Consider the following 43,335-nt stretch of genomic DNA (forward strand, 5'->3'; position numbering starts at 1 on the left):
GACCCGCCCCCGTCCCAACCCCTAAAATTCGCGGCTCCGCCGGAATAGCTCAGTTGGTAGAGCGGCGCATTCGTAATGCGTAGGTCGTAGGTTCGATTCCTATTTCCGGCACCAGTCGTGACAAGGCCCCGCTTCGGCGGGGCTTTGTTTTTCCGGGTCTCGCCCGCGGAGACGGCGGGCCGATACAGTAGCCGCTCGCCGTCCCGACAGGTTCCCCGTGGCCAAGACCTCCGCCAAGTCCCGCACCGCCTACGTCTGCACCGAATGCGGGGCGGAGCACAGCAAATGGCAGGGCCAATGCGCCGACTGCGGCGCCTGGAACTCCCTCAGCGAGATCGTGCTGGAGCCCGCAGCGGGCGCCCCCGCCGCCGCTCGCCGCTCCGGCTGGGCCGGCAAGGCCGAGGCGCCGAAGATCACCGCCCTGAAGGACGTCCGCCACAGCGAAGAAGCGCGCGTGAGCACCGGTATCGGCGAATTCGACCGCGTGCTGGGCGGCGGCCTGGTGGAGGGCGCCGTGGTGCTGGTCGGTGGCGATCCCGGCATCGGCAAGTCCACCCTGCTGCTGCAGGCCCTGGCGCGTATGTCGGCCAGCCTGCCGGCCCTGTACGTCACCGGCGAGGAATCGCTGGCCCAGGTCGCCGGCCGCGCCGTGCGCCTGGACCTGCCGCTGGACAACCTGCAGGCGCTGGCCGAGACCGGCATCGAGAACATCCTGCAGCACGCGTCGGTGGCACGGCCCAAGCTGATCGTCGCCGACTCCGTGCAGACCCTGTGGACCGAATCGCTGACCGCCGCCCCCGGCTCCGTCAGCCAGGTGCGCGAGAGCGCCGCCCGGCTGGTGCGCTACGCCAAGGAGACCGGCACCGCCGTGTTCCTGGTCGGCCACGTCACCAAGGAAGGCGGCATCGCCGGCCCGCGCGTGCTCGAGCACATGGTCGACGCCGTGCTGTATTTCGAAGGCGAGAGCGGCAGCCGCTTCCGCGTGCTGCGCGCGTTCAAGAACCGCTTCGGCGCGGTCAACGAACTGGGTGTGTTCGCCATGGGCGAGAAGGGCCTGAAGGAAGTGCCCAACCCCTCGGCGATCTTCCTGTCCGGCAGCGCCCAGCAGCCCGGCAGCTGCGTGATGGTCACCCGCGAGGGCACGCGCCCGCTGCTGGTGGAAGTGCAGGCGCTGGTCGACAGTTCGCCGCTGTCGAATCCGCGCCGCGTGGCGGTGGGCCTGGAACAGAACCGGCTGGCCATGCTGCTGGCCGTCCTGCACCGGCACGGTGGCGTGGTGGTCGGTGATCAGGATGTGTTCGTCAATGTGGTGGGCGGCATCCGCGTGCAGGAAACCGCGGCCGACCTTCCCGTGTTGCTGGCCGTGCTGTCTTCGCTGCGCGACCGACCGCTGGCCGAGAAGACGATCGCCTTCGGCGAAGTGGGCCTGTCGGGCGAGATCCGCCCCGTGCCGAACGGCGAGGAGCGCCTGCGCGAAGCGGCCACACACGGGTTCAAGCGCGCCATCGTGCCCAAGGGCAACGCGCCGAAGTCGGGCACGTTCAAGGGGCTGGAGGTCGTCGCGGTGGAACGGTTGTCGCAGGCGCTGGAAGCGGCGGCGGAGTAGAGGCCGCGCAGCCCGGCGTGGCATGCTGGACGCGACCACGGCCAGTGGTCGTATGACGCCAAGGAGGCGACTGTGAAAGGAGTTTGCAGAGCGATGTGGATGCGTGCGGTGTGGGTATCGGTGCTGTTGTCGATGGCGCTGAGTGTGTCCGCCCAGGACGTGGTGGATCGCCTGAAGGTGCCGGGACCCATCGGGTTTTCCGGCGAAACGTTCCGCCTCGCGTGGACCAGCAATCCCAGTGATCGTCTTTACAAGCAGGAGTACCTGCCCGCCGGCCAGACACTGGAACGCTACGAAAGCATGCTGATGCTCGACCTGACCTTCGACGGCGCAACCCCGCGCCAGAAGGCGGCGGCGTTCGCCGCGACGCTGGACGCGCGCAAGTCCTCCGACCCGGTCGTGAACTACGAGGTGCTACTGGGCGACAACGGTGAGGTGATCCTCGACTTCCTGCTGTCCGCCAAGCCGGCGGGCGGCGACCTAATCGTCGAATGGAACGCCTACCGCTACAGCACTCTGGGCGATGGTGTGCAGATGGTGGGCATCAGCCGGCGTGCCTACGGCGACGCGGCGGAGGACTTCCTGCGCCATCGGCTCAAGGCGTTGCGGGAACACGACATCCGCGCGCTGGCGGCGCTGGAACTTCGTGCGACGCTGCCGGCGAAATAGGCTGGTTGGCGGAGGCGGGGTGGCTCAAGCCCGCCTCAACACCATTTCATAGACGAACTTGCTGCCGAAGAACGCCAGCAGCAACAGCACCATCGCGGCGAGCGTCCAGTGCACGGCCTTGGCGCCGCGCCAGCCGTAGCGCCAGCGGCCGACCAGCAGGGCGCCGAACGCCAGCCACGACATCACGCTGAGCACGGTCTTGTGGCTGAGCTTCTGCGCCAGGAAGTTCTCCACGAACAGCACGCCGGTCAGCAGCGTGGCGGTCAGCAGGATGAAGCCGACCGTGATCGTGCGGAACAGCAGGTCTTCCAGTTCGGTCAGCGGCGGCAGCGCGCGCAGCCACAGATGGAATTCGCGCCGGCGCAAGGCACGTTCCTGCGCCCACAGCATCACCGCCAGCAACGCGGCGATCGCCAGCGCGGCGTAGGCCAGCAAGGCCAGCCACGCATGCAGTTGCAGGCGCCAGTCCAGCCCGCTCGCGGCCTGGTGGCCGTAGACGTGGTAGATCGCCAGCAGTGCCGCGGCCAGCGGGAAGGCGACCACGCCGAGCGCGGCCATGCGGCCCTGGATCGCGACCAGCAGCGTCATCACCGCCATGCCCAGCGACACCAGCGACAGCGCGGCGAAGAAGTGCATGTCCGGCCCGCCAGGCGTACGCCACGCGACCAGCAGGTGGTAGGTGCCGTGCAGGATCACCGCCCCGAGCGCCGGCCAGACCCACGGACGCGGGGCATCGCCGGTGTCGCGGGCCACGGAACGGACCAGCAGGCCGGCGGCCAGCAGGTAGAGCGCGACGGCGATGAGAATCAGTGTCATCGGAGAAGTGTCGCACAGCGGCCACGCACGGCGCAGCGTCCGGACGACGCGGGACGGGCATGGCGGGCGGGACCGCTATAATCGCCGTCCGTTTTCCCTGGTCCTGCCTGCCCCATGTTCGAATCCCTGACCCAGCGACTCTCCGGCACCATCGAGCGCCTGCGTGGCCGCGGCCGCCTGAGCGAGGAGAACATCCGCGAGGCTACCCGCGAAGTGCGCATCGCCCTGCTGGAGGCCGACGTGGCCCTGCCGGTGGTGCAGGCGCTGATCGAGCGAATCAAGGTGCGTGCCGTCGGCCAGGAAGTGCTGAAGTCGCTGACCCCCGGCCAGGCGCTGATCAAGGTCGTTCGCGACGAGCTGACCGCGGTGATGGGCTCGCAGGCCAGCGACCTCAACCTCAACGTGCCCGCGCCCGCCGTCATCCTGATGGCCGGCCTGCAGGGCGCCGGCAAGACCACCACCGTCGGCAAGCTGGCCAAGCACCTGCGCGAGAAGCGCAAGAAGAAGGTCATGGTGGTCAGCGCCGACGTCTACCGTCCGGCCGCCATCGAGCAGCTGAAGACGCTGGCCCAGCAGGTGGACGTGCTGTTCTTCCCGTCGGATGCGGGGCAGAAGCCCGAGGCCATCGTGCGTGCCGCCATCGACGACGCGAAGAAGTCCTTCGTGGACGTGCTGCTGGTCGACACCGCCGGCCGCCTGGCGATCGACGAGGCCATGATGGCCGAGATCAAGGCGCTGCACGCCGCGGTCAAGCCGGTGGAGACGCTGTTCGTCGTCGACGCCATGACCGGCCAGGACGCGGCCAACACCGCCAAGGCCTTCAGCGAAGCACTGCCGCTGACCGGCGTGGTGCTGACCAAGACCGACGGCGATGCGCGCGGCGGTGCGGCGCTGTCGGTGCGCTACATCACCGGCAAGCCGATCAAGTTCATCGGCGTGGGCGAGAAGCCCGACGGCCTGGACGTGTTCCACCCCGAGCGCGTCGCCAACCGCATCCTCGACATGGGCGACGTGCTGTCGCTGGTCGAGCAGGTCGAGCAGAACGTCGACCGCGAGAAGGCCGAGAAGCTCGCCGCCAAGGTCATCAAGGGCAAGAAGTTCGACCTCAACGACATGCGCGACCAGCTGGAGCAGATGCAGAACATGGGCGGCATCAGCGGCCTAATGGACAAGCTGCCCGGCATGGGCCAGATCCCCGAGCACGTGAAGCAGCAGGTGCAGCAGGGCAAGGAGGTGCCGCGCATGATCGCCATCATCAATTCGATGACGAAGAAGGAACGCCGCAACCCGGCGCTGCTCAACGGCTCGCGCCGTGCGCGCATCGCCAAGGGCGCGGGCCTGACGCCGGCCGACGTCAACAAGCTGATGAAGCAGTACCAGCAGATGGAAAAGATGATGGGCAAGCTGGCCGGCGGTGGCATGAAGGGCATGATGCGCAACATGAAGAGCATGATGGGTGGCCGCGGCGGCATGCCGTTCCGTTGAGTCGTGTTTTTCTGTAGGAGCGACGTGAGTCGCGACCGGATCCTGTCGGTCTCCATGGTGTGTCCGTTCTCGCGGTCGCGACTCACGTCGCTCCTACAGGGGAACCAGGAGTCGCTTGCATGACCTCGGCCTTCCTCAACGGCAAGCCCGCCACCGCCGACGACCTGCGAGCGCTGGCGTTGGCCAACTACGGTCACTTCACCTCGATGCAGGTGCGCGACGGCGCGGTGCAGGGCCGCGCGCTGCACCGGCAGAGGCTTGAGGAAGCGACCTTCATCCTGTTCGGCACGCCGCTGGACGGCAACGATGCGTTGAAGCAGGCAGCGCAGGCGATGGAGCGTGCCGGCCTGCGCGATGCGTCGGTCCGCATCACCGTGTTCTCCACGCGCTTCGATTACCGCGACCCCGCACGCGTCGTCGCGCCCGACGTGCTGGTGACATTGTCGCCGGCCGCCTCGGGTGACAAGCCGGCGCTGCGGGTGAAGTCGTATCCGTTCGTCCGCCCGCTGCCGCAGGTCAAGCACGTAGGCACGTTCCCGTTGTTCCACTACCGCAGGCAGGCCCTGGCGGACGGCTACGACGACGCGCTGTTCGTCGATCCGGCGGGGCAGGTGGTCGAGGGGTCGATCTGGAACCTGGGCCTGTGGGACGGCCAGTCGGTCGTCTGGCCCGAGGGGCCGGCGCTGCGGGGTACGGCGGAGCGACTGCTCCAGATGGCGCTGGAAGAGGCAGGGGTCCCGCAGCGGCGCGCCACGGTCAGGCGGGACGAACTGGGGGACTTCCGGGCCGGATTCGCCTGCAATGCCAGTGGTTTGCAGGCGGTGGAGGCGGTCGATGCCGTCGCATGGGGGGCTGATATCGCCCTGATGGCACGTGTGCGGGCAGCGCTGGACCCGGTCCCGTGGACGCCCGTGGGCTGACCCGCCGGATCACCGGTCCCCGCGGGGTTTTCCTGACCGATTCAATGGCTTAGAATAGCCGGCTTACCTCGCCATTCTGGCGACTGGGCAACACTGGAAAACACCATGGTCAAGATCCGTCTCACCCGCGGCGGCGCGAAGAAGCGCCCCTTCTACCACATCATCGTGACCGACTCGCGCAGCGCGCGTGACGGCCGCAACATCGAGCGCGTGGGTTACTACAACCCGGTCGCCGCCGGCGCCGAAAAGCGCGTCGAACTCGACATCGCCCGTGTCGACCATTGGGTCGGCAACGGCGCGCAGCTGACCGAGAAGGTCCGCAACCTGTACAAGGAAGTCGCCAAGTCCGCCACGGCGGCCTGAGTGACCAGGCCGCGCGCATCGCGCGGCCGTTTGTTCGCATGAACACCGAGCGCCCACCGACCCCGCAGAAAATGATTCTGCTGGGAAGGCTTCTGGGCGCTTTTGGCGTGCGCGGCCAGATCAAGATCGAATCCTGGACCGAGCCGCGCGACGCCATCTTCCGCTACCAGCCGTGGACGTTGCGCGATGCCGCCGGCGTCGAGCGCGAGCTGAGCGGTGCGCGCGGCAAGGCCTCGGGCAAGCATCTGGTGGCGACGCTGCCGGGTGTGGAAGACCGCGACCAGGTGGAAGCGATGCACGGGCAGGAAATCCTCGTCCCGCGCGCCGCATTGCCGCCGCCGAGCGCGGGCGAGTTCTACTGGGTCGATCTGGAAGGCCTGCGTGTCTTCCATGTCGACGGCACCGATTTCGGCACCGTTTCGCACCTGTTTTCGACCGGCGCCAACGATGTGCTGGTCGCGCGCGGCGATCGCGAGCGTCTGATTCCGTTCGTCGAACCCGACTACGTGCGCTCGGTGGATTTCGAGGCTGGCGTGGTCACCGTCGACTGGGATCCTGACTTCTAGCCGCCTCGCAGGCGACCGCACACGCGGGTACCCTGCGTTCCAAACGAGTTGCAGCCGATCGCCATGCGCATCGACGTCATGACCCTGTTCCCCGACTTTATCGCCCAGGCCGCGGCCGTGGGCGTGGTGGGACGTGCGCAGGAGCGGGGATTGTTGTCGCTGCACGGCTGGAATCCGCGCGACTACGCCAGTGGCGGCTACCGGCGGGTCGACGACCGTCCGTTCGGCGGCGGCCCGGGCATGGTGATGATGATCGAGCCGCTGCAGGCCTGCCTGTCGGCAGTCCGGGCCGCGGATGCAGCGCCGGCCCCGCTGATCTACCTGAGCCCGCAGGGCACGCCGCTGACGCAGAAGAAGGCGCGCGAACTGGCCGCGCTGCCACGCATGATCCTGCTGTGCGGGCGCTACGAAGGCGTGGACGAGCGTTTCCTTGAGGCCGAAGTGGACGAGGAGATTTCCATCGGCGACTACGTGCTGTCCGGCGGCGAGCTGGCCGCAGCGGTGCTCATCGACGCGGTCGGCCGGCTGCAGGACGGTGCGCTGAACGATGCCGATTCGGCCGTGCAGGACAGTTTCGAGGGCGATGGTCTGCTGGACTGCCCGCATTTCACCCACCCGTCCCGCCATCCGTTGGGCGAGGTGCCGGCCGTGCTGCGTTCGGGCGACCACGCCGCCATCGCCCGCTGGCGGCGGCAGCAGGCCTTGGGCCGGACCTGGTTGAGGCGGCCCGATTTGCTGGACGAAGCCGGCCTGTCCAAGGCCGACAAGGCCCTGCTGGCGGCGTTCCGGGCTGGCCTGGCAGGCGGCGACGGGGCAGGGTAGCCAGCCCGGCCGGGAATCCGGTAGAATGCGCGACCCTTGGGCGGTTCTCGCCCGGGATCCCATAAGAATATCGTGCAGCGCAATCCGGCGACTGCATCAGTTTTCCGCTGTCGCAAGACACGATCACGCATACAAGCATTGGTGCCAACATGAGCAAGCTCCTCCAGGAATTCGAAGCCTCCCAGATCACGCGCGAGCTGCCCGCGTTCGGCCCCGGTGACACCGTGGTCGTCAACGTGAAGGTCAAGGAAGGCAACCGCGAGCGCGTGCAGGCGTACGAAGGCGTCGTCATCGCCAAGAAGAACGCCGGCCTGAACTCCGCCTTCACCGTCCGCAAGATCTCGCACGGCTACGGCGTCGAGCGCGTCTTCCAGACCCACAGCGCCTCGATCGACTCGGTCGAAGTGAAGCGCCGCGGCAAGGTCCGCGCCGGCAAGCTGTATTACCTGCGCGACCTGGAAGGCAAGGCTGCCCGCATCAAGGAAGACCTGGCCGCCAATGCCGCCGCCAAGGCCGCCCGCCAGGCTGCTGCTGCCGCTGCCGCCGAGTAATCCGGCGCAAGCGCATCGCAGGAACGGCCACCTCCGGGTGGCCGTTCGCGTTTCCGTCGGAGGCATTCCGGTGCAGACTGGCGTCCACGGCAACGGAGCGCGCCATGCACCCGAAGCGAGTCCTTCCCCTAGGCGTCATCCTGATGCTCGCGGCCTGCGCGAGCGACCCGGTGGCGGCAAACGATCCCCACGTCGCGGCGCCGTTCGCCTGGTGCGCAGACGAGGCACGCGCCGCCGCTTCGCAACCGATGCCGAAGAACGCCACCGCCACGCAGCGACAGGCGGCACGCGATTTCCACATGTCCAAGGCTTGCCAGCGTACGTACGAGCACAAGGCTGAGCTGCCGATTCCCGCCGTCCCTTCGCGCCTGCCCTGAGGCGACCGTACGTCTTGTTCCGATGACCGAATCCAACGACGCTTCCGTCCGCCTCGACCTGTGGCTGTGGGCGGCCCGTTTCTTCAGGACACGCAGCCTGGCCAAGCAGGCCATCGAGACCGGCAAGGTGGACGTGGCCGGGCAGCGCGCGAAATCGTCGCGCGCGGTGCGCGTGGGCGACGCGCTGGTGGTGACGCGCGGCGATGACGTGTTCGAGATCGAAGTCCGCGCGCTCAGTGACAAGCGCGGTTCCGCGACGGTCGCGCAGGCCTTGTACGCGGAGTCGGAATCCTCTCGCGAGCGGCGTGCCGCCGCGCTGGCGGCACGGCAGGCGGAACGTGCGGGCTACCAGGCGCCGCAGTCGCGGCCGGACAAGCGTGCGCGGCGGTTGATCCGCGCGCTGGGCGATATCGACGCGCTGTAATGGCGCGACAAAAAAAGGGCGCCGATGGCGCCCTTTCTTTTCACTGCTTCGATGCGGGCGAGCGGATCAGCGTCCGCCACCGAACATGCCGCTGCCGATCTTGAGGATGTCGCCCAGGCCCAGTTGGCCATCGCCATCCTGGTCGAGCACGGCACCGAGCAGGCCGCCGCCGAGACCGCCCTGCTGCTGCGCAACCTGCCGTTCCTGTCCGAGCACCTGGCCCAGCGCGCTCGGGTTCGCGTTGCCCTGGCTCAGGAAACGCTGGGCAAGGAACGACAGCACGATCGGTGCGAGGATCTTCATCAGCATCGCCGACTTGTCGCCGCCGAGGCCGGTCGCCTGTCCCAGGCTGGCCTCGGCACGCGGCTGTGCGCCGCCGAAGATATGGCCGAGGATGGCAGCACCATCGGTCTGCCGGCTGGGGGTCGAACCACCGCCCAGGACCGCACCCAGCACGCTACCCAGGTCCAGGCCGGCGTGGTCGTTCTGCAGCGCACCGAACAGGGCTTCCGCACCCTGCGGCTGCGCGGCGTTCTTGCCCAGCGCGCCCAGCAACAACGGCAGGGCCGCCGCGACCGCGCCGGACGCCTGCATCTGCCCCACGCCGAGTTGCTGCGACACCTGCTGCAACGGTGCGCCCTGCAGTTGGGCGAAGAGTTCTTCTGCGAGTGACTGGTTGCTCATTGTGCGGCTGTCCTCCTGGACGAGTGTGATAGTGACCACGGCCATCCTAGCGCCAAATTATGTGATCCACGCCTCACAATTGCGTCCGCCGACCGGCGGGCCAGCATGCGGTCCGCACATCGGGCGATATGCGGACCGGTGCTTCCGAGGGTCAGCGCAGGTCGAAGCGATCCAGCTCCATCACCTTCGTCCAGGCGGCGACGAAGTCCTCGACGAATTTCGCCTGGCCGTCGCTGCTGGCATACACCTCCGCCAGCGCACGCAGCACCGAGTTGGAGCCGAACACCAGGTCGGCGCGCGTGCCTGTCCACTTCACAGCGCCGTTCTTGCGGTCGCGGCCTTCATAGCCATTGGCGCCGGTCGCCTTCCACTCCGTGCCCATGTCGAGCAGGTTGACGAAGAAGTCGTTACTCAGCGTGCCGGGCTTGTCGGTGAGGACGCCATGCTGGCTGCCGTCCGCATTTGCTCCCAGCACGCGCAGGCCGCCGACCAGCACGGTCATCTCGGGCGCGGTCAGCGTCAGCAACTGCGCGCGGTCCACCAGCAGGTGTTCCGCCGGCACCGCCGACCGGCCCTTGAGGTAGTTGCGGAAGCCATCGGCGAACGGTTCGAGCACGGCGAACGATTCCACGTCGGTCTGGTCGGCGCGTGCATCGGTGCGGCCCGGATGGAACGGCACGGTCACGGCATGGCCGCCGGCTTTCGCCGCCTGCTCGATGCCGACGCCGCCGGCCAGCACGATCAGGTCGGCCAGCGAGACTTTCTTGCCGCCGGCGGCATCCAGGTTGAACTCCATCTGGATGCGTTCCAGCGCCTTCAGCACCTTCGCCAGTTGGTCGGGCCGGTTGACCGCCCAGTCCTTCTGCGGCGCAAGCCGGATGCGGGAGCCGTTGGCGCCGCCACGCTTGTCGCCGCCGCGGAACGTGGACGCCGACGCCCACGCGGTGGACACCAGCTCCGCGACCGACAGGCCGGAGGTCGCGATCTTCTGCTTCAGCGCATCGACATCGCCGGCGTCGATCGTCGCGTAGTCCGCCTTCGGCAGCGGGTCCTGCCACACCAGCTCTTCCTTCGGCACTTCCGGACCCAGGTAGCGGGCACGCGGGCCCATGTCGCGGTGGGTCAGCTTGAACCAGGCGCGCGCGAAGGCCTCCGCGAAGGCCTGCGGATTTTCCAGAAAGCGCTTGGAGATCGGGCCGTAGATGGGATCGAAGCGCAGCGACAGGTCGGTGGTCAGCATCTTGGGACGCTGCTTCTTCGTGGCGTCGTGCGCGAACGGCACGTCTTCCGGCGCGTCCTTGGCGACCCACTGGTGCGCGCCGGCCGGCGACTTCTCCAGTTCCCACTCGAAGCCGAACAGGTTCTCGAAGAACTTGTTGCTCCACAGCGTCGGTGTCTGCGTCCAGGTGACCTCGATGCCGGAGGTGATGGTGTCGCCGCCGCGGCCGCTGCCGAACTTGTTGTGCCAGCCGAAGCCCTGCGCTTCCAGTTCATCGGCTTCGGGCTCGGCGCCGACGTTGTCGGCGGGGCCGGCACCGTGGGTCTTGCCGAAGGTGTGGCCACCGGCGATCAGGGCGACGGTTTCCTCGTCGTCCATCGCCATGCGCGCGAAGGTGTCGCGGATGTCTTTCGCCGCCAGCAGCGGATCGGGATTGCCGTCGGGGCCTTCCGGGTTGACGTAGATCAGGCCCATCTGCACGGCGGCGAGCGGGTTTTCCAGACGGCGCGAATGGACATCGCCGTCGGCGTCGTCATCGGACACCAGCACGCCCTTGTCGCCCGGCTTCTCGACGCCGTCGGAGCCGTGCGCATAGCGGATGTCGCCGCCCAGCCAGGTGGTCTCGCGGCCCCAGTACACGTCCTGGTCCGGCTCCCACACATCCTCGCGTCCGCCACCGAAACCGAACGTGCGGAAGCCCATCGTCTCCAGCGCCACGTTGCCGGTGAGGATCATCAGGTCGGCCCAGGAGATGGCCTGGCCGTACTTCTGCTTGATCGGCCACAGCAGGCGGCGCGCCTTGTCCAGGCTGACGTTGTCCGGCCAGCTGTTGAGTGGGGCGAATCGCTGCTGCCCGCGACCGCCGCCGCCGCGACCGTCCTGGATGCGATAGGTGCCCGCGCTGTGCCACGCCATGCGGATGAAGAGTCCACCGTAATGGCCGAAGTCAGCCGGCCACCAGTCCTGCGAGTCCGTCATCAGGTCGCGCAGGTCCTTCTTCAGCCCGTGGTAGTCCAGCTTGTTGAAGGCCTCGGCGTAGTCGAAGTCGCCCGCCAGCGGGTTGGAGCGCGACGAATGCTGGTTGAGCAGATCCACGCGCAGCTGGTTGGGCCACCAGTCGCGGTTGCCGGTGCCGCCGCCGGCGGTCTGGTGGAACGGGCACTTCGATTCGGTGGTCATGGGTTTCCTTCCTCTGGTCGTCGGGTGTGGGTGGGAACGTCGGTGAAGCGGATGGGGTGCAAGGCGGTGCGCCGCGCGACAGGTCAATCGCGTGGTGGGGCAGGAGAGCGTGGGGGATGCCGGCAGGGCGGCAACGTGGGCACTCGCATGGCTGACGTCCTTCAAGGGCGTTGGCGGATGGCGACCAGACTAGGCAGTGCGAACGATCAATGAAAATCGTTTGTGGCGAAGGGTTCGATAGCGCCTTTCAATGGTGCGTTGCGCCATCGCGATGCGTTTCGTCGCCGCAGCACGATACTCCGCGTGCGTTACGCGGATGTTGTAGATGCGTGCTGTGGCGGGCCTGCGGTCTCAATCCGCGAACGCGTGCCGGTCGACGGGAGGCGCGACCCGGTCAGAGCAGCGCCTTGAGCCGGTAGACCGCTTCCAGTGCCTGCTTGGGCGTGAGTTCGTCCGGATCGATCGCGGCCAGCGCTTCCTGTGCGGCCGACGGTGCGGCGGCGAACAGGCCGAACTGCTGCGGCGCGTCCAGCGCCTGCGGCGCCATGTCCGATGCATGCGTCTCGCGACCGCGCTGTTCCAGTTCCGCCAGCCGGCGGCGCGCCTGCTGCAGCGTGGTTTTTGGCAGGCCGGCCAGCGCTGCGACCTGCAAGCCGAAGCTGCGGTCGGCCGCGCCGTCCTTCACCGCGTGCATGAACACCAGTGTGTCGCCATGCTCCACCGCGTCCAGGTGCACGTTGGCGATGCCGCTGGACGGCTCGTTCGCCAGTGCGGTCAGTTCGAAGTAGTGCGTTGCGAACAGCGTGTAGCAGCGATTGCTGGCGGCCAGGTGGCGCGCCACGGCATCGGCCAGGGCCAGGCCGTCGTAGGTGGACGTGCCGCGGCCGATCTCGTCCATCAACACCAGCGACTGCGCGGTGGCGTGATGCAGTATGTAGCTGGTCTCGGCCATTTCCACCATGAAGGTGGATTGCCCGCGCGCGAGGTCGTCGCCCGCGCCGATGCGGGTGAGGATGCGGTCGATCGGGCCGATGACCGCGCGCGAGGCCGGCACGAAGCTGCCGATGTGCGCGAGCAGCACGATCAGCGCGTTCTGCCGCATGTAGGTCGACTTGCCGCCCATGTTCGGGCCGGTGATGACCAGCATGCGGCGACCCTCGTCCAGCCGCAGGTCGTTCGGTTCGAACGGCTCCTTGCGCACCGCCTCGACCACCGGATGGCGGCCGCGTTCGATGCGAAGGCCGGGCGCATCGACGAGTTCCGGCTGCGCCCAGTCCAGTTCCTGTGCGCGCTCGGCAAAGGATGCCAGCACGTCGAGTTCGCTGAGGGCACCAGCGCAGTGCTTCAGCGGCTCCAGCCGCGCATTGAGGGTGTCCAGCAGCGCGTCGTACAGCAGCTTCTCGCGCGACAGCGAGCGCTCGCGCGCCGACAGCACCTTGTCCTCGAACTGTTTCAGTTCCTCGGTGATGTAGCGTTCGGCGCCGGTGAGCGTCTGCCGGCGGGTGTAGTGCACCGGCGCCTTGTCGGCCTGGCCCTTGCTGATCTCGATGTAATAGCCGTGCACGCGGTTGTAGCCGACCTTGAGCGTGGCGATGCCACTGCTGGCACGCTCGCGTGCCTCCAGGTCGACCAGGAACTGGTCGGCATTCGTGCTGAGCCGACGCAGTTCGTCGAGTTCGGCGTCGTAGCCGTCGGCCAGCACGCCGCCGTCGGTGAGTTTGAGCGGCGGTTGCGGCGCGACGGCGGCCTGCAGCAGCGCAGCGGTGTCGTCGTGCTCGCCCAGTTCCGCGGCCAGCGCCTGCAGGCGCGGCGAATCGAGTGGTTGCAGATGGCCGCGGACATCGGGCAGCAGCGCCAGGCCGTCGCGCAGCGTGGACAGGTCGCGCGGACGCGCCGAGCGCAGCGCCACGCGGGTGAGGATGCGCTCCAGATCGCCGAGCGCGCGGAAGCCGGTGCGCAGATCGCGGTCGGTGCCATGCCCGATCAGCGTGGCGATGGCGTGGTGACGTTCGCCCAGTACCGTCCGATCACGCAGCGGGCGGTGCAGCCAGCGGCGGAGCAGGCGGCCGCCCATCGGGGTGACGGTGGTGTCCAGCACGCCCAGCAGGGTGTGCTTCGTGTCGCCGTCGACGCGGGTGTCCAGTTCCAGGTGCCGGCGCGTGGCAGCGTTCATCGCGATCGCGTCGCCGGCCGACTCCAGCGCGATCGCGGTCAGGTGCGGCAGGCGCTGTTTCTGGGTCTCTTCCACGTAACCGAGTAGCGCACCTGCGGCGCCGGTGGCCAGCGCCTTGTCGTCGATGCCGAAGCCGGTCAGATCGTGCAGGCCGAAGAAGGCGAGCAGTTGCCGGCGTCCGCTGTCGGGGTCGAACAGCCACGGTGCGCGCCGCCGCAGGCCGGTACGCTGTTGCAGGAACGCCGGCAGGCCTTCTTCGTCGGGAACCAGCAACTCGGCCGGTTCCAGGCGGGCGAGTTCGGCTTCCAGCGCATCGTCGCTGTCGACCTCGTTGACCATGAAACGCCCGCCGGCGAGGTCGGCCCACGCCAGGCCATAGCCCGAGCGACCGCGGCTGACCGTCATCAACAACGTGTCGCGGCGTTCGTTGAGCAGGGCTTCGTCGGTCACCGTGCCCGGCGTGACCACGCGTACCACCTTGCGCTCCACCAGACCCTTGGCCAACGCCGGGTCGCCGATCTGTTCGCAGATCGCCACCGACTCGCCCAGCGCCACGAGTCGCGCCAGGTACCCCTCGCAGGCATGCACGGGCACCCCCGCCATCGGGATCGGTGCGCCACCGGAACTGCCGCGCTGGGTCAGGGTGATGTCGAGCAGCCGGGCGGCCTTGCGCGCGTCGTCGTAGAACAGTTCGTAGAAATCCCCCATCCGGAAGAACACCAGCAGGTCCGGGTACTCCGCCTTGGCGGCGAAGAACTGCTTCATCAGGGGCGTGTGTTCCGACTTGTCTTTGCTCACGAGGCCAGCAGAAGGGGGAGGCAAAAGGGCGTTGATTGTAGCGGTGGCGAACGGACATCGCCGATGGCGCGCGCGCGTTCGCAACACGTTCCAGATGCGGCGGGTCGACTGCGCCGGCGAGGCGATCAGCGTTGGCGTAACCGGAGTTCCGCACGATCGTTCGTAAAATCAGTGGCTTATCCGTGCCAAAGTCCGGTGCGGCGTATCGACGCAGTGCAGAATGCCGCGATGTGAAGCGGATGTTAGTTTCGCGTTGACGCAAGGGGAGTTGCGTTCGTCATCGGCGGCACCGCCGCACGCTACATCGGGAATCAAACAGGCACCAACCGCCAGCACATGACCCTTGGGAGGGGAGAACATGGTCAACGCATTGCCCAGGCACAAAGCGCTTTCGCTCGCCGTCTTCACCGCGCTCTGCGCCAGCTCGCATGCCTATGCGCAGCAGGCGGCCGCGCCGGCCGGCGAGGACGAGCCCACCACGCTGGGGACCATGACGGTCACCGCGCAGAAGCGCGAGGAAGTGTTGCAGGACGTGCCGATCACGGTCGCCGTGATCTCCGAGGAACTGCTGCAGGACACCGGCGTCCGTGACATCAAGGACCTGCAGGTCCTGGTGCCGGGCCTGACAGTGACCAGCACGCAGAACGAAGCCATCACCACGGCGCGCATCCGCGGCATCGGCACGGTAGGCGACAACGTCGGCCTGGAATCGTCGGTCGGCGTGGTGATCGATGGCGTGTACCGCCCGCGCAACAGCGTCGGCTTCGGCGACCTCGGCCAGCTCGAGCGCATCGAGGTGTTGAAGGGGCCGCAGGGCACCGTGTTCGGCAAGAACACCTCGGCCGGCGTGATCAACGTGGTCACCCGTCGCCCCAGCTACACGCAGAGTGCCGAAGGTGAAGTTACCGTCGGCAACTACGGCGCGATCGGCGTGTCCGGCAGCTACAACGACTCGCTGTCCGACAACTCGGCCTTCAGCATCTACGCCGCCAAGCGCAAGCGCGACGGCTGGATGGACGTGCGCACCGGCAACGGACCGCGCCAGGAAACCGACGACTACGACCAGAACTTCCACACGGTGCGCGCCAAGCTGCTGCTGGAGCCGACCGAGAACCTGGAAATCCTGCTGTCGGGCGACTTCACCAGCCGGGACGAGAACTGCTGCACGGCGGTGCAGACCTCGGTCGGCGGCACCGCCGCGATCCTCAACGCGCTGGCCGGTGGCCGCGCGGTGGCGGCGCCGGGCGACGATCCGTTCGACCGCGTGGCCTACAGCAACCGTCCGACCACGCAGGACATCGTGGACAAGGGCCTGTCCGCCGAGATCAACTGGGACACGCCCTGGTTCGGTGGTGCAACGCTGACCTCGATCACCGCCTCACGGCAGTGGGAGGCCATCAACGGCCTCGACTACGACTTCAGCACGGCCGACCTGCTCTACCGCAATGCCGACAAGGACGAGTCCTTCACCGGCTTCGACACCTTCAGCCAGGAATTGCGCCTGACCGGCTCCAGCGAACGCATCGACTGGATGGTGGGCGCGTTCTACTCGGATGAAGAGTTGACCCGCAACGAGACCTACCGCATCGGTCCGCATTACGAACCTTACGTGTCCACGCTGATCAGTAATCTGGTCCTCGGCGCCATCGGCCAGCAGTTAGCGCCGGCGTTTCCACCGAATACGACGGTGGTCAACATGGCTAACCCCCACCTGTTCCTGTCCGAAGCCACTGGCGTCGCCTTCGGGCGTAACTTCACGGGACTGGGAACGCTCGACCGTTACAAGCAGAATGCTAAGAGCTTGGCGCTGTTCACTAACAATACTTGGCACGCGACCGATGCACTCGACCTGACGCTGGGCCTGCGCTATACCCGCGAAAAGAAGGACCTGGACTCCTCCTACAGCAATCCCAACGGCAGCTTGGGCTGCGGGTCAATGCTGGTGAATCAGGCTGCGGTAGGTGCTGCGGTCGCCAATCGCATCCCTGTTTTCGGTCTTCTGCCTGCGGATACGAGGGCTTCAATCCTTGCGTCTGCTGTGCCGCAGATCATCGGTTATTCGTGCCTGCCGTGGGCCAACGCGTTGCATAACGGCCGCAACACCTTCCAGGAGATGGACGACAAGGAATGGTCCGGCACGGTGAAGGCGGCCTACCGCTGGAACGAGAACGTGATGACCTACGCGTCCTACGCCCGCGGCTACAAGGGCGGCGGCTTCAACCTGGACCGCGTGCAGTCGGCGGACGGCCTGTCGAGCAGCGGGCAGGGCATCCGCCCGGTCAACGACACCTCGTTCGGTGGTGAGTTCGTCGACAGCTTCGAACTGGGCACCAAGACCACGTGGGCCGACGGCACGCTGCTGTTGAACGCCACCCTGTTCCATCAGGAATACGAGGACTTCCAGCTCAACAGCTTCCTCGGTACCAGCTTCGTGGTCCGCTCGATCCCCAAGGTGACCTCCTCGGGTCTGGATGCGGAAATCCTGTGGCAGCCGCGTGCGGTGCAGGGCCTGATGCTGCAGGGCGGCCTGATGTACGCCAAGACCGAGTTCGGCAAGGACATCCCGGGCGGCGACTTCGTCGAACGCACCCCGCTCAGCACCTCGGGCGCGCTCTACAAGCTGCCGGGCGCGACGATGCCGTTCGCGCCGGAATGGTCGGGTTCGCTGTCGGCCACCTATGAATGGGATGTCGGCGCCGACCACATCGGCCGCTTCAACATCGGCGGCAAGTACATGGGCGACTACAACACCGGCTCGGACCTGGACGTCGAAAAGCACCAGAGCTCGTACACCGTGTTCAACGCCCGCGTCGGCTTCGGCCGCAGCGACGGCCGCTGGATGCTGGAGCTGTGGGGCACCAACCTGACCGACGAGGACTACGTGCAGGTCGGCTTCGATGGTCCGCTGCAGGGCCTGTTCCCGGACCCCAACAATCCGCTCAACACGTTCAACGCGTTCCTCGGCGCGCCGCGCATGTACGGCATGACCCTGCGCGTCCGCTACTGATCCCCTTCGCTCGATGTAGCGAACGGCCCGCCCGTCCAGGCGGGCCGTTTTCTTTGGGGCACGCCGAGGCGACAGCGAAGGGGCAAATCGGCTACAACACGCACGACTCCCCTGTCGGAACCGATGATGTCCGTGCCCAACGATGAAGCGCTGCGCCTCCTCGCACAGCAGGTCGGCGACCGCCTGCGGCTGGGACGCGACCATCTGGTCACCGCGGAAAGCTGCACGGGTGGCTGGATCGCCAAATGCGTCACCGACATCGCCGGCTCGTCGGACTGGTTCGACTGCGGCATGGCGGCCTACAGCTACGAAGCCAAGCAGGCATTGCTCGGTGTGCGCCCGCAGACACTGGAAACGCACGGCGCGGTCAGTCGGGAGACGGTGATCGAAATGGTGTCGGGCGCCCTGGTGAACTCGGGGGCCAGCGTCGCGGTGGCGGTGACCGGCATCGCCGGGCCGGGAGGCGGCAGTCCCGACAAGCCGGTGGGCACGGTGTGGATCGGCTGGAAACGCCGTGGCGGCTATGCGCGTGCGGAGGTCTTCGAGTTCGCCGGTGACCGTGAGGCCGTGCGCCGTCAGACGGTCGAGACCGCCTTGAAAGGACTCGAACACCTCTGAGGCCTCCCCTGGAGGCAGAGCTTTATTGAGCGCATAGTTGCCAGTCGGCCAAGTTAGTAGTATTACTACTAACCATGGACCTGACCGATACCCAGCACGCCATCCTCGCCCTGATCGCCGAACGGCTCGAAGCCGAAGGCATGCCGCCGTCGCAGGCGGAAATCGCCAAGGCGTTCGGCTTCAAGGGCGTGCGCGCCGCGCAGTACCACCTTGAGGCGCTGGAACAGGCCGGGGCCATCGAGCGTGTTCCGGGACGGGCGCGCGGCATCCGCCTGCTGAAGGCGCCGCTGTCCGCGCAGCCGGACCTGGCCTTCCCGCCCGCCAACGACGACGGCCTGCGCATCCCGGTACTGGGGCAGGTGGCGGCCGGCGCGCCGATCGGCGCGGATGCCGGCCATCATGACTACGTGCTGCTGGATCGCGCCTTCTTCGCGCCCGCGCCGGATTACCTGCTGAAGGTGAAAGGCGACTCCATGCGCGACGAGGGCATCTTCGACGGCGACCTGATCGGCGTGCACCGCACCCGTGATGCGCGCTCCGGCCAGATCGTGGTGGCCCGGGTCGACGACGCGATCACCGTCAAGCTGCTGAAGATCGGCAAGGACCGCATCCGCCTGTTGCCGCGCAACCCGGACTACGCCCCCATCGAGGTCCAGCCCGACCAGGATTTCGCCATCGAAGGCCTGTACTGCGGGCTGGTGAGGCCGAACCGGTGACGCACGCCCGTACTTCCGACGCCATCGGGCGGTGTTTTCCGATGTCCGGATGCGGCGCCGGCCGATCCATGCGGACCGCATCGACGATTAATTTCACTCTCTCCCGTCCCGTCGCAGCCTGTGCGATGGACGTTCCCCACACTGATCGCACCTGACCACTTTGACTAGGACCACGACGATGGACGAGAACAAGAAGCGCGCCCTTTCCGCCGCACTGACCCAGATCGAGCGCCAGTTCGGCAAGGGCTCGGTGATGCGCATGGGCGACCGGGTGATCGAACCCGTCGAAATCATTCCCACCGGTTCGCTGATGCTGGATATCGCGCTGGGAATCGGTGGATTGCCGCGTGGCCGCGTCGTGGAGATCTATGGTCCGGAATCTTCCGGCAAGACCACGCTGACCCTGCAGGCCATCGCGCAGTGCCAGAAGCAGGGCGGCACAGCGGCGTTCATCGACGCCGAACATGCGCTGGACCCCATCTACGCCGCCAAGCTGGGTGTGAACGTGGACGACCTGCTGCTGTCGCAGCCGGACACCGGCGAACAGGCGCTGGAAATCGCCGACATGCTGGTCCGTTCGGGCTCGATCGATATCGTGGTGATCGACTCGGTGGCGGCGCTGACGCCGAAGGCCGAAATCGAGGGCGAGATGGGCGACCAGCTGCCGGGCCTGCAGGCCCGCCTGATGAGCCAGGCGCTGCGCAAGCTCACCGGCAACATCAAGCGTTCGAACACCACCGTCATCTTCATCAACCAGTTGCGCATGAAGATCGGCGTGATGATGCCCGGCCAGAGTCCGGAAACCACCACCGGCGGCAATGCGCTGAAGTTCTACGCCTCCGTGCGGCTGGATATCCGCCGCATCGGCTCCATCAAGAAGGGTGACGAGATCATCGGCAACCAGACCAAGATCAAGGTCGTCAAGAACAAGCTGGCGCCCCCGTTCAAGCAGGTGGTTACCGAGATCCTGTATGGTGAAGGCATCAGCCGCGAAGGCGAGCTGATCGACATGGGCGTGGAGGCCAAGCTGGTCGACAAGGCTGGCGCCTGGTACAGCTACGGCAGCGAGCGCATCGGCCAGGGCAAGGACAACTCGCGCAATTTTCTGCGCGAGAACCCGGCCATCGCCGCGAAGCTGGAAGCGGAACTGCGCGAGAAGTTCCAGCCCGCCGAAGCGCAGCGCGATGAGAGCGCCGACGACGACAGCGACGACTGACAAGTCCGCGGCGGCGCACGATGTCCGAGGAGAACGGTCAGGCAGGAGCAAGGGCGGGGCGCCGGCGCAAGCCGGTTGAACAGACGCCCCTGCAGCGCGCGCTCGGCCTGCTGACCCGGCGGGAGCATTCCCGTCGGGAACTGTCGCGGAAGTTGGCGTCCCGTGGTGTGGAGGCGGCCGATGTGCGATCGGCCGTGGACCGGCTTGCGGATGAAGGCTGGCAGAGCGACACGCGCTTTGCCGAAGCCCTCGTCCGCAGCCGGGCCTCGGGCGGATATGGCCCGCTGCGCATCAAGGCCGAGTTGTCCACCCATGGGCTGGACCGCGAGGCGATAGCGGCGGCCATGGCCACCTTCGACGGCGACTGGACCGAAACGGCGTGCGACCTCGTCCGCCGGCGTTTCGGTCCAGCCCGCCGGATCGAGCCGGGCCAGGCACGCAAGATCGCGGACTTCCTGATCCGGCGCGGCTTCGATGCGACCGCGGTCCGAGCCGCCAGCCAGCTGGAGCCGGAGGACTGGGAGGGGGTGGCCTGATAATCTAGTGCATTGGGTTGCTTCTCCCGGCCGCATCCGCATCTACATGGATGGATCGGCGCAATGGAGCGCCTTCCAGCCAATGCCTGCCAGATGACCACTTCCAAGACTCCCAGCACCCGTCAGATCCGCCAGGATTTCCTCGATTTCTTCTCCGGCAAGGGCCACACCATCGTGCCCTCCGCCTCGCTGGTTCCCGGCAACGACCCCACGCTGCTGTTCACCAACTCCGGCATGGTGCAGTTCAAGGACGTGTTCCTGGGCGCCGAGAAGCGCAGCTACGTGCGCGCGGCCGATGTGCAGCGCTGCCTGCGTGCGGGTGGCAAGCACAACGATCTCGATTCGGTCGGATACACGGCACGCCACCACACCTTCTTCGAGATGCTGGGCAACTGGTCCTTCGGCGACTATTTCAAAAAGGAGGCCATCGGCTGGGCGTGGGAACTGCTGACTGAGGTCTGGAAGCTGCCGAAGGACCGCCTGCTTGTCACCGTGTACCACACCGACGACGAGGCCTACGACCTGTGGCACGACATGATCGGCCTGCCTGCCGAGCGCATCGTCCGTATCGGCGACAACAAGGGCGCGCCTTACGCCTCCGACAATTTCTGGCAGATGGCTGACACCGGTCCCTGCGGGCCGTGCACGGAGATCTTCTACGACCACGGCGACCACATCGCCGGTGGTCCTCCCGGTTCGCCCGATGAGGACGGCGATCGCTACATCGAGATCTGGAACAACGTCTTCATGCAGTTCGACCGTCAGCCCGACGGCACGCTGGTGCCGCTGCCTGCGCCCTGCGTCGATACCGGCATGGGCCTGGAGCGCCTGGCCGCAGTCCTGCAGCATGTCCACACCAATTACGAGATCGACCTGTTCCAGGGGCTGATCCGCAAGGCGGCGGAACTGACCGGCACCGCCGATCTCGAGAACAAGTCGCTGCGCGTGATTGCCGACCATATCCGCGCCTGCAGCTTCCTGATCGTCGATGGCGTGCTGCCCTCCAACGAGGGCAGGGGCTATGTGCTGCGCCGGATCATCCGCCGTGCGCTGCGCCACGGCTGGATGCTGGGCGTCCGCCAGCCGTTCTTCCACAGGATGGTCGGTACGCTGTCGGACCTGATGGGCGAGACCTATCCCGAGCTGCCTGCGGCACGTGAGCTGGTAGATCGCGCGCTCAAGGCCGAGGAAGAGCGTTTCGCCGAGACGCTGGATTCCGGCATGCGCATCTTCGACGACGTTGCGGCGCGCGTGACCGACGGCGTGATTCCCGGTGCCGATGCGTTCCGGCTATACGACACCTATGGCTTCCCGGTCGATCTGACCGCCGACATCGCCCGCGAGCGCGGGCTGACGGTCGATATGGCGGGTTTCGATGTCGCCATGGAGCAGCAGCGCGAGACCGCCCGTGCCGCCGGCAAGTTCACTTCCAACCCCGGCCTCCCCGCCGATCTGGTGGCCCAGCTGTCGCCGACCGTGTTCCTCGGCTATGACCATCTCGATGCCGGCGGCCTGCAGGTCGTGGCACTGCTGAAGGATGGTCGCCCTGTGCAGTCGGTCGAAGCGGGCGACGAGGCCGTGGTCATCCTGGACCGTACGCCGTTCTATGCCGAATCCGGCGGCCAAGTCGGCGATATGGGCGTGCTGGCCGAGCAGGGCGTTGAATTCGATGTCGCCGACACGCTGAAGTTCGCGGGACAGTTCCATGGCCATGCCGGCCGCGTCGCCAAGGGCGCGCTCAAGCTGGGCGACCACGTCGTCGCCTCGGTGGACGCCGCCCGCCGTGCCAGCACCATCCTCAACCACTCCGCGACCCATTTGCTGCACGCGGCGCTGCGCGAAGTCCTGGGTACGCACGTCCAGCAGAAAGGGTCGCTGGTCGCGCCGGATCGCCTGCGTTTCGATTTCTCCCACTTCCAGCCGATGACGGCGGCAGAACTGGCCGAGATCGAACGTCGCGTCAACGCGCAGATCCGCGCGAACAGCGCGGCCGAGGTGCACCACATGGGCATGCAGCAGGCGCTGGATTTCGGTGCCATGGCCCTGTTCGGCGAGAAGTACGGTGAAAACGTCCGGGTCCTGAAGATGGGCGACTACTCCACCGAGCTGTGCGGCGGCACCCATGTCGGCCGTACCGGCGACATCGGTCTGTTCAAACTGGTCGGCGAAAGCGGCGTGTCCGCCGGCGTCCGGCGCATCGAGGCCGTGACCGGGCAGGGCGCGCTGGATTACGTGGCCGACGAAGAGCGCCGGCTGTCCGAGGCGGCCAGCCTGCTGGGCGGCAACACCGGCGACGTCGTCGATAAGATCCGGGCGATGGCCGACCGGCAGAAGAAGCTCGAGCGCGAGCTGGAGTCGCTGAAGGCCAAAGCCGCCTCGAGCGCCACGTCCGACCTGGGCAGCGCGGCCGTGGACGTCGGCGGCATACGCGTGCTCGCGTCGCGGCTGGAGGGCTTCGATGCCAAGGCGCTGCGCGATGCGGTGGACCGCTTGAAGCAGCAGCTGGGCGACACCGTGATCGTTCTGGCCGGTACGGCAGACGGGAAGGCTGCGCTGGTGGCGGGTGTGAACGGCGCCGCAACCGGCCGGGTCAAGGCGGGGGAACTCCTCTCACACATCGCGGGTCAGATCGGCGGCAAGGGCGGTGGCCGCCCGGACCTCGCCCAGGGTGGTGGTGAGGACGGGCCCGCCCTTGCGACTGCCCTGCAGGGCGTTCCAGCGTGGGTCCAGCAGCGCCTCGGCTGATCCTCGCATTGGACCAATCGGTGCTTGCGGCTATGTGCCTCCGGCCGCTAACATGCTTTAGGTTCATGAATGTACCAGGAAGCCGCCGGCCCGTTTTCACGGTGCCAGTGCGCCCCCGGCACTATCCTTTGCCGGATTACGGAGACGAAACATGTTGATCTTGACCCGCCGTGTCGGCGAAACCCTGATGATCGGCGACTCGGTCACGGTGACCGTCCTTGGCGTCAAAGGCAACCAAGTGCGCATCGGCATCACCGCGCCCAAGGATGTGGCCGTGCATCGCGAAGAAATCTACCAGCGCATCCAGCGGGGCGAGGAAATTTCATCGCCTGCCGCTTCGGAAAACATCACCGACTGATTTTGTTTGCCGCCTGCGCGGTGAGCCGCTATCCTATGCGGCCGCTGCAGCTCGGCTGCAATGCGAGCGACAAACCGGAGTGATGCCCGAGCGGCTGAAGGGGCTCCCCTGCTAAGGGAGTATAGGGTCAAAAGCCTTATCGAGGGTTCGAATCCCTCTCACTCCGCCAGTTTGAAGTTCGTCTTGCCGGACGGAAATGCGTGGGAAAAAAGATGTCGATGCGATGATCGCGCTCGACGAAGCGTCCTCCGGAAGCGTTCTCTGCAGCGCCAAGGCAAGCAGCAAAAGAAGTAGAAAAAAGATTGACGGGCGGAAAACGTTTCACGCATAATTCCGCTCCTCACGCGCCCGTAGCTCAGCTGGATAGAGTACCTGGCTACGAACCAGGCGGTCGGGAGTTCGAATCTCTCCGGGCGCGCCATTACAACGCAAAGAGCCAGCGGAAAACCGCTGGCTCTTTGCGTTTGCGCGCTCGCCGCACATGGGCATGCGAACGGGTTGGCCTGTTTCGGTTGCCGCGCGCGTGATGTAGGGCAGTCGCGCCTGCTGGCGCTTGTGGTCCGCACATGTCCTACGTCTCTGCATGCCCCATGGTGCCCGCTCACGGTCGTCGACCTGCGACGAGCGCGTTGGCGTCGGCGTTCCCGCGGGGATTCGGCGACGTGCGCTTCGATCGCGCGGTTGCGGATCATGTGCTGGTCGCGGTGTTCGTGCTCGACGATTGGCGGGCATGGACGGCTGACGCGTTCGCACTTCTCGGTGCGCGCGAGCGGATGCGCGTGGAGCGCCAGCGTCGGGATGCGCATCGGGACAGCCTAGCGCTCGCCTATGCGCTGCATCGCCTTTTCCTTTCGCACGCGTTGGAGCTGCCGATCGAGGAGGTGCCACTGGCGCGCGACGCGCGCGGGCGTCCGGTGCTCGATGGCATGGCCGCCGATACCAGCCTCGCTCATGCCGATGCCCATGTCGCGATGGCGGTGAGTCTGCACGGTGCCGTCGGCGTGGATATCGAGCCCCCCCATCGTGCGGTCGTCATGCCGGAGATCGCCGAGCGGATATGCCATGGCGACGAACTGGCACGCCTCTCGGGGCTGCACGACGCGCAGCGCGCGGCCGGACTGCTGGATCTCTGGGTGCGGAAAGAGGCCTACCTGAAGGCGGCCGGCGTGGGGCTGGAGCGCGAGATGGATACGTTCGCGTTGCCCGAGGGCGAGGCGCAGGCCCTTCATCCTGGCGACGCCATGCGGGTGGGAACGGATCTGCTGTCGCTCGGTCCCGACATCGTCTGTGCCGTGGCGAAGGCGCCCGATGTCGCCTGCATGGCGGGACGATTGCGTCCGATGCTGGAAGGTGGCGCGCCGTAGCCGGTGCGCGATGTCCGGATATGTCACGTTTTGCGTTCTTGGATGGAGAAGGGCACCAGGGCCGGGTGCGTGCTCACGCGGCCGCGCCGCGTGATGGGGTGCAGCCGGGCTCGGCGTACATACGGGGGAAGTCATGAAATCGACACATGCCAGCCAGAAGTCCAGGGCTATCCGGTTCCTGTGGCTGCTGGAAGTGGTGATCATCGTGATCGCGGTATTGGGGTCGGCCTGGCTGCGATTCCTGAACGATCAGCAGACCCATCTGGAGTTCATCGAGGATGCGCCGGCGCGCGCCCTGCTGGTGGCGGTCTGCCTGACCGGGGCGATGGCGGCTTTCGGGCTGTACCAGGTGCACATGCGCCACAGCCGCATGGATTTCTTCCTGCGCTTCCTGATGTCGTTCGTACTCGGCGGCATCGCGCTGGTGGTGCTGTACTACCTCGTGCCGCAGGCCTACATCGGCCGCGGCGTGCTGGCGCTTTCGTTGCTGATATCGGCAGCGGGCATCGTGGCCGTCCGCATGCTGTCGGTCAGCCTGTTTCGCACCGATGTGCTGAAGCAGCGCATCCTGGTACTGGGCGCGGGCAACAATGCCGACCTCATCAATAGCCGCATGCGTCGTAAGGCGGATCGACGCAGTTTTCTCGTCGTCGGGTTCGTGCCGGTGGCGGGGCAGCCGGTGGTCGTGCGGGACGAATTGCTCGTCAAGCCACCCGGCACGCTGGCGGACCTGGTCGAAGAACTGCAGATCGACGAACTGGTGATTGCGCCGGACGAACGCCGTGGCGGACTGCCGATGGAAGACATGCTGCAGTGCGTGCAGCACGGCGTGAACGTGATCGACCTGTCCACCTTCTTCGAGCGCGAAGCGGGCATGGTCCAACTGAACATCGTCGATCCGTCCTGGCTGGTCTTCTCCGGCGGCTTCGACTACTCCACGCCGCGGCGCCTCAGCAAGCGCTTCTTCGACCTGCTGGCTGCGGGCGCGCTGCTGGTGCTCGCCTGGCCGCTGATGCTGCTGACGGCGTTGGCCGTATGGGCGGAATCCGGTGGCCCGATCCTCTACAGCCAGATCCGTGTCGGCGAGCGCGGCAACCACTTCAAGCTGACCAAGTTCCGGAGCATGCGGACCGACGCGGAAAAGGGCGGCGTCGCGGTCTGGGCGAGCAAGGACGACGACCGGACGACGCGCGTGGGCCGCTTCATCCGCAAGACGCGGCTGGACGAGCTGCCGCAGCTGTTCGCGGTTCTGCGCGGCGACATGAGCTTCGTGGGGCCGCGGCCGGAACGTCCGCAGTTCGTCGACATGCTCAACGACGAAGTGCGCTACTACCGTGTCCGCCACTGCGTGAAGCCGGGCCTGACCGGATGGGCGCAGCTGCGCTATCCCTACGGGGCGTCGGTGAAGGACGCGGAAGAGAAATTGAAGTTCGATCTCTTCTACGTGAAGAACCACGGCCTGGTCTTCGACATGATGATCCTGCTGCAGACCGTCGAAGTGGTGCTGTTCGGTCGCGGCGCACGCTGACGCAGCGTGAATTCCGGCAGCGCCCTGCTCCCGCCTGCAGAGGGCAGGTCGTCATGGGCGTGCCGGTCCGGGGAACAGGCCAGCCACGCGCTGGCGACAGGCGCGCTTGAAGTCGTCCAGCCCGCATCCGGATCGATGGCGGGGTCGCTGTACAGCGGAGGGAAACCGACTTCCGCGGCGCGCGTCTTGCGGAAAATCCACGTCGTGACCTGAATCAGTCTTCCCGTACGTTTTGGAAGAATGGAGGAAGCGCGGACGGCTTCCAGGGGGCATCACGTTGAGCACTGCCAGCGACACCACCGAAGGCCATCGTCGATCGCAGGCCGCAACGCTGGAATGGCCATGGCGCGGCGAAGGGCAGGGTGCCGGCACGGAGGCGCGCGTCGCGCTGCCCGGTGCTCTTGTCCGCCTGGCACAGGCTTACGGCGTGGAAGCGCATCGTGTCGCCGTGGTCGCGTGGGCGGCGCTGGTGGCGCGCATGCGTGCGGAGTCTGCCACGAGCCTGAGGGTGGCCTGGGAGCCGACGTCGACCGCGCCCCAGGTGGCTTGGACACTGTCGCTGGACGACGGACTCGCGGACGCACTGGTCGGCCTGGCCGACGCCCTCCAGTCAGCGCTGTCGGCAGGGAGTGGAGATGCTGTTCCGTCCGCGGGCGACGACGTGCCGGCGGCCGGCTACGCGCGCGAGGCGGCCACCGCACCGGCCTGTGAACTGGTGCTGCGCCTGAGCGACGGCGATGCGACGCTGTACGACCGCGAGGGTGGATACACGGAAGGCCAGCTCAGTGGATGGCTGGCGTACTGGACGTGCCTGCTCGAATCGCTGCTGGATTCGCCGGACGTATCGCTTGCGCGCGCTGCGCTCGTGCCGCAGGCGATGGGTCGCGAGCTGCTCGAGTACGGGAATGGCACACGCCAGACGTTTCCCCGTGTGTCCGGTGTGCATCGCCTGTTCGAAGCGCAGGCCGCCGCCACGCCGGAAGCCATCGCCCTGGTCCAGGACGGACGCCGCCTGACGTATGCACAACTGGACGCACAGGCGAACCAGCTCGCGCGCCTGCTCAAGCAGCACGGCGTGGGCCCGGACGAACGCGTCGCGATCTACGTCGAGCGCGGCATCGACGTGGTGCTGGGCCTTCTCGCCGTGTTGAAGGCCGGCGGCGCCTACGTGCCGCTGGATCCGACGTATCCCGCCGAGCGCCTGTCGTACACCGTGTCCGACAGCAAGCCGCGCGTGCTGTTGACGATGTCCGGGATGGAGCAGGACGCCCGCGACGTACTGGGCGAACTGCCCGATCGCCTGGTCGTGGTCGACCTGCGCGATCCGTCGCCAGCGTGGGCCGCGCTGCCGACGCATGTGCTGGACGACGGCGAAGCCCGTGTCGAGGCCGGCCATCTGGCCTACGTGCTGTACACCTCCGGCTCCACCGGCAAGCCCAAGGGCGTGGCGATGCCGCATGGCCCGCTGGTCAACCTGATCCAGTGGCAGGTGCGCGAGCCGGGCAACGGCGTGCCACTGCGCACGCTGCAGTTCGCCGCGCTGGGGTTCGACGTGGCCTTCCAGGAAGTATTCGCCACGCTGTCCACCGGCGGTACGCTGCTCACGATCGACCAGGAGACCCGCATGAGCGCGGGCAAGCTGTTCGAGTTCATCGTCGGGCAGCGTGTCGAACGCATGTTCCTGCCGTACTTCGCCCTGCAGATGCTGGCCGAAGGGCTGGAGGGGCATCTCGCCGCACAGCCGGACGGCCACCGCCTCGACTGCGCGCTGCGCGAGGTCATCACCGCCGGCGAGCAGTTGCGTATCGAGCCGAAGATTGTGCGCTTCTTCGAGCAACTCCCCGGTTGCCGCCTGCACAACCACTACGGCCCCACCGAGACGCACGTGGTCACGGCGTTGACGCTGCCGGAAGATCCACGGTTATGGCCGCGGCTGCCCACGATCGGCGCGCCCATCGCCAACGCGCGCGTGTACGTGCTCGATGCGCAGAGACAACCGCTGCCGCATGGCGTGGTCGGCGAGCTGTACCTGGCCGGTCCGGTGGTCGCGCGCGGTTACCTGCAGCGCGACGACCTGACGGCCGAGCGCTTCCTGCGCGATCCGTTCGTCGATGCCGCCGACGCGCGCATGTACCGCACCGGCGACCTCGGACGCTGGCTGTCGGACGGCACGATCGACTATCTCGGGCGCCAGGATTTCCAGGTCAAGATCCGCGGCTTCCGCGTGGAGCTGGGCGAGATCGAAGCGCAGGTGATGGCGTTTCCCGGTGTGCGCGACGCCGGTGTGCTGGCGCGCGAGGACGTGCCGGGGCTGAAGCGCCTGGTCGCCTACCTGGCGCCGCAGGACCCGATGGCGCCGGTGGACGTCGAACGCCTGCGCCAGCATCTGGTCGGCGTGCTGCCGGACTACATGGTGCCGGCCGCCTATGTGCAGCTGGATACGCTGCCGCTGTCGCCGAACGGCAAGCTCGACCGGCAGAAGCTGCCGCGTCCGGGCCGCCAGCGACCGGCGTGGGCGGGCACCTACAGTGCGCCGCGGGACGCGACCGAAGCGGCGCTGTGCCGCATCTTCGCCGACATGCTGGATCTCGAAGACCTGGGACGGGACGACAACTTCTTCGACCTCGGCGGAACGTCGCTGCTGGCGGTCCGCATGCTGGAAGCGGCGCGGCGCGAGCGACTGGGTGATGTGCCGGCGATGGCGTTGTTCCGCGCGCCGACCCCCGCGCAACTGGCCGTCGCCATGGCCGGCGACCGCCGCGAGTCGCTGGACGCGTCGCGTCTTGCCGTACGCCATGCCACGCAGGCGCACGAGCCCATCGCCATCGTCGGCATGGCCGGGCGCTTCCCCGGTGCGGCCACGGTCGAGGCGTTCTGGGACAACCTCTGCGCCGGGCGCGACAGCATCATCCGGTTCGCGGCCGACGAGCTGGACGCCAGCGTCCCCGACGCGCTCCGCGCCGCGCCGGACTACGTCGCGGCGCGCGGCATCTTCGATGACGTCGACATGTTCGACGCTGCGTTCTTCGGCATTTCGCCGAAGGAAGCGGAGCTGATGGATCCGCAACAGCGCATCTTCCTGGAACTGTGCTGGGAATGCATCGAACGCGCCGGCCATGTGCCCGACGCGACCGAAGTGCCGGTGGGCGTGTTCGCCGGCATGTACAACGCCAGCTATTACCAGCGCAACGTGCTGGCCCATCCGGACCTGATCGACAAGCTCGGCGCGTTCCAGGTGATGCTGGGCAACGAGAAGGACTACATCGCCACGCGCGTGGCGCACAAGTTGAACCTCACCGGTCCGGCGATCAGCGTGCATACCGCATGTTCCACGTCGCTGGTGGCGATCAGTGAGGCCATCGACAGCCTGCGTGCCGGCCGCTGCGGCATGGCGCTGGCGGGCGGTATCGCGGTGACCTGCCCGGTGCGCAGCGGCCATGTCTACCAGGAAGGCGGCATGCTGTCGGCCGATGGTCATACGCGCAGCTTCGATGCCGAGGCCAGCGGCACGGTGTTCAGCGATGGCGCCGCCGTCGTCCTGCTGAAGCGCCTGTCCGACGCCATCGCCGATGGCAACCCGATCTACGCGGTGGTGCGTGGTGCTGCCGTCAACAACGATGGCGGGCAGAAGGCCAGTTTCACCGCACCGAGCAGCGAAGGGCAGGCCGCGGTGATCGCGATGGCGCACGCCGACGCCGGCGTGGAGGCGCGCAGCATCGGATACGTGGAAGCGCACGGTACCGCGACGCCCCTGGGCGATCCCATCGAGATCGAAGGGCTGACGCACGCCTTCCGCCAGAGCACCGACGACACGGGCTTCTGCGTGGTCGGCTCGGTGAAGAGCAATGTGGGCCACCTGCTGATGGCCGCCGGTGCGGCGGGCGTGATCAAGACGGCGTATGCGCTGCATCACGGCTGCCTGCCGCCGACCGCGCATTTCCGCCACGCCAACCCGGTGATCGATTTCGCGCGCACCCCGTTCCGCATAAGCCGTGAGCTGCAGCCGTGGGCCGCCGTTGAAGGCCGCCCGCGCCGCGCCGGCGTCAGCTCCTTCGGCGTGGGCGGCACCAACGCGCATGTGGTGATGGAAGAGGCGCCACCCCTGGCACCGTCCGACCACGCAGACAGCGCGCAGCTGCTGACGCTGTCCGCGCGTACCCCGGTCGCGCTGGTCGACGCGGTCGCCCGTCTGGCCGACCACCTTGAGTGCGACACCGACGCCAACCTCGCCGACGTGGCGTGGACGTTGGCGGTGGGTCGCAAGGCTTTCCCGCACCGCATTGCTGTGGCGGCGGAGACGCCGGCCGGGGCCGTCGCGCAGCTGCGAAGCGACTACATCGCCGCTTCCGCCACGAAGTCGCGCCCGGCCCAGGCGTGCGACGTGGTGTTCATGTTCCCCGGCCAGGGGTGCCAGTACGCCGGCATGGGCCGGGCGCTCTACACGCATGAGCCGGCGTTCCGCGAGGCGTTCGACGACTGCGCCCGCGTGCTCGATGTCGAACTGGCCCAGGATCTGCGCGCACTGGTGTTCGGCGACGATGCCGAGGCGCTGCTGCCGACGGCGATCATGCAGCCGGCGATCTTCAGCATCGAGTACTCCCTCGCACGCTGGTGGATGGCGCAAGGCGTCGTGCCGGCGGCGATGGTGGGACACAGCGTCGGCGAATTCGTCGCTGCGGCGCTGGCCGGTGTGTTCGCGCTGCCGGACGTGCTGCGCCTGGTGGCGCGCCGCGGTCGCCTGATGCAGGGGCAGCCGTCGGGGGCCATGCTGTCGGTGCGCCTGCCGCTGGACGCCTTGCTGGCACGGTTGCCCGGGACGCTTTCGCTGGCGGCCGAGAACGCGCCCGGCACCTGCGTGGTGGCCGGTCCGCATGAGGCGATCGCCGCCTTCCAGCAGCGGCTGGAAGGCGAGGGCGTCGCCTGCCGTGCGTTGAAGACCTCGCATGCCTTCCACTCGGGGATGATGGATGCGGTCGTACCGATGTTCCGCGCCGAGGTCGAAGCACTGGAGCGCCACGCGCCGTCGCTGCCCATCCTGTCCACCGCGACCGCGGATTGGCTGCAGGACGCGCAGGCCATGTCCCCGGACTACTGGGCGCGCCACCTGCGCGAACCGGTGCGCTTTTCCAGCGCCATCGCGCAGGTGCTCGACCGTCCGGGCCGCGTGCTGCTGGAGGTCGGACCACGCACCACGCTGGCGGTGCTGTCGCGGCAGCAGCCGCTGCTGCAGAAGCAGCGCATCGCGGCCGTTGCGTCGCTGGCGGACAACGCGGACGGCGAGCATGCCGCGCTGCTGGCTGCGTTCGGCCAGCTCTGGACGCACGGCGTCGACGTGCGGGCCGACCAGCTCGACCGCCGCACTCGCCGCCGGCGCGTTCGCCTGCCGACCTATCCGTTCGAGAAAAAACGTTACTGGGTGGAGCCGCAGTCCGCCGCGGCCATTGCCCTGGTTCCCCCGTCCGCTTCCGTCGCCCCCGCAATTCCGGAGTTTCCGATGTCCGCCAGCCCCGACACCGCTTCGCCTGCCGCCCCCGTCGATCGCCGTCCGCGCATCACGGCGCAGCTGAAGGAGGTCTTCGAGGACGTGGCCGGCTTCGACCTGTCGGATGCCGACGGCGATGCGAACTTCATCGAGCTGGGGCTGGACAGCCTGATGCTGACCCAGGTGGCCCTGCAGCTGCAGAAGACCTTCCCGGTGAAGATCACGTTCCGCCAGCTCATGGGCGAGTACGCCAGCCTCGACCGGCTGGCCCAGGGGCTGGATGCCCAGTTGCCGGCCGAGGCCGCGCCGGCTGCAGCGGTGTCCGCTGTCCCGTCGACGGCACCGGGCGTGGCGACAGCGCCGGTGATGCCGGTGTCGCTGCCGTCGGCGCCTGCCTTCGTCATGCCCGTACAGCCGCTGGCTCATGGGGATGCGTTGAGCTCCCTGATCGCGCAGCAGATGCAGTTGATGCAGCAACAGCTGGCGCTGCTGGCCGGTACGGCTTCGGCGACCTCCGCCGCCCTGCCGGCTGCCCCGGCACCGGTCGCCGCGACATCCGCCATCGTTGCCGCCACGCCGGTGATGGCATCGAACGCACCCGCGGCGCAGGCCACGAGCGTGCCGTCCGACGAGGAGGCGGCGCTCGCGCATACGCGCTACGACGTGAAGAAGGCTTTCGGCGCGATCGCGCGCATCGACGCCAACAGCGGCACCGAGCTGGACGCGCACCAGCGCGAGCGGCTGGACGGCTTCATCCGCCGCTATACCGCGCGTACGCCCAAGTCGAAGGCCTATACGCAGGAACATCGCCAGCACATGGCCGATCCGCGCGTGGTCACCGGCTTCCGTCCGCTGACCAAGGAGATCGTGTACCAGATCGTCGTCGAGCGCTCGAAGGGCTCGCACGTATGGGACATCGATGGCCACGAGTACGTGGATGCGCTGAACGGCTTCGGCACCAGCCTGTTCGGCTGGCAGCCGGACTTCGTGGTCGACGCGATCAAACAGCAGATCGACCAGGGCTACGAGATCGGACCGATGCATCCGCTGGCTGGCGAAGTGTCGAAGCTGGTCTGCGAACTTACCGGCCACGACCGCGCGGCGCTGTGCAACACCGGTTCCGAGGCGGTGCTGGGTGCGATGCGCATCGCGCGCACGGCGACCGGCCGCGAGACCATCGTGGTGTTCTCCGGTTCGTACCACGGCATCAACGACGAAGTGATCGTGCGTGGCACCAAGAAGCTGCGGGCCGTGCCCGCCGCCCCCGGTATCCTGCGCAACACCGCCGAGAAGGTACTGGTGCTGGACTACGGTACGCCGGAGACGCTGGAGATCATCCGCGAGCGTGCGCATGAGCTGGCCGCCGTACTGGTCGAACCGGTGCAGAGCCGTCGCCCCGACTTCCAGCCGGTCGAATTCCTGCAGGAAGTCCGCAGGATCACCGCAGAGGCGGGCGCGGTGCTGATCTTCGACGAAGTGATCACCGGCTTCCGCTCGCACCCGGGCGGCGCGCAGGCGCTGTTCGGCATCCGGGCCGACCTGTGCACCTACGGCAAGGTCGTCGGTGGCGGCTACCCGATCGGCGTGATGGCGGGCAAGCGCGAATTCATGGACGCGCTGGACGGCGGCTACTGGCAGTACGGCGACGATTCCGTTCCGCCGGCCGGCGTGACCTACTTCGCCGGCACGTTCGTGCGCCACCCGCTGACGCTCGCGGCCGCGAAGGCTTCGCTGCTGCACATGAAGGAACACGGGCCTGCGTTGCAGCAGCGTGTCAACGAGCGCACCGCCGCCATGGCGACGGAGTTGAACGCGTTCGCCACGGAGGTCGGCGCGCCGGTCCGCATCAGGCATTTCGCCTCGTTGTGGCGTACGCACTTCGAGGAAGACCATCCGCTGCAGGACCTGCTGTTCGCGATGATGCGCAGCCGCGGCATCCATATCCTCGACAACTTCCCGTGCTTCTTCACCACCGCGCACAGCGAGGCCGACTTCCAGGCCATCGCGCAGGCATGGAAGGAGGCGGTGCTTGAACTGCAGGAAGCCAGGCTGTTGCCGGGCGGCGAGGCGCCGTCAGGCAGGGAGATGGATGCCGGCAAGCCCGTTGTCCAGGGCGCTCGTCTGGGGCGCGATCCGGAAGGCCGGCCGGCGTGGTACGTGCCCAATCCGCAGTCGCCTGGCCGCTACATGAAGGTGGATGCGTGAACGACGTGCGGGCGATTCCACGCGGCACACCCGTGCCCGTCGACTACGACCCGTTCGCGGGCGGCGCCCTGACGCGCGTGGTGCCGACCACTGAACCGCAGCGCGAGGTCTGGCTCGCGTCCCAGTTGGGTGAAGACGCCTCGCTGGCCTACAACGAGTCGGTGTCCCTGCGGCTGCGCGGACCACTGGATGCCGGTCGGCTCCAGCGGGCATTGCAGGTGGTGGTGGAACGGCATGACGCCCTGCGCGCGAGTTTCGGGCCGGATGGCGAGACATTCTGCGTGCTGGAGCACGAGCCTTTGCTGTTGCCGTTCACCGACCTGTCCCGGCTTGCTGCCGGAGAGCGCGAGAAGCAACTCGCCGAGCGTCGCCGCGTCGGGGTGGAAACGCCGTTCGCATTGGAGCAGGGACGCCTGTTCCGCGCGGAGCTGCTGCAGACGGATGCGCAGGAGCACGTGCTGCTGATGCATGCGCACCACATCGTCTGCGATGGCTGGTCGTGGTGGGTGATCGTCCGCGAACTCGGGGCCGCCTACGCGGGCGACACCGACGGTGTCGCGGCGACACCGACCGACCGCTACGCCGACTACGCGCTGGCCGAAGCCCTGCATCCGGCGGGGCCGCAGTTCCGTGAGGACGAGGCCTACTGGCTGGCGCAGTTCGCCGGTTCGTTGCCGGTCCTGGAGCTGCCGACCGACCGTCCGCGCCCGGCGCGTCGCACCTTCGCGTCGCGGCGCGAGGATCATCTGCTGGATGCCGAGCTGGTGGCGGCGGTGCGTCGCCTCGGCGCGAAGCGGGGCGCCAGCCTCTTCGCGACGCTGCTGGGGGGGTTCGCCACGCTGATGTCGCGCATCGCGGGACAGGACGACGTGGTCGTCGGCATTCCCGCGGCAGGCCAGTCCATCGACGGGCACGACCATCTGGTCGGGCACTGCGTCAACCTGCTGCCGCTGCGCTTCGACCTGCAGGCCGGGCACGGCTTCACGCACGTGCTGGACAGCGCGCAGACGACCCTGCTGGATGCCATCGAGCACCAGCGGTACACCTTCGGCACGCTGCTGAAGAAGCTCCACGTCGCGCGAGATCCTGCCCGCCTGCCGCTGGTCAGCGTGATGTTCAACATCGACCAGGCACTGGATCAGGAAAAATCCGGTTTCCCTGGCCTGGCGCTGGATTTCACCACCAATGCGCGCGCGTGCGAGAACTTCGAGCTGTCCATCAATGCAGTGCAGGTGGACGGCATGCTGCGGCTGGAAACGCAGTACAACACCGACCTGTTCGATGCACGCACGGTGCGCCGCTGGTTGGCGGCGTTCGAGACCTTGCTGCGTGCGGCGACCGAGGCGCCGGACGAGCGCATCGGGCGGTTGCCGCTGGTGGATGCCGCGTCGCGCGCGGAGCTGTCGGCCCTGCAGCCGTCGCCCGTCGCGTTCGACCGCGAGTGCCGCATGCACGAGCATTTCGAGCGCCAGTGCGACCGCACGCCGGACCGTGCCGCGATCCGTGCCGACGATGGCGCGCTCAGCTATCGCCAGCTGGAGGCGCGCGCCAACCGCATCGCCCAATGGCTGCGGCGCCAGGGCGTGCATAAGGGGGCGCTGGTCGGCCTGGCGGTCGATCGCGGCGCCGACATGCTGGCCTCGTTGCTGGGCATCCTGAAGGCGGGTGCCGGCTACGTGCCGCTGGATCCGCAGTTCCCCGCCGATCGTCTGGCCTTCATGGCGGGCGATGCCGGTCTCGCTGCGCTGGTCACGCAGTCCCACCATGCGGCGCGCTTCGACCTGCGCGGCCGGCCGGTGCTGGCGCTGGATGCACTGGCCACCGAGCTGGCGTTGCTGCCGGACACGCGCCCCGGTCGCGATGCTGGCGCCGCCGATCCGGAGTCGGCGGCCTACGTCATCTATACGTCCGGTTCGACCGGCCGCCCGAAAGGCGTGCAGGTGCCGCATCGCGCGGTGTCCAACTTCATCACCGGCATGCAGGCCGAGCCCGGCCTGTCGGGCGACGACCGCCTGGTCGCGGTGACCACGCTCTCCTTCGATATCGCCGTGCTGGAGCTGTTGCTGCCGCTGAGCGTGGGCGCGGAAGTGGTTGTCGCCGGCAAGGACACGGTGATCGACGGTGCAGCGCTGGCGGCGCTGCTGGCCTCGTCCGGCGCCACCGCCATGCAGGCCACGCCGGCGAGCTGGCGCTTGCTGCTGGAAGCCGGCTGGACCGGCCGCGCCGGCTTCAAGGCGATGTGCGGCGGCGAACCGCTGCCACCGGACCTGGCGCAGGCCCTGCTGCAACGCTGCGGCGAACTGTGGAACCTCTACGGCCCCACCGAAACCACGGTGTGGTCCACGGTCATGCGCGTGCAGGCCGGGCAGGACGCGTTGCCCGACATCCATATCGGTCATCCGATCGCGAACACGCAGGTCTGGATCCTCGACGGGAACGGCCAGCCGTGTCCGCGCGGTGTGCCGGGCGAGATCTGCATCGGCGGCGAAGGCGTCACCTCGGGTTACCTGGCGCGCCCGGAACTGACCGCTGACCGCTTCCTGCCCGATGCGTTCGCCGACGCGGGCAGAGGCTTCGGCACCGGCATTCCCGCCCCGACGCTGTACCGCACCGGCGACCGCGGTCGTTGGCGCGCGGATGGCCAGCTCGAACATCTCGGTCGCCTGGACTTCCAGGTCAAGGTGCGCGGCTATCGCATCGAACTGGGCGAGATCGAGACCCAGTTGCTGACGCATCCGTCGCTGTCCCGCGCGGTGGCGATGGCGCGCGAAGACCGTCCCGGCGACGTGCGCCTGGTCGCGTACGTGGTAGCAGCAGCGTCGCCGGTGGACGATGCCGCCCTCGTCGCGCACCTGAAGCAGCGGCTGCCGGATTACATGGTGCCGCAGCATGTCGTGCGGTTGCCGGCGATTCCACTGCTGCCGAACGGCAAGGTGGACCGCAAGGCGCTGCCGGCACCCGTGGCAGCGCAACCGGCGGCTGCATCCGCGTCCGGCACGGCGCCGGCCACCGCGCGTCCGGCCGATGCCCTGCAGGCGCAGGTGCTGAAGGCCATGGAAGACGTCCTGGCGCGCCCGGGCCTGGGCATGGACGACGGATTTTTCGAGATGGGCGGGCATTCGCTGCTGGCCGCGCAGCTATGCGCTCGCCTGGGTCGTGCGCTTGAGGTGTCGGTGCCACTGCGGCAGCTGTTCGATACGCCCACCGCGCGCGGGCTGTCGGAGGCGCTGCGCGCACAGACCAGCGTGCCTTCGCAGGAGCGGGCCTCCGGCGTGCTGTCCATCCCGCGGCTCGACGATCGCACCCTCGCGCCGATGACGTTGATGCAGCAGCGGCTGTGGGTGCTGGAGCAGATCGAACCGGGCGCGGTAACCTACAACACGCCGTCGGCCCACCGTCTGCACGGCCCGATGGACGTACACGCGCTGGAGCGCGCCTTCCAGGAAATGGTCCGGCGGCAGGCATCGCTCCGCACGATCCTGGTGCCGCACGGCGAATCCGCCATGCAGAAGATCCTCGACGAGGTCGATGCGTCGCTGTTGCCCGCGACCGACCTTTCGCATCTCGCCGAACCGCAGCGCATGGACACGCTGATGGCCGAGCTGGAGGCACGGACCGCACAGCCTTTCGTGCTGGACCAGGGGCCTCTGTTCCGCGCGCGCCTGTACAAGCTCGCGGATGACGACCACGTCCTCTACTTCATGACCCATCACGCCATCTGGGACGGATGGTCGTTCGACATCTTCTACGCGGAAATGTCGGCGCTGTACGAGGCGTTCGTGGCCGGGAAGCCTTCGCCGTTGCCGGCACTGGACACGGACTACGGCGATTTCGCCGCCTGGCACCGGCAGCAGGTGGAAGGCGATGCCCTGAAGCGGCAGGTCGACTACTGGACCACGCACCTCGCCGGCAGCCTGGAACCGCTGCAACTGCCGGAGGACAAGCCCCGTCCCGCGAGGGCGAGCGGCGTGGGCGGCACCGGCTGGGTGCACGTCGACAGCACCACCACGAGTGCGCTGCGGAACGTCGGTGGACGCGTCGGCGCCACCCTGTTCATGACGCTGCTGGCCGCGTACTACGTGCTGCTGCACCGCCTGAGCGGGCAGGACGACGTGGTCGTCGGCATGCCGTTCCGCAACCGTCCCAGCGATGCGCTGGAGAAGGTGATGGGATTCTTCGTCAACGTATTGCCGCTGCGTCGACGGCTCGATCCTTCCATGCCGTTCCTGAGGCTGGTGGAAGAGGTCAAGGCAGGCCTGGTGGAAGCGCTGGACCATCCGGATGTGCCCTTCGAGCACCTGATGCAGGAGCTCAACGTGGCGCGGGACCCCAGCCGCTCGCCGATCTACCAGGCGCTGTTCTCGTTCCAGGACGTGCGGGCGCGCCAGTTGCAGTGGGGCGACCTGCGCCACGAGCACCTGCTGATGTTCCAGAAGGGCGCAGGGCAGGACCTGGGCATCTGGTTCCTGGAGCATCCGCAGGGATTGTCGGGCGCCATGGGCTACAACGCGGACGTCTTCAGCGACGGCGCGGCGGCGGCGATCGGCGAGCGCTTCCAGGCACTGCTGACAGCGTTGGCCGAGCGCCCGGAGCAGGCAATCGGCGACGCCGCGCTGCTGTCGCCGCAGGACGCTGCGCAGCTGCGCGAATGGAATGCCACCCGGCAAGCGCTGCCGGCCGAGGGCACCGCGCATGCCTTGCTGCAGGCACAGGCCTTGCGCAGCCCCGACCGCACCGCCGTGCGCAGTGGCGAGCACGCGCTGAGTTATGCGCAACTCGCCGCGCGCAGCGAGCGCATCGCCTGCGCGCTGTCGCAGCGTGGCGTGGTGGCGGGCGATCGCGTCGGCATCTGCCTGGACCGACATGCGGACCTGCTGGCGACGATGATCGCGGTCTGGCGTGCCGGTGCGGCCTACGTGCCGCTGGATCCTGCGTATCCACCGGACCGGCTGCGCTTCATGGCCGAGGACGCGGATCTGCGCCTGATCGTCAGCGAAGGCCAACTGGCCGGACCGCTGCAATGGCCGCAGGAAAAGCTGTTGCGCATCGATGCCGACGCCGCAGCGATCGAGGCGGCGCCCGTCGTCGAGGCGATCGGCAACGCCTCGCTGGGCGACGCGGACTCGGTCGCCTATGTCATCTACACCTCTGGTTCCACCGGCAAACCCAAGGGGGTCTGCGTACCGCACGGCGCCGTGGTCAACTTCCTGGCGAGCATGGCGCGCGAGCCCGGCCTGCAGGCCGACGACCGCCTGCTGGCGGTGACCACCACGTCGTTCGACATTGCGGTGCTCGAGCTGTTCCTGCCGCTCGCGGTTGGCGCCGAAGTGGTGATCGCGTCCCGCGAGGACGCGCTCGATGGCGCGGCGCTGGCGGCGCTGATCGATGCACGCGGTATCACCGCCATGCAGGCGACGCCGTCGAGCTGGCGGCTGCTGCTCGAGGCGGGCTGGACCGGCGCGAGCCCGTTCAAGGCGCTGTGCGGTGGTGAGCCGCTGCCGCAGGATCTCGCGACGGCGCTGCTGTCGCGCTGTTCGGCGCTGTGGAACATGTACGGGCCGACCGAGACGACCGTCTGGTCGACCTGTGCACGCGTCGAAACGACGGCGACGGCCAGTCCTGACCTCCATATCGGCAGGCCCATTGCCAACACCTCCGTGTGGATCGTCGATGCGCGTGGGCAGCTGTGCCCGCCCGGCGTGGTGGGCGAGCTGTGCATCGGCGGCCTGGGCGTCACCCAGGGCTATCTGGGACGCCCCGAGCTGACCGCGGAGAAGTTCGTCGCCGACCGCTATTCCTCGGAGCTGTCGCCGCGCGGCACGTTCTACCGGACCGGCGATCGCGCGCGCTGGCGCAGCGACGGTGTGCTGGAACACCTGGGTCGCCTCGACCACCAGGTCAAGATCCGCGGCTACCGCATCGAGCTGGGCGAGATCGAAGCACGCCTGGCCGACGATCCGTCGGTCGCGCGAGCGCTGGCCATCGTCCGCGAGGATCGGCCCGGCGACGTCCGGCTGGTCGCCTACGTGGTGGCGGCAACGGGTCAGCGCATCGATGCGGCCGCGTTGCTGGCCGGCCTGCGCGCCGTCTTGCCGGGCTACATGGTGCCGCAGCACCTGGTGACGTTGCCGGCGATCCCGCTGCTGCCCAATGGCAAGGTCGACCGCAACGCGCTGCCACTGCCGGCCGCACCGGTCGCCGTCGCGACGCCGGTGGCGGCGGCTCCCGCTCCGACGACGGGCGAAGAAGATCCGCGCGTCTCCTACATGGTGCTGGTGTGGTCGGACATCCTGGCGATGCCGGCGTCGGCGCAGGACAATTTCTTCGATCTCGGCGGACACTCGATGCTGGCCGTGCAGATGGCCAACCGGGTGGCGCGCGATACCGGCTTCCGGATCAAGCTCATGCCGCTGGCCACACAGACGCTGGAACAGATCGCGATGACGTTGCCCGCACCCCAGGTGTCGGGCGCGCGCGGCAAGACCGGCTGGGGACGCAGTATGCTGCGCGGCATCGCCCGTCTCTTCGGTGGCTCGCGCTGATGCTGCAACCGCTGTATTTCGGTCCACCGCAACGGACCCTGTTCGGTATCCGGCACGTGCCCGCCGACGGCACGTCGGTGATCGGCGCGATGACCGTCGCGCCGCCGCTGCTGCAGGAAGGCATTTCCACCCAACGCGCGCTCTGGCAGCTGTGCGAGCAACTCGGCACCGCCGGCGTCGCGTCGCTGCGCTTCGACTGGTATGGCAACGGCGATGCGGGCGGCAGCGCGCACCAGATGACCGTGGACGGGCTGGCGCAGGACGCCGCCGCTGCGATGGCGTGGTCGCAGGCGCAGGCGCAGGGACGTGCCCGTACGTTGTGCCTGCGCAGTGGCGCGCTCGGCGTGCTGCTGGCAGCCTCGCGTGCCGGCACGCCGGTCGATCTGGTGTTGTGGGAGCCGGTGCTGGACGGCGCGGCGATGTGCGACGACTGGGAGCGCATGCATCGTGCGCAGGTCGACGACGTCGGCCGTTACCCGTTCGCGGCGCCTGCGATGGACGAGGACGAACGGCTGGGCTTCGACTTGGACGCGGCGTTCCTGCACGCACTCCAGGCCACCGACGCGCGCGACCTTGCATTGCCTCCCGGCAGTCGGGTGCTGGTGACGGGGTGGACGCTGTCGCCGGCGACGCAGGCGTGGATCGAGCGGCGCGTCGCCGAGGGTGTGCGTGCGGAATGGTGGCCGCTGGAGACCGGCGACGCCCCGGACTGGAACGATCCCGCGCAGTTCGAGAACCAGGTGTTCCCCCGCCGTGGCGTGGCCAAACTGGCGGGCCGTCTGGCCGAGGCAGGCGAGTGGGGATGATGGTGTCGCATTCAGGGGAAAACATGCTGCAGGAAGGGGGCATCATCGAGACGGCGCACGTCTTCGGCGAGAGTCTGGTCGGCGTGCTGTCGCGGCCGCGCCAGATCGCGGAGGGGCGGCCGGCGGTGATCCTGCTCAATGCCGGGCTCGTGCAGCGTTCTGGTCCATTCCGTGTCTATGCGCAACTCGCGCGTGCGTTGGCCAGCTGCGGCTTCGTGGTGCTGCGCTTCGACCTGTCCGGGCGTGGCGACAGCGCCAACGCGGTTGGCGCAAGTCCCGGACCCGTGTTGAAGCAGCAGGAAGCGGATGCGGCCATGCAGCTGGTCACCGGGCTGACGGGTGTCGACCGCTTCGTCCTGTCCGGCATCTGCTCGGGTGCGGACGACGCATTCAGGCTTGCCGATGGCAACGCGCGCGTGGCGGGTATCGTGCTGCTGGATGGCTATGCCTACCGCACGACCGGCTACAAGATCCGCCGCTACGGGCCAGGCCTGCTCGACGCGGGCAAGGTGATGCGCAGGGTAGGGCGCCTGTTCAAGCGCGACGAAGACGGTGAGCACGCGCTGGACGAAGGGGATTTCCGCGATTTCCCGTCGCCCGACGAAGCGGTCGCGCGGCTGCAGCGCCTGTCCGCCCGTGATGCGCGCGTGCTGCTGGTCTACACCGGCGGCGCGTTCCGCTATTTCAACCATGCGCGCCAGGCGCGTGAATGTTTCGGCGTGGCCATGGACGCGCCGCAGGTCAGCCTGGAGTACTGGCCGGACTGCGACCACACCTTCTTCCAGCGCAAGGATCGGCTGCGGCTCAACACGCGTTTTTCGGCGTGGATGCGCGCGCAGTTTCCGGCCACCTGATCGCGGTCGCCGGCGCGCGCAGGCCCTCTCTCCGCACCGCCTCCCCGAAGGTCCGTTCGTCGGGTGCACGTACGTGCGCGTTCAAAAACGATGAACGCAACACAATCCGGCCACCCCCTGTCATGTGCAACCTCAGTCTAGCGTGTTAGACTCCCCTCCGAAATCGATCATAAATGATTGATTTTGAATGATTTTTCAAAAATGGTCACGGCGCAACAGGGGGCGCTGTCACGCTTTAACGGAGCTTTCATGGCTATCGCCCCCCTGCGTCCCCGTTCCCTGTTCCCGGTCCTTCTGTTGTCCGCCGGTCTTTGCGTGAGTGTCCCCGCGCTGTCGGCGGAGTACTTCGTCTCGACGTCGGGCAACGACAGCAGCGGCAGCGGCACGCTGCAGAACCCCTACCGCACGGTCAAGCGCGCGATCAGCGCCGGCCGTGCCGGCGACACCATCACCCTGCGCGCCCCGGCCAACAACCGCACCTACAACGAGTGCGATGTACGCCTGCGGCAGAAGATGACGCTGCAGACCTACGCCGGCGAAGGCAAGGCGCGCATCCACTGCGCGATCACCACGGCCGATACGGTGACCATCCAGATCGACCCGGCGGCCTCGGGCAGCCGGCTGTCGAACCTGGAGATCAGCGGCGGCTACTACTACGGGATCATGCTGCAGACCAACTGGTACCAGGGCGGTCCTGCCACCGATA

28 protein-coding genes and 3 tRNA genes are annotated in these 43,335 nt (G+C 67.8%); 27 read left to right on the forward strand and 4 right to left on the reverse strand.

The genetic code is table 11. The annotated features are described in order from the left end of the window. Window positions 1-38: 38 nt before the first annotated feature. The 3 genes from CSC78_RS16940 to CSC78_RS16950 all read left to right on the forward strand — a co-directional run bounded on the left by CSC78_RS16940 (window position 39) and on the right by CSC78_RS16950 (window position 2,275). Window positions 39-114 (forward strand) — tRNA-Thr (locus CSC78_RS16940). A gap of 103 nt (window positions 115-217) precedes the next feature. Continuing rightward, window positions 218-1,606 (forward strand): DNA repair protein RadA, encoded by a 1,389-nt coding sequence (gene radA / locus CSC78_RS16945; protein WP_162339047.1) that lies wholly within the window; start codon window positions 218-220, stop codon window positions 1,604-1,606. A gap of 93 nt (window positions 1,607-1,699) precedes the next feature. Continuing rightward, window positions 1,700-2,275: a hypothetical protein gene (locus CSC78_RS16950; protein WP_162339048.1), complete on the forward strand. Its 576-nt coding sequence runs from the start codon at window positions 1,700-1,702 to the stop codon at window positions 2,273-2,275. 24 nt (window positions 2,276-2,299) lie between these two features. Here CSC78_RS16950 and CSC78_RS16955 read toward each other — a convergent pair whose 3' ends face one another. Then, window positions 2,300-3,091: a cytochrome C assembly family protein gene (locus CSC78_RS16955; protein WP_162339049.1), complete on the reverse strand. Its 792-nt coding sequence runs from the start codon at window positions 3,089-3,091 to the stop codon at window positions 2,300-2,302. A 114-nt stretch (window positions 3,092-3,205) separates the two neighbouring features. Here CSC78_RS16955 and ffh point away from each other — a divergent pair, with 114 nt between their 5' ends. The 8 genes from ffh to CSC78_RS16995 all read left to right on the forward strand — a co-directional run bounded on the left by ffh (window position 3,206) and on the right by CSC78_RS16995 (window position 8,599). Continuing rightward, complete coding sequence (gene ffh / locus CSC78_RS16960) at window positions 3,206-4,576, forward strand: signal recognition particle protein (protein ID WP_162339050.1); 1,371 nt, start codon at window positions 3,206-3,208, stop codon at window positions 4,574-4,576. A gap of 119 nt (window positions 4,577-4,695) precedes the next feature. Further along, the gene (locus CSC78_RS16965) at window positions 4,696-5,496 is read left to right on the forward strand and encodes an aminotransferase class IV family protein (protein ID WP_162339051.1); all 801 of its coding nucleotides are present in this window, start codon (window positions 4,696-4,698) and stop codon (window positions 5,494-5,496) included. 105 nt (window positions 5,497-5,601) lie between these two features. Then, window positions 5,602-5,859 carry a 30S ribosomal protein S16 gene (rpsP, locus tag CSC78_RS16970; protein ID WP_162339052.1) on the forward strand — a complete coding sequence of 86 codons (258 nt, stop codon included), beginning with the start codon at window positions 5,602-5,604 and terminating at the stop codon, window positions 5,857-5,859. A gap of 38 nt (window positions 5,860-5,897) precedes the next feature. After that, on the forward strand, window positions 5,898-6,425 hold the full coding sequence (rimM, locus tag CSC78_RS16975) for a ribosome maturation factor RimM (protein WP_162339053.1): 528 nt from the start codon (window positions 5,898-5,900) through the stop codon (window positions 6,423-6,425). 63 nt (window positions 6,426-6,488) lie between these two features. Then, on the forward strand, window positions 6,489-7,247 hold the full coding sequence (gene trmD / locus CSC78_RS16980) for a tRNA (guanosine(37)-N1)-methyltransferase TrmD (RefSeq protein ID WP_162339054.1): 759 nt from the start codon (window positions 6,489-6,491) through the stop codon (window positions 7,245-7,247). Between the two features lie 149 nt (window positions 7,248-7,396). After that, window positions 7,397-7,798, forward strand: coding sequence for a 50S ribosomal protein L19 (rplS, locus tag CSC78_RS16985; protein ID WP_162339055.1), 402 nt, complete (start codon window positions 7,397-7,399; stop codon window positions 7,796-7,798). A 104-nt stretch (window positions 7,799-7,902) separates the two neighbouring features. Further along, a complete protein-coding gene (locus CSC78_RS16990; protein ID WP_162339056.1) occupies window positions 7,903-8,175 on the forward strand; it encodes a hypothetical protein in 273 nt (90 codons plus the stop codon). 22 nt (window positions 8,176-8,197) lie between these two features. After that, window positions 8,198-8,599, forward strand: a complete 402-nt coding sequence (locus CSC78_RS16995) for an RNA-binding S4 domain-containing protein (protein WP_162339057.1) — start codon at window positions 8,198-8,200, stop codon at window positions 8,597-8,599. A gap of 66 nt (window positions 8,600-8,665) precedes the next feature. Here the strand turns inward: CSC78_RS16995 and CSC78_RS17000 are convergent, their stop codons facing one another. The 3 genes from CSC78_RS17000 to mutS all read right to left on the reverse strand — a co-directional run bounded on the left by CSC78_RS17000 (window position 8,666) and on the right by mutS (window position 14,619). Then, the gene (locus CSC78_RS17000) at window positions 8,666-9,283 is read right to left on the reverse strand and encodes a DUF937 domain-containing protein (RefSeq protein WP_162339058.1); all 618 of its coding nucleotides are present in this window, start codon (window positions 9,281-9,283) and stop codon (window positions 8,666-8,668) included. Window positions 9,284-9,434: 151 nt separating this feature from the next. Then, window positions 9,435-11,681, reverse strand: a complete 2,247-nt coding sequence (katG, locus tag CSC78_RS17005) for a catalase/peroxidase HPI (protein ID WP_162339059.1) — start codon at window positions 11,679-11,681, stop codon at window positions 9,435-9,437. A 394-nt stretch (window positions 11,682-12,075) separates the two neighbouring features. Then, window positions 12,076-14,619: a DNA mismatch repair protein MutS gene (gene mutS / locus CSC78_RS17010; protein WP_162339072.1), complete on the reverse strand. Its 2,544-nt coding sequence runs from the start codon at window positions 14,617-14,619 to the stop codon at window positions 12,076-12,078. A 391-nt stretch (window positions 14,620-15,010) separates the two neighbouring features. Between mutS and CSC78_RS17015 the strand changes: the two genes are divergently transcribed. From CSC78_RS17015 to CSC78_RS17090, 16 genes are all read left to right on the forward strand, one after another. Further along, window positions 15,011-17,659 carry a TonB-dependent receptor gene (locus tag CSC78_RS17015; RefSeq protein WP_162339060.1) on the forward strand — a complete coding sequence of 883 codons (2,649 nt, stop codon included), beginning with the start codon at window positions 15,011-15,013 and terminating at the stop codon, window positions 17,657-17,659. A 126-nt stretch (window positions 17,660-17,785) separates the two neighbouring features. Next, window positions 17,786-18,277 carry a CinA family protein gene (locus CSC78_RS17020; RefSeq protein ID WP_162339061.1) on the forward strand — a complete coding sequence of 164 codons (492 nt, stop codon included), beginning with the start codon at window positions 17,786-17,788 and terminating at the stop codon, window positions 18,275-18,277. 74 nt (window positions 18,278-18,351) lie between these two features. After that, window positions 18,352-18,993, forward strand: coding sequence for a transcriptional repressor LexA (gene lexA, locus CSC78_RS17025; protein ID WP_162339062.1), 642 nt, complete (start codon window positions 18,352-18,354; stop codon window positions 18,991-18,993). Window positions 18,994-19,171: 178 nt separating this feature from the next. After that, on the forward strand, window positions 19,172-20,209 hold the full coding sequence (recA, locus tag CSC78_RS17030; RefSeq protein WP_162339063.1) for a recombinase RecA: 1,038 nt from the start codon (window positions 19,172-19,174) through the stop codon (window positions 20,207-20,209). A gap of 20 nt (window positions 20,210-20,229) precedes the next feature. Continuing rightward, window positions 20,230-20,745: a recombination regulator RecX gene (recX, locus tag CSC78_RS17035; protein ID WP_162339064.1), complete on the forward strand. Its 516-nt coding sequence runs from the start codon at window positions 20,230-20,232 to the stop codon at window positions 20,743-20,745. A gap of 93 nt (window positions 20,746-20,838) precedes the next feature. Continuing rightward, window positions 20,839-23,490, forward strand: a complete 2,652-nt coding sequence (gene alaS, locus CSC78_RS17040) for an alanine--tRNA ligase (RefSeq protein WP_162339073.1) — start codon at window positions 20,839-20,841, stop codon at window positions 23,488-23,490. A 151-nt stretch (window positions 23,491-23,641) separates the two neighbouring features. Then, window positions 23,642-23,848, forward strand: a complete 207-nt coding sequence (gene csrA / locus CSC78_RS17045) for a carbon storage regulator CsrA (RefSeq protein WP_162339065.1) — start codon at window positions 23,642-23,644, stop codon at window positions 23,846-23,848. Window positions 23,849-23,924: 76 nt separating this feature from the next. Further along, a tRNA-Ser gene (locus tag CSC78_RS17050) sits at window positions 23,925-24,017 on the forward strand. A 175-nt stretch (window positions 24,018-24,192) separates the two neighbouring features. After that, a tRNA-Arg gene (locus CSC78_RS17055) sits at window positions 24,193-24,269 on the forward strand. Between the two features lie 241 nt (window positions 24,270-24,510). After that, the gene (locus tag CSC78_RS17060) at window positions 24,511-25,212 is read left to right on the forward strand and encodes a 4'-phosphopantetheinyl transferase family protein (RefSeq protein ID WP_162339066.1); all 702 of its coding nucleotides are present in this window, start codon (window positions 24,511-24,513) and stop codon (window positions 25,210-25,212) included. 133 nt (window positions 25,213-25,345) lie between these two features. Further along, window positions 25,346-26,740, forward strand: coding sequence for a TIGR03013 family XrtA/PEP-CTERM system glycosyltransferase (locus CSC78_RS17065; protein ID WP_162339067.1), 1,395 nt, complete (start codon window positions 25,346-25,348; stop codon window positions 26,738-26,740). 277 nt (window positions 26,741-27,017) lie between these two features. Beyond that, window positions 27,018-34,427: a polyketide synthase gene (locus tag CSC78_RS17070; protein ID WP_202924212.1), complete on the forward strand. Its 7,410-nt coding sequence runs from the start codon at window positions 27,018-27,020 to the stop codon at window positions 34,425-34,427. Next, window positions 34,424-40,969, forward strand: coding sequence for a non-ribosomal peptide synthetase (locus CSC78_RS17075; protein ID WP_162339068.1), 6,546 nt, complete (start codon window positions 34,424-34,426; stop codon window positions 40,967-40,969). Before CSC78_RS17070 ends, CSC78_RS17075 begins: the two co-directional genes overlap by 4 nt. After that, a complete protein-coding gene (locus tag CSC78_RS17080; RefSeq protein WP_162339069.1) occupies window positions 40,969-41,775 on the forward strand; it encodes an alpha/beta hydrolase family protein in 807 nt (268 codons plus the stop codon). The genes CSC78_RS17075 and CSC78_RS17080 overlap by 1 nt, the downstream gene beginning before the upstream one ends. Before the next feature lie 23 nt (window positions 41,776-41,798). Continuing rightward, window positions 41,799-42,629, forward strand: coding sequence for an alpha/beta hydrolase family protein (locus CSC78_RS17085; RefSeq protein ID WP_162339070.1), 831 nt, complete (start codon window positions 41,799-41,801; stop codon window positions 42,627-42,629). Window positions 42,630-42,878: 249 nt separating this feature from the next. Further along, a partial coding sequence (locus tag CSC78_RS17090; protein WP_162339071.1) for a DUF1565 domain-containing protein occupies window positions 42,879-43,335 on the forward strand: 457 nt, incomplete at its 3' end.

Origin of the sequence: Pseudoxanthomonas japonensis, assembly GCF_010093445.1 — a bacterium.
Lineage (GTDB): Bacteria > Pseudomonadota > Gammaproteobacteria > Xanthomonadales > Xanthomonadaceae > Pseudoxanthomonas_A > Pseudoxanthomonas_A japonensis.

Bases quoted from the DNA above. Each gene is read 5' to 3' on its own strand.
- CSC78_RS16995 (WP_162339057.1), top strand. From the start codon at position 8,198: ATGACCGAATCCAACGACGCTTCCGTCCGCCTCGACCTGTGGCTGTGG.
- CSC78_RS17020 (WP_162339061.1), top strand. From the start codon at position 17,786: ATGTCCGTGCCCAACGATGAAGCGCTGCGCCTCCTCGCACAGCAGGTC.
- CSC78_RS16990 (WP_162339056.1), top strand. From the start codon at position 7,903: ATGCACCCGAAGCGAGTCCTTCCCCTAGGCGTCATCCTGATGCTCGCG.
- rplS (WP_162339055.1), top strand. From the start codon at position 7,397: ATGAGCAAGCTCCTCCAGGAATTCGAAGCCTCCCAGATCACGCGCGAG.
- CSC78_RS16950 (WP_162339048.1), top strand. From the start codon at position 1,700: ATGTGGATGCGTGCGGTGTGGGTATCGGTGCTGTTGTCGATGGCGCTG.
- CSC78_RS16955 (WP_162339049.1), bottom strand. From the start codon at position 3,091: ATGACACTGATTCTCATCGCCGTCGCGCTCTACCTGCTGGCCGCCGGC.
- ffh (WP_162339050.1), top strand. From the start codon at position 3,206: ATGTTCGAATCCCTGACCCAGCGACTCTCCGGCACCATCGAGCGCCTG.
- CSC78_RS17015 (WP_162339060.1), top strand. From the start codon at position 15,011: ATGGTCAACGCATTGCCCAGGCACAAAGCGCTTTCGCTCGCCGTCTTC.
- mutS (WP_162339072.1), bottom strand. From the start codon at position 14,619: ATGAAGCAGTTCTTCGCCGCCAAGGCGGAGTACCCGGACCTGCTGGTG.
- katG (WP_162339059.1), bottom strand. From the start codon at position 11,681: ATGACCACCGAATCGAAGTGCCCGTTCCACCAGACCGCCGGCGGCGGC.
- lexA (WP_162339062.1), top strand. From the start codon at position 18,352: ATGGACCTGACCGATACCCAGCACGCCATCCTCGCCCTGATCGCCGAA.
- CSC78_RS17065 (WP_162339067.1), top strand. From the start codon at position 25,346: ATGAAATCGACACATGCCAGCCAGAAGTCCAGGGCTATCCGGTTCCTG.
- CSC78_RS16965 (WP_162339051.1), top strand. From the start codon at position 4,696: ATGACCTCGGCCTTCCTCAACGGCAAGCCCGCCACCGCCGACGACCTG.
- alaS (WP_162339073.1), top strand. From the start codon at position 20,839: ATGACCACTTCCAAGACTCCCAGCACCCGTCAGATCCGCCAGGATTTC.
- trmD (WP_162339054.1), top strand. From the start codon at position 6,489: ATGCGCATCGACGTCATGACCCTGTTCCCCGACTTTATCGCCCAGGCC.
- rpsP (WP_162339052.1), top strand. From the start codon at position 5,602: ATGGTCAAGATCCGTCTCACCCGCGGCGGCGCGAAGAAGCGCCCCTTC.
- CSC78_RS17085 (WP_162339070.1), top strand. From the start codon at position 41,799: ATGCTGCAGGAAGGGGGCATCATCGAGACGGCGCACGTCTTCGGCGAG.
- csrA (WP_162339065.1), top strand. From the start codon at position 23,642: ATGTTGATCTTGACCCGCCGTGTCGGCGAAACCCTGATGATCGGCGAC.
- rimM (WP_162339053.1), top strand. From the start codon at position 5,898: ATGAACACCGAGCGCCCACCGACCCCGCAGAAAATGATTCTGCTGGGA.
- CSC78_RS17000 (WP_162339058.1), bottom strand. From the start codon at position 9,283: ATGAGCAACCAGTCACTCGCAGAAGAACTCTTCGCCCAACTGCAGGGC.
- recA (WP_162339063.1), top strand. From the start codon at position 19,172: ATGGACGAGAACAAGAAGCGCGCCCTTTCCGCCGCACTGACCCAGATC.
- CSC78_RS17080 (WP_162339069.1), top strand. From the start codon at position 40,969: ATGCTGCAACCGCTGTATTTCGGTCCACCGCAACGGACCCTGTTCGGT.
- recX (WP_162339064.1), top strand. From the start codon at position 20,230: ATGTCCGAGGAGAACGGTCAGGCAGGAGCAAGGGCGGGGCGCCGGCGC.